Source organism: uncultured Mucilaginibacter sp. (assembly GCF_913773635.1).
In the GTDB taxonomy this organism is placed as follows: Bacteria; Bacteroidota; Bacteroidia; order Sphingobacteriales; family Sphingobacteriaceae; genus Mucilaginibacter.
This window is the reverse complement of record NZ_CAJYGQ010000008.1, coordinates 172341-230011: the sequence shown is the minus strand read 5'-3', so window position 1 is coordinate 230011 and position 57671 is coordinate 172341. Positions and strand designations below refer to the sequence as shown.

Annotated in this window: 63 protein-coding genes (2 of these 63 cut by a window edge); 33 read left to right on the top strand and 30 right to left on the bottom strand. The window is 41.1% G+C overall.

Annotation, left to right across the window (positions count from 1 at the left end):
• The 7 genes from QZ407_RS10705 to uvrB all read right to left on the bottom strand — a co-directional run.
• On the bottom strand, positions 1–304 hold the beginning of the coding sequence (locus QZ407_RS10705; protein WP_295770737.1) for a C4-type zinc ribbon domain-containing protein. It extends 440 nt beyond the left edge of the window; only the first 304 of its 744 coding nucleotides appear in the window; it begins with the start codon at positions 302–304; its stop codon lies off the left edge, out of view.
• Positions 304–1401, bottom strand: coding sequence for a Nif3-like dinuclear metal center hexameric protein (locus QZ407_RS10700; RefSeq protein WP_295770735.1), 1098 nt, complete (start codon positions 1399–1401; stop codon positions 304–306). Before QZ407_RS10700 ends, QZ407_RS10705 begins: the two co-directional genes overlap by 1 nt.
• A 17-nt stretch (positions 1402–1418) precedes the next feature.
• Positions 1419–1646 carry a DUF2905 domain-containing protein gene (locus QZ407_RS10695; protein ID WP_295770733.1) on the bottom strand — a complete coding sequence of 76 codons (228 nt, stop codon included), beginning with the start codon at positions 1644–1646 and terminating at the stop codon, positions 1419–1421.
• A gap of 4 nt (positions 1647–1650) precedes the next feature.
• Entirely contained in the window at positions 1651–2010 is a 360-nt protein-coding gene (locus QZ407_RS10690) for a TM2 domain-containing protein (protein ID WP_157542851.1), read from the bottom strand.
• Positions 2000–2203, bottom strand: a complete 204-nt coding sequence (locus tag QZ407_RS10685; protein WP_295770730.1) for a DUF2752 domain-containing protein — start codon at positions 2201–2203, stop codon at positions 2000–2002. The genes QZ407_RS10690 and QZ407_RS10685 overlap by 11 nt, the downstream gene beginning before the upstream one ends.
• A 97-nt stretch (positions 2204–2300) precedes the next feature.
• On the bottom strand, positions 2301–2711 hold the full coding sequence (locus QZ407_RS10680) for a DUF4199 domain-containing protein (RefSeq protein ID WP_157542849.1): 411 nt from the start codon (positions 2709–2711) through the stop codon (positions 2301–2303).
• 203 nt (positions 2712–2914) lie between these two features.
• Positions 2915–4936, bottom strand: coding sequence for an excinuclease ABC subunit UvrB (gene uvrB, locus QZ407_RS10675; protein ID WP_295770727.1), 2022 nt, complete (start codon positions 4934–4936; stop codon positions 2915–2917).
• A 184-nt stretch (positions 4937–5120) separates the two neighbouring features.
• Here uvrB and upp point away from each other — a divergent pair, with 184 nt between their 5' ends.
• Positions 5121–5765, top strand: coding sequence for a uracil phosphoribosyltransferase (upp, locus tag QZ407_RS10670; RefSeq protein ID WP_295770724.1), 645 nt, complete (start codon positions 5121–5123; stop codon positions 5763–5765).
• 5 nt (positions 5766–5770) lie between these two features.
• On the opposite strand, the gene QZ407_RS10665 is transcribed toward upp, so the two are convergent.
• Positions 5771–6031: a hypothetical protein gene (locus QZ407_RS10665; protein ID WP_295770722.1), complete on the bottom strand. Its 261-nt coding sequence runs from the start codon at positions 6029–6031 to the stop codon at positions 5771–5773.
• Between the two features lie 115 nt (positions 6032–6146).
• Here QZ407_RS10665 and QZ407_RS10660 point away from each other — a divergent pair, with 115 nt between their 5' ends.
• From QZ407_RS10660 to QZ407_RS10635, 6 genes are all read left to right on the top strand, one after another.
• Positions 6147–6842, top strand: coding sequence for a YjjG family noncanonical pyrimidine nucleotidase (locus QZ407_RS10660; RefSeq protein ID WP_295770720.1), 696 nt, complete (start codon positions 6147–6149; stop codon positions 6840–6842).
• A gap of 103 nt (positions 6843–6945) precedes the next feature.
• Positions 6946–7572, top strand: coding sequence for a bacteriocin fulvocin C-related protein (locus QZ407_RS10655; RefSeq protein WP_295770717.1), 627 nt, complete (start codon positions 6946–6948; stop codon positions 7570–7572).
• Between the two features lie 9 nt (positions 7573–7581).
• Positions 7582–8490 (top strand): hypothetical protein, encoded by a 909-nt coding sequence (locus tag QZ407_RS10650; protein ID WP_295770714.1) that lies wholly within the window; start codon positions 7582–7584, stop codon positions 8488–8490.
• Positions 8487–8879, top strand: a complete 393-nt coding sequence (locus QZ407_RS10645; RefSeq protein ID WP_295770713.1) for a DUF1573 domain-containing protein — start codon at positions 8487–8489, stop codon at positions 8877–8879. The genes QZ407_RS10650 and QZ407_RS10645 overlap by 4 nt, the downstream gene beginning before the upstream one ends.
• 3 nt (positions 8880–8882) lie before the next feature.
• Positions 8883–9416: a DinB family protein gene (locus tag QZ407_RS10640; protein ID WP_295770710.1), complete on the top strand. Its 534-nt coding sequence runs from the start codon at positions 8883–8885 to the stop codon at positions 9414–9416.
• Positions 9417–9669: 253 nt separating this feature from the next.
• The gene (locus QZ407_RS10635; protein WP_295770708.1) at positions 9670–10524 is read left to right on the top strand and encodes a UDP-2,3-diacylglucosamine diphosphatase; all 855 of its coding nucleotides are present in this window, start codon (positions 9670–9672) and stop codon (positions 10522–10524) included.
• Positions 10525–10560: 36 nt separating this feature from the next.
• On the opposite strand, the gene QZ407_RS10630 is transcribed toward QZ407_RS10635, so the two are convergent.
• The 3 genes from QZ407_RS10630 to QZ407_RS10620 form a co-directional block, all read right to left on the bottom strand.
• Positions 10561–11631 (bottom strand): PA0069 family radical SAM protein, encoded by a 1071-nt coding sequence (locus QZ407_RS10630; protein WP_295770706.1) that lies wholly within the window; start codon positions 11629–11631, stop codon positions 10561–10563.
• A 64-nt stretch (positions 11632–11695) separates the two neighbouring features.
• Positions 11696–12895, bottom strand: coding sequence for a DUF1501 domain-containing protein (locus QZ407_RS10625; RefSeq protein WP_295770704.1), 1200 nt, complete (start codon positions 12893–12895; stop codon positions 11696–11698).
• A gap of 35 nt (positions 12896–12930) precedes the next feature.
• Positions 12931–14316, bottom strand: a complete 1386-nt coding sequence (locus tag QZ407_RS10620) for a DUF1800 domain-containing protein (RefSeq protein ID WP_295770702.1) — start codon at positions 14314–14316, stop codon at positions 12931–12933.
• A gap of 195 nt (positions 14317–14511) precedes the next feature.
• Between QZ407_RS10620 and aat the strand changes: the two genes are divergently transcribed.
• Positions 14512–15141, top strand: coding sequence for a leucyl/phenylalanyl-tRNA--protein transferase (gene aat / locus QZ407_RS10615; protein WP_295770700.1), 630 nt, complete (start codon positions 14512–14514; stop codon positions 15139–15141).
• Between the two features lie 24 nt (positions 15142–15165).
• Complete coding sequence (gene ruvC, locus QZ407_RS10610; RefSeq protein ID WP_295770947.1) at positions 15166–15771, top strand: crossover junction endodeoxyribonuclease RuvC; 606 nt, start codon at positions 15166–15168, stop codon at positions 15769–15771.
• Between the two features lie 19 nt (positions 15772–15790).
• Here the strand turns inward: ruvC and QZ407_RS10605 are convergent, their stop codons facing one another.
• From QZ407_RS10605 to rsmA, 4 genes are all read right to left on the bottom strand, one after another.
• Complete coding sequence (locus QZ407_RS10605) at positions 15791–16195, bottom strand: HIT family protein (RefSeq protein ID WP_295770698.1); 405 nt, start codon at positions 16193–16195, stop codon at positions 15791–15793.
• Positions 16196–16263: 68 nt separating this feature from the next.
• Positions 16264–16737 (bottom strand): transcription elongation factor GreA, encoded by a 474-nt coding sequence (greA, locus tag QZ407_RS10600; protein ID WP_157542834.1) that lies wholly within the window; start codon positions 16735–16737, stop codon positions 16264–16266.
• Positions 16738–16891: 154 nt separating this feature from the next.
• Positions 16892–17836: an NAD(P)-dependent oxidoreductase gene (locus QZ407_RS10595; RefSeq protein ID WP_295770696.1), complete on the bottom strand. Its 945-nt coding sequence runs from the start codon at positions 17834–17836 to the stop codon at positions 16892–16894.
• Entirely contained in the window at positions 17836–18615 is a 780-nt protein-coding gene (rsmA, locus tag QZ407_RS10590; protein ID WP_295770693.1) for a 16S rRNA (adenine(1518)-N(6)/adenine(1519)-N(6))-dimethyltransferase RsmA, read from the bottom strand. Before rsmA ends, QZ407_RS10595 begins: the two co-directional genes overlap by 1 nt.
• 191 nt (positions 18616–18806) lie before the next feature.
• On the opposite strand from rsmA, the gene pdxA reads away from it, so the two are divergent.
• The 14 genes from pdxA (at position 18807) to QZ407_RS10520 (ending at position 31538) form a co-directional block, all read left to right on the top strand.
• Positions 18807–19862 (top strand): 4-hydroxythreonine-4-phosphate dehydrogenase PdxA, encoded by a 1056-nt coding sequence (gene pdxA, locus QZ407_RS10585; RefSeq protein ID WP_295770690.1) that lies wholly within the window; start codon positions 18807–18809, stop codon positions 19860–19862.
• 102 nt (positions 19863–19964) lie between these two features.
• Entirely contained in the window at positions 19965–21143 is a 1179-nt protein-coding gene (locus QZ407_RS10580; RefSeq protein ID WP_295770687.1) for a DUF5009 domain-containing protein, read from the top strand.
• Between the two features lie 96 nt (positions 21144–21239).
• Positions 21240–21761 (top strand): DUF177 domain-containing protein, encoded by a 522-nt coding sequence (locus QZ407_RS10575; RefSeq protein ID WP_295770685.1) that lies wholly within the window; start codon positions 21240–21242, stop codon positions 21759–21761.
• Positions 21762–21776: 15 nt separating this feature from the next.
• Entirely contained in the window at positions 21777–21968 is a 192-nt protein-coding gene (gene rpmF, locus QZ407_RS10570; RefSeq protein ID WP_157542828.1) for a 50S ribosomal protein L32, read from the top strand.
• A 15-nt stretch (positions 21969–21983) separates the two neighbouring features.
• On the top strand, positions 21984–22922 hold the full coding sequence (plsX, locus tag QZ407_RS10565) for a phosphate acyltransferase PlsX (RefSeq protein ID WP_157542827.1): 939 nt from the start codon (positions 21984–21986) through the stop codon (positions 22920–22922).
• A gap of 13 nt (positions 22923–22935) precedes the next feature.
• Complete coding sequence (locus tag QZ407_RS10560; protein ID WP_295770680.1) at positions 22936–23925, top strand: beta-ketoacyl-ACP synthase III; 990 nt, start codon at positions 22936–22938, stop codon at positions 23923–23925.
• A gap of 77 nt (positions 23926–24002) precedes the next feature.
• Positions 24003–24482: an acetyl-CoA carboxylase biotin carboxyl carrier protein gene (gene accB / locus QZ407_RS10555; protein ID WP_295770678.1), complete on the top strand. Its 480-nt coding sequence runs from the start codon at positions 24003–24005 to the stop codon at positions 24480–24482.
• Between the two features lie 89 nt (positions 24483–24571).
• The gene (gene accC / locus QZ407_RS10550) at positions 24572–25912 is read left to right on the top strand and encodes an acetyl-CoA carboxylase biotin carboxylase subunit (RefSeq protein ID WP_295770676.1); all 1341 of its coding nucleotides are present in this window, start codon (positions 24572–24574) and stop codon (positions 25910–25912) included.
• 72 nt (positions 25913–25984) lie between these two features.
• Positions 25985–26854: a twin-arginine translocase subunit TatC gene (gene tatC, locus QZ407_RS10545; protein ID WP_295770673.1), complete on the top strand. Its 870-nt coding sequence runs from the start codon at positions 25985–25987 to the stop codon at positions 26852–26854.
• Between the two features lie 30 nt (positions 26855–26884).
• On the top strand, positions 26885–27319 hold the full coding sequence (gene rpiB / locus QZ407_RS10540) for a ribose 5-phosphate isomerase B (protein ID WP_295770671.1): 435 nt from the start codon (positions 26885–26887) through the stop codon (positions 27317–27319).
• A 9-nt stretch (positions 27320–27328) separates the two neighbouring features.
• Entirely contained in the window at positions 27329–27778 is a 450-nt protein-coding gene (locus QZ407_RS10535) for a PH domain-containing protein (RefSeq protein ID WP_295770669.1), read from the top strand.
• 45 nt (positions 27779–27823) lie between these two features.
• A complete protein-coding gene (locus tag QZ407_RS10530) occupies positions 27824–29344 on the top strand; it encodes a M28 family peptidase (RefSeq protein WP_295770666.1) in 1521 nt (506 codons plus the stop codon).
• Positions 29345–29568: 224 nt separating this feature from the next.
• On the top strand, positions 29569–30963 hold the full coding sequence (locus QZ407_RS10525; protein ID WP_295770664.1) for a LutB/LldF family L-lactate oxidation iron-sulfur protein: 1395 nt from the start codon (positions 29569–29571) through the stop codon (positions 30961–30963).
• Positions 30960–31538 carry a dihydrofolate reductase family protein gene (locus QZ407_RS10520; protein WP_295770662.1) on the top strand — a complete coding sequence of 193 codons (579 nt, stop codon included), beginning with the start codon at positions 30960–30962 and terminating at the stop codon, positions 31536–31538. Before QZ407_RS10525 ends, QZ407_RS10520 begins: the two co-directional genes overlap by 4 nt.
• On the opposite strand, the gene QZ407_RS10515 is transcribed toward QZ407_RS10520, so the two are convergent.
• Positions 31535–32149, bottom strand: coding sequence for a SprT-like domain-containing protein (locus QZ407_RS10515; RefSeq protein ID WP_295770660.1), 615 nt, complete (start codon positions 32147–32149; stop codon positions 31535–31537). The genes QZ407_RS10520 and QZ407_RS10515 overlap by 4 nt on opposite strands.
• Positions 32150–32267: 118 nt before the next feature.
• Here QZ407_RS10515 and QZ407_RS10510 point away from each other — a divergent pair, with 118 nt between their 5' ends.
• Entirely contained in the window at positions 32268–33095 is an 828-nt protein-coding gene (locus tag QZ407_RS10510) for a hypothetical protein (protein ID WP_295770659.1), read from the top strand.
• Positions 33096–33101: 6 nt separating this feature from the next.
• Here the strand turns inward: QZ407_RS10510 and feoB are convergent, their stop codons facing one another.
• The 4 genes from feoB to gcvH form a co-directional block, all read right to left on the bottom strand.
• A complete protein-coding gene (gene feoB, locus QZ407_RS10505; RefSeq protein ID WP_295770657.1) occupies positions 33102–35213 on the bottom strand; it encodes a ferrous iron transport protein B in 2112 nt (703 codons plus the stop codon).
• An 8-nt stretch (positions 35214–35221) separates the two neighbouring features.
• Entirely contained in the window at positions 35222–35440 is a 219-nt protein-coding gene (locus QZ407_RS10500) for a FeoA family protein (protein ID WP_157542815.1), read from the bottom strand.
• A gap of 241 nt (positions 35441–35681) precedes the next feature.
• Positions 35682–36002, bottom strand: coding sequence for a VanZ family protein (locus tag QZ407_RS10495; RefSeq protein ID WP_295770653.1), 321 nt, complete (start codon positions 36000–36002; stop codon positions 35682–35684).
• 72 nt (positions 36003–36074) lie between these two features.
• Entirely contained in the window at positions 36075–36455 is a 381-nt protein-coding gene (gcvH, locus tag QZ407_RS10490; protein WP_295770651.1) for a glycine cleavage system protein GcvH, read from the bottom strand.
• A 119-nt stretch (positions 36456–36574) separates the two neighbouring features.
• On the opposite strand from gcvH, the gene QZ407_RS10485 reads away from it, so the two are divergent.
• The 4 genes from QZ407_RS10485 (at position 36575) to QZ407_RS10470 (ending at position 41535) form a co-directional block, all read left to right on the top strand.
• Positions 36575–37168, top strand: coding sequence for a DUF4142 domain-containing protein (locus tag QZ407_RS10485; RefSeq protein WP_295770649.1), 594 nt, complete (start codon positions 36575–36577; stop codon positions 37166–37168).
• A 229-nt stretch (positions 37169–37397) separates the two neighbouring features.
• Positions 37398–38414 carry a Gfo/Idh/MocA family oxidoreductase gene (locus QZ407_RS10480; RefSeq protein ID WP_295770646.1) on the top strand — a complete coding sequence of 339 codons (1017 nt, stop codon included), beginning with the start codon at positions 37398–37400 and terminating at the stop codon, positions 38412–38414.
• A 16-nt stretch (positions 38415–38430) separates the two neighbouring features.
• Positions 38431–38919 (top strand): thioredoxin family protein, encoded by a 489-nt coding sequence (locus QZ407_RS10475; RefSeq protein WP_295770642.1) that lies wholly within the window; start codon positions 38431–38433, stop codon positions 38917–38919.
• Positions 38920–39036: 117 nt separating this feature from the next.
• Positions 39037–41535 (top strand): TonB-dependent receptor, encoded by a 2499-nt coding sequence (locus tag QZ407_RS10470; protein WP_295770638.1) that lies wholly within the window; start codon positions 39037–39039, stop codon positions 41533–41535.
• Between the two features lie 149 nt (positions 41536–41684).
• On the opposite strand, the gene lepB is transcribed toward QZ407_RS10470, so the two are convergent.
• From lepB to QZ407_RS10445, 5 genes are all read right to left on the bottom strand, one after another.
• Positions 41685–42797, bottom strand: coding sequence for a signal peptidase I (gene lepB / locus QZ407_RS10465; RefSeq protein ID WP_295770636.1), 1113 nt, complete (start codon positions 42795–42797; stop codon positions 41685–41687).
• A gap of 27 nt (positions 42798–42824) precedes the next feature.
• On the bottom strand, positions 42825–43577 hold the full coding sequence (gene dapB, locus QZ407_RS10460) for a 4-hydroxy-tetrahydrodipicolinate reductase (RefSeq protein ID WP_295770633.1): 753 nt from the start codon (positions 43575–43577) through the stop codon (positions 42825–42827).
• 133 nt (positions 43578–43710) lie between these two features.
• Entirely contained in the window at positions 43711–44403 is a 693-nt protein-coding gene (locus tag QZ407_RS10455; RefSeq protein ID WP_295770630.1) for a DUF5683 domain-containing protein, read from the bottom strand.
• Positions 44404–44412: 9 nt separating this feature from the next.
• Positions 44413–45333, bottom strand: coding sequence for a ParB/RepB/Spo0J family partition protein (locus QZ407_RS10450; protein WP_295770628.1), 921 nt, complete (start codon positions 45331–45333; stop codon positions 44413–44415).
• Between the two features lie 9 nt (positions 45334–45342).
• Positions 45343–46146, bottom strand: a complete 804-nt coding sequence (locus tag QZ407_RS10445) for an AAA family ATPase (RefSeq protein WP_295770625.1) — start codon at positions 46144–46146, stop codon at positions 45343–45345.
• 157 nt (positions 46147–46303) lie between these two features.
• On the opposite strand from QZ407_RS10445, the gene QZ407_RS10440 reads away from it, so the two are divergent.
• The 3 genes from QZ407_RS10440 to QZ407_RS10430 all read left to right on the top strand — a co-directional run bounded on the left by QZ407_RS10440 (position 46304) and on the right by QZ407_RS10430 (position 50411).
• Positions 46304–46825, top strand: coding sequence for an NAD(P)H-dependent oxidoreductase (locus QZ407_RS10440; RefSeq protein ID WP_295770624.1), 522 nt, complete (start codon positions 46304–46306; stop codon positions 46823–46825).
• A gap of 86 nt (positions 46826–46911) precedes the next feature.
• Complete coding sequence (locus QZ407_RS10435) at positions 46912–48234, top strand: sorbosone dehydrogenase family protein (protein ID WP_295770621.1); 1323 nt, start codon at positions 46912–46914, stop codon at positions 48232–48234.
• Between the two features lie 107 nt (positions 48235–48341).
• The gene (locus tag QZ407_RS10430) at positions 48342–50411 is read left to right on the top strand and encodes a TonB-dependent receptor (protein ID WP_295770618.1); all 2070 of its coding nucleotides are present in this window, start codon (positions 48342–48344) and stop codon (positions 50409–50411) included.
• A gap of 92 nt (positions 50412–50503) precedes the next feature.
• Here the strand turns inward: QZ407_RS10430 and QZ407_RS10425 are convergent, their stop codons facing one another.
• The gene (locus tag QZ407_RS10425; RefSeq protein WP_295770615.1) at positions 50504–50959 is read right to left on the bottom strand and encodes a PA2169 family four-helix-bundle protein; all 456 of its coding nucleotides are present in this window, start codon (positions 50957–50959) and stop codon (positions 50504–50506) included.
• Between the two features lie 159 nt (positions 50960–51118).
• Here QZ407_RS10425 and QZ407_RS10420 point away from each other — a divergent pair, with 159 nt between their 5' ends.
• Positions 51119–51289: a hypothetical protein gene (locus QZ407_RS10420; protein WP_295770612.1), complete on the top strand. Its 171-nt coding sequence runs from the start codon at positions 51119–51121 to the stop codon at positions 51287–51289.
• A 78-nt stretch (positions 51290–51367) separates the two neighbouring features.
• Positions 51368–52162: a DUF4350 domain-containing protein gene (locus tag QZ407_RS10415; protein WP_295770609.1), complete on the top strand. Its 795-nt coding sequence runs from the start codon at positions 51368–51370 to the stop codon at positions 52160–52162.
• A 63-nt stretch (positions 52163–52225) separates the two neighbouring features.
• Here QZ407_RS10415 and QZ407_RS10410 read toward each other — a convergent pair whose 3' ends face one another.
• The 4 genes from QZ407_RS10410 to QZ407_RS10395 form a co-directional block, all read right to left on the bottom strand.
• Complete coding sequence (locus QZ407_RS10410; protein ID WP_295770606.1) at positions 52226–53209, bottom strand: transglutaminase family protein; 984 nt, start codon at positions 53207–53209, stop codon at positions 52226–52228.
• 12 nt (positions 53210–53221) lie between these two features.
• Positions 53222–54157: an alpha-E domain-containing protein gene (locus tag QZ407_RS10405; protein WP_295770605.1), complete on the bottom strand. Its 936-nt coding sequence runs from the start codon at positions 54155–54157 to the stop codon at positions 53222–53224.
• 72 nt (positions 54158–54229) lie between these two features.
• Positions 54230–55678, bottom strand: a complete 1449-nt coding sequence (locus QZ407_RS10400; RefSeq protein ID WP_295770603.1) for a circularly permuted type 2 ATP-grasp protein — start codon at positions 55676–55678, stop codon at positions 54230–54232.
• Positions 55679–56086: 408 nt separating this feature from the next.
• Positions 56087–57671, bottom strand: the 3' portion of a protein-coding gene (locus QZ407_RS10395; protein WP_295770600.1) for a M1 family metallopeptidase. 911 nt of this gene lie beyond the right edge of the window; 1585 of the gene's 2496 nt are visible here — the last part of the coding sequence; its start codon lies beyond the right edge, outside the window; the stop codon is at positions 56087–56089.

Below are 57671 nucleotides of genomic sequence, written 5' to 3'. Positions count from 1 at the left end.
CAATCTCTTTTGAAATAGCATCATACTCACGGTTGTTTTTTACCTCGTTAAGCTGACCTTCATATTTTTTGATATTGGCTTGAGCATCGCGGATAAGATTTTTGCGGGTAACAATGTTATCCTCTAAATCATCAAGCTCACCTTTAATTTTCTGAATGCGGGTCTCCAAACCGGCAACATCATCTTCCAGGTCGGCAACTTCCATAGGCAGTTCACCTCTTACCTGGCGTATTCTGTCAATTTTGGTATGGATAGTTTGCAGGTCGTATAAAGCTTTCAGCTTTTGTTCTACGGTTTGTTCCATTAAATAAAATATTTTATGGGGTTTGTATTAATTTCTGTTAAACGGAGGGCAAAGTTACTAAATTTTTTCTGTATTATTTCATACAATAGATGCTGTGTAAATTGCTCACTTTCAAAATGTCCGATATCGGCAATTATAATTTTTCCCTCAGCATCAAAAAACTCATGATACTTATAATCGGCAGTGATGAATATATCTGCTCCGGCAGCAATTGCCTGTTTAAGTAAGAAGCCGCCCGAACCACCACAAACTGCTACCTTTTTAATTGGTTTACCCAATAATTCGGTATGACGTACCACTGCTGCATGCATTTTGGTTTTTAACAGGGTTAAAAAATCATTTTCGGCAAGCGGGATATCAAGTTCGCCTATCATGCCCGAGCCAACCTGCTGATGCTGGTTGGTTAAAGTATAAAGGTCATAGGCAACTTCCTCATAAGGATGATTAAGAAAAAGTGCCATTAATATTTTGCTTTCCAGCTGGGCAGGGTAAACAGTTTCAATACGAACTTCGGCTTCCTGGTGCTGCTCGCCAATATTACCTACGTAGGGGTTGCTGTCCTGGCCTGCTTTAAATGTTCCGGTGCCATTTGCGTTGAAACTGCATTCACTGTAGTTGCCTATGTTTCCGGCACCGGCAGCAAATAAGGCATTGCGTAGTGTTGCTGCATGGCTGCCCGGCACATAAGTAACAAGTTTTTTTAAAATGCCGTTTTTAGGCGATAATATGCGGAGGTTTTGAACGCCAAGCACTTCACCAATCCGGGCGTTTACACCGTTGATTACACTATCTAAATTGGTATGTATGGCGTATAAGGCTATATTGTGTTTTATAGCCTTTTCAACAACACGTTCAACATATGATTTGCTGTTGAATTTTTTTAAGCCCTTAAATACAATAGGATGATGTGATATTATTACGTCACATCCGGTGCGTATTGCCTCATCAACAACAGCTTCTGTGCAATCTAACGATATGAGGGCTTGGTTAATTTCCTTGCTTGCCTGGCCTACTATAAGGCCGGAGTTGTCATAATCTTCCTGATAAGATAGCGGTGCAAAACTTTCAAGATAAGATATTAATTCATGTAATTTCATAAACAGAAGCAAATGTACTACCAGCCAAGCCAGTTCCAAATACGCATCAATATAAATAAAAGCAGGTTTACCAATACCAACGTTGTAACAGGTATGTATAATTGAAAGCTATCACGTTTTATATTGATATCTCCCGGCAAGTGACCTATCCAACGAAATTTATCACCCAAAAAATACCACATGATACCGGCAAGCAATAAAAGACCGCCGGCAACCATGAGTAATTTTGCGCCGTTATTTGCCACCTGATTAGAAGCCTCTCATTTTTATAAGATGCATAGACTCATAAGCCATTTGCTTGTTATATTCGTTAGCAAGCTCTTTATGGTTTATTAAATCAACAATGGTACCTATAAAGCAAAAACCAGCAGTAAAGAAATAAATGATCCCCATAAATATCTGGCCTGTTATAAAGCGCTGTATACCTGCAATACCTACAAAGCCAAGCAGTGTAAATAATAAAATATCCTGCGGGCTACGGCGTTTGCTACCATAAAGTGCAAGAAATTGCTGTTGTTGTCTTTCTTCTAAGCCAACAGTAGCTTGCTGTAAAAAGGTAGCTTCTTCGGGTGTAAGACCTGAAAATGCGGCGAAATAATTAAAGTCCATGAGTTGAAGTTTTCTTAAAGTTAAACAAACGATTTAAGGTTAGACAACCAATGCGGTAAATTATTACAACTAAAGCCGGAATTCCCAGCCAATGGGCTTTAAAAGACTGGTGGATATTGCCATGAAGCAGCCATGATATGGAATGACCTATGCCGCAGCCGGGGCACCAGTTAACCCCGGCTATTTTAAACACACAAAGGGCAAAATGCCCTTTGTGTGTGGGATGGGAAACAGCTAAACATATAATGGCTGTTACCCAAAAAATAAGTTCAAAATGTATTTTAACTTGTTTAATCAACAGATCGGCCTGATTTATTCATTAATAACAGCGATGCTGCTAGGGCAGATAAAACACCTATAAGCAACGCGCCAAATAAGCGGCCCGAGAAATCGCGGAAGTTGTGCTCTGCTTCAACGTAGTTAACGTATATCACACCTATAAAACCGGCAATTACACCGCCAATAAGTAATATTTTTAAACTTTGCACCAAGCCTTCTAAAAAGCTTAATCTTCCGCCTAAATCCTGGTCGCGGTAGGCTTTAAGTCCTAAAAATACACCAATAATCGGAATACTTATTGAAATATATTCAATAGGCGATACTTGGTCATTAAAGGTTGTGTAACCCGCCCAGCGCATTATGAAGAGCCATAAGCCGCTTAATATTCCTATGATTAATCCTGATGCTAATGCGTTTTTCATGGTAATTATGGTTATAGTTGATGTATTCGTATCAAATTATACCCATAAAAGGATTATTGCAGCGTATTTGTTTGCGCTTGTTTAAACAGCAATGTGTATTTAAACCGGAATTGGATGCGTCTATACGTATTTAAAATAAATTCTGAGAGCTATTTTTGTAACACCTAATTTGTTACTTATTAATCCAATTCCGGTTTTGAAAGCTATTTCTCGCTAAGCATTTTTTCCAGTGCAAACATCTCGTCGCGTAGTTTTGCGGCAAGTAAAAAGTCCATGTCCTTAGCTGCGGCCATCATGTCTTTTTTAGTGTTATCAATGGCCTTTTTCAATTCAGGCTTGCTCATGTATTGTACAATAGGGTCGGCTGCTATCGAAACTTCCTCAGCCTCAACATAGGCACGCTGAACGCCGCCTTTAAAATCAACAACAGAGGTTTGCTCAATAATTGCTTCTTTTGATTTTCCAACCGTTTTAGGAACAATGCCATGTTCGGCGTTGTAAGCAACCTGTCTTTCCCTGCGGCGGGTAGTTTCATCAATGGTAACGCGCATACTTTCGGTAATAGTGTCGGCATACATGATTACCCGGCCGCGGTCGTTACGGGCGGCACGTCCAATTGTTTGTATAAGCGAGCGTTCTGAACGCAGGAAGCCCTCTTTGTCAGCATCTAATATGGCAACCAATGATACTTCGGGTAAATCCAAACCTTCGCGAAGCAAGTTGATGCCTATGAGTACGTCAAACTCTCCCAGACGTAAGCCGCGTAAAATTTCAACACGCTCAAGCGTTTTAACCTCTGAGTGTATATAACGGCATTTGATGCCAAGGCGGTCCATGTATTTAGCCAGCTCTTCGGCCATACGTTTGGTAAGTGTTGTAACCAAAACACGGTCGCCAATTTTAATGGTTTTATCTACTTCATCAAGCAGGTCGTCAACCTGGTTAATTATAGGGCGAATTTCAATGACAGGATCTAATAATCCGGTTGGCCGTATCACCTGTTCAACTACTACACCGCCTGATTTTTCCAACTCAAAATCGCCGGGTGTTGCACTCACGTAAATTGTTTGTGGTGCGAGGCGTTCAAACTCTTCAAAGTTAAGCGGTCGGTTATCCATAGCTGCGGGCAAGCGGAATCCGTATTCAACCAAAGATACCTTACGTGAACGGTCGCCGCCATACATAGCGCGAACCTGTGGTACGGTGACATGACTTTCGTCAATTACCATCAGGTAATCATCAGGGAAGTAATCTAACAAACAGAAAGGGCGCATACCGGGCTTGCGTCCGTCAAAAAAACGTGAGTAATTCTCAATGCCCGAGCAATAGCCCAATTCACGTATCATCTCCAAATCGTAGTTTACCCGCTCTTCAAGGCGCTTGGCTTCTAAAAAGCGTTTATCTTCAATAAATTGGTTTTTACGCAATTCAAGTTCCTCTTGTATTGCCCATATACTACTAGTAAACCGGTCTCGCGGAGCTACATATAAAGTGGCCGGAAACAGAACCATGTTCTGCATTTTTTCGAGCGTTTTGCCCGTTTGCGGATCAAAGCTGCTTAACTCTTCAATATCATCGCCGTAGAAAATTACACGGTAAGCATAATCAAGGTACGCGGGGTAAATGTCAACCGTATCGCCTTTAACTCTGAAAGTGCCGCGTTTAAATTCGGCGGTAGTACGGGCATATAATATTTCAACCAAACGGTGTAAAAATGCATTACGGCTTATGCGGGTGCCCACAGCAAATTTAAATATGGAATTGGTAAAGTCTTCGGGGTTACCCATGCCATATATACAGGAAATGGACGACACCACAATAACGTCACGCCGCCCCGACATTAATGCAGATGTGGTGCGTAAACGTAGCTTTTCAATTTCGTCGTTTATTTGTAAATCCTTCTCAATATATGTGTTTGAAGAAGGTATAAATGCTTCAGGTTGGTAGTAGTCGTAATACGATACAAAGTAGTTTACTGCATTTTCGGGAAAAAACTGTTTAAACTCGCCGTAAAGCTGAGCGGCCAGCGTTTTATTGTGGCTGAGTATAAGCGTTGGTTTTTGAGTTTGCTCAATAACGTTGGCTATGGTAAACGTTTTACCCGAACCAGTAACCCCCAAAAGAGTTTGGTAATTTTCACCAGTTTCAACACCTTCAACCAACTGTTTAATGGCATTGGGCTGATCGCCGGTGGGTACATAATGTGAATTTATTTTAAAATCCATAAGCTACTAACGTCCTGAAGGAAGAGTAAGTTTAATTTAATAATTGAAAGGTGCAATGCACAACATAAAGTGGTGCGTAAAAGTCAAATATACCAAACGTTTATTGGGCATAAATAGTTTATTTGTAAAGAAGACAACACTATTACACTCATTCAATAATTTGTATTAAACGCTTACCACTGCCATGCTGTTTATTCTCAATCACACCAACTCTATTTGCAACCAGTATCTTGCCGAACTGCGCGATAGCGAAGTGCAAACCGACCGTATGCGTTTCAGGCGTAACCAGGAGCGTATTGGGGAAGCGCTGGCTTATGAGATTAGCAAACAGCTGAATTATATTGGTGCCGAAGTACAAACACCACTGGGTATAGCGCAAATTAACGTTCCTTTAGAGCATCCTGTACTTGGTACAATTTTACGGGCAGGGCTGCCATTTCATCAAGGGTTTATGAATGTTTATGACCAGGCCGCGTCGGCTTTTGTTACGGCTCATCGTAAAACGCAAAAAAACGGCAGCTTTGTAATTGATATTGAACATATATCAACTCCTGATTTGGAAGGTAAAACGTTTATTTTGTGTGACACCATGCTGGCGACAGGGCAAAGTGTTGTACAGGTTTGTAAAGAGTTACTAGGCCAGTATAATATTGCAGCTTTGCATGTTGCAGCTGTAATTGCCAGTGCCGAGGGCGTAGAGCATGTACGTGCTCATTTGCCCATGGCAAATTTGTGGATAGGTGCTGTAGATGAGGAGATGACAACCAAATCGTACATAGTACCCGGCCTGGGAGATGCAGGCGACCTGGCTTTTGGCGAAAAAAATTGAGTTCCTTACACTTGCGCTGTGTTAACAGCTTTTTCTTTTATTGTAAGTTTATTCACCGTAAGCGTATCAACTTCCACGTTCTTAATCACCATACGTTTAATGGCTACCTTTCCTATGGCAAGGGCACCTATAGCTACTGCACCAACAGACAGGGCTCCAATTGCAAAAGCACCAAGCGCTGCGGCACCTATAGCTAATGCACCTGTTGCTTTTGCTCCTGTAGCTTCGGCAATATTTGCTTTAACAGCTTTTGTTAATAAATGCATATCAAATGGTTTGCAACTATAACATATTGAATAAATATTGGTTGAGCTAACATTGAACTTCTAATCGCTTATCAGCTTCATATATTTACGCGCTCAAGCATTGCACCTTATTGTTATGAAACGTTACTCGCATATTTTTTTTGACCTCGACCATACGCTCTGGGATTTTGACCGTAATGCCGATGAAACACTACAGGAGTTGTTTGTGCTGCATAAGCTTGAAGATTTAGGCATTAAATCAGTACAAGACTTTATAGCTACCTACACCCGTAACAACCATGCCTTATGGACAGATTATCATTTAGGTAAAATTGATAAAGAAACGTTACGCCAAACGCGTTTCAGGAAAACATTTACAGATATGGGCTTACACCCCGACGCTATACCCGACGCTTTTGAAGATGCGTATGTAGAGCTATGTCCTACAAAAACCAATTTGTTCCCTTACGCACACGAAACGCTTTCCTATCTTCAAGATAAATATACACTGCATATTATATCAAACGGTTTTGAAAGTGCCACCAGGCAAAAGGTGTGTGGAACCGGCCTGGAAACCTATTTTGAAAACGTTATTATAAGCGAATTGGTGGGCATAAATAAACCTCATAAAGGCATTTTTGAATATGCGCTACAGTTAAGCGGAGCCAATAAGGAAGAGTGTATAATGATAGGCGACAGCCTTGAGGCTGACGTGTATGGAGCGCTTAATTTTGGTATGGATGCTATTTACTTTAATCCGTTGGAAGTCAGTAAACCGGAGGATGTGCCTATGCAAATATTTAGCTTAAATGAATTGAGAAAAATATTATAATAATTGTATAAAATATCTTACATTTATTTTAACCAATAATAAACTCTTGGTCATGAAAACAAAGCTACTCACTATCACAATTTGCGCGTTTTTATGCGCCCTTATGTCTTGCAAAAAAGATCAATCTTCTTCGCAGCCAAATCAGGAATCAACAAATGCATCAGTTGTTGACAAAGGGTTAATTAACGAGGTAATTACTCTAAGTTCTTACACGGAACGTAAAGCTGCGTACACAGATATACTGAGCGGCACTGAACGTTATACTGTTTGGGCCGAACGTAGCCAGGTAATTCTTAATTCAGGTGTACTTAATAGCGCGCAAGCGGGTTTATTTAAACAGGCTGTTGCGAAGTTGAACGTTTTGTTGTTTACCTCAAAAACTGAACGTTACGGACAATCGGCATTTTTTGATGAATGGAAAATTAAGGCTGCCAAAGTGTTTACCCAGGCGCAGTTACGCTATCTTATAAGTGATGTAGCAAAATTTGACAAAGAAGTATTTGTTAGCTTAGGAAAATCAAACGCCAGTAATTTAAGCCTTAGCTATAAAACTGTTTTAGGAAGCGGATGCGGGTGTAGTGTGATAAGTGACTGGTGTGGCAGCCAGGGCGATTGTTTAAGGGTTGAAGGTTGTACAGCTAACGGCTACTGCGGCACTTTTTTAGTTTACGAATGTAACGGAAAGTGCGCTTTAGTAATGGCCGAAGAACAGCATGAAGATGAAGGGTAGTAAGTTGTTATGACATCATCAACCGGACTTAAAATTTCTACGCTGATTTTTTTTGTCATTGTTTTCGCATGTGTTGTTGCCGCCATTAATCAGTTTTTAATTGCAGGTGGATTATTACAAAGCAGAACTCTAGGTTTTGAGGCAACTTTTACGCTCTATTTTGCCGCCTCATTAGCTTTGCTTTGGCTAACGGGAAAAAAAATTGAGCCACAAATTACCCTTTGCCTTTTATTTGTACCAATTGCAGCGTTAACCATCAAGGGATTGCTCACCAGTTGGGGCGTGCTGTATCCGTATCATTTTCCGATGCAAACTTTAATCGTCTTGTCGGCCGAGGTAATTGCCTATGTAATTTCCGAATTTAACGTGGCGAAAAAGTTAACGGCGTTTGTTTTTTCAGTTACATTACTTTACGTCATCTGTTCCATTGCGATGAAAGATCTATACGTTGAGGCATATACTGGGCCAAACAGCGCTATGGAAGCGCCGCCTACGCAGGCGTTAACTCAACTTAAAGAACAGCTTATTGATACAGGTGGCCACCGCTTATCATGGAATAGCCGCAATTACTACCTCATTAATTTTGGTAATAGCACCAGCGCAGCAAGTCAGATAAAAACGCAGTTTTTAAAAAACTTTGCGCTCAAATTACCCGCCAATTTGAAAATTGTAAACGTTTATAATGCCAGGTTGGAAGGCTTTGACGAATTTAAATCACGGATAAAGCCAGGTTTGAACGAACCTATTATTTATGCCTATTTATTTGATGATAAATTAATTCAAAAAGTTGGCGTAAGTAAATTTCCAGGTGAGGTATTAGTTGGGCCGGGCTTTAAATTTATACGTTTGCAAAACGGATTTTACAGTTTCGATGCCAACACTTATGCTGATGAAACACTTGGCCTGATCAAGAAATGAAGCGTAACATCTTTCGGTTTTTAACTTTAACAGTAGTAGCGTTGTCCGGATGTAATGACAAGCCTGAGGAGCCGGTTATTAACTTCGATTCTTCTGTAATTGACCTTGGAAGGATAAACTTTTATGCAAAGCCGGTAACTGCAACTTTCAGTTTTACAAATGGTGGTCAAAAAGAGCTTAAATTGGTAAGTGTTGCCGCCGATTGTACCTGTACAATACCATCCTACACCGCAAAACCCATAACTTATCATGAGCAAGGTATAATGAAAGTAGTGTTTGATCCTAAAGCGGCTAATACAATTGGTGTCATGGAGCGTAGCGTTGTGGTAAGGACTAATACAAAGCCACAACTGCACACACTTATTGTAAAGATGGTTGTTTATAAGTAAGAAATGAACTTAGCAACCGAACATAAAGCGCTTATTGTCGCACTTGATGATTACCGGCAATTAATTGATACAATTCCGGATGAGCAATTTAATCAAACACCGCCCGGTGGGGGATGGTCTTTTGCGGAGGTTTACTCACATATTATGCAGGCTAGCCTAGGGTCAACCGTTGCTGCCGAAAAATGTTGCCGTAAAACTGGTGTGCATACTGGTAAGGGTTTAAACCTTAAGGGTATGCTGTTTTTTCTGTTAGGCCAATTCCCGCCGGGTAAGCGCAAAGCACCCGCCGTAGTTGAAAATCTTACAAAGAATATTACTAAAGAAGAGGCCCGTAATCTCATCATCAAAATGCGTAAAAGAATTGATGGTGTGTGGCCTTTATTACAGCATTCTTCCAACGAATTTAAAATAAGTCATCCCGGGCTTGGTATGCTTAATGCAAGTCAATGGTTTAAGTTTTCACGCATACATTTGCAGCACCACTTAAAGCAATTAAACCGCATAAGTAAAAAGTTTTCCACACAGGTAACTAATTGAGATTTAATGCAGTCTTAACGTTAAAATAATTTTTTAACCTGAATTTTGTACTGTTATTATGAATATCGAGTTTCCATACCTGATAGTTAGCGGTTTGTTATTGCTGGTTGGCATATTTTACCTTAGTCCGTATGAACTTAGTGTAAGAGAAGACGACGAAGACGAATAATTTACCCTATAAACCGCGCAGGCCCGACACTTTGTATCAAGTGCTTTAATAAGGCACGTAGTAACGCTTATGTTTAAAGTATGCATGGCAAAGCGCGACGTTGATATTGTAGTAATTTCAGATGTACACCTGGGGACTTATGGCTGCCATGCCAAAGAGCTGTTGCAATATCTTAAAAGCATACGTCCCAAGCAGGTTATTTTAAACGGTGATATTATTGACATATGGCAGTTCAGTAAATCATACTGGCCCGAAGCGCATATGAAGGTTGTGCGCCGTATTCTAAAATTTGTAACGGAAGGCATTCCGGTATATTACCTAACCGGTAACCATGACGAAATGCTGCGAAAGTTTACAGATTTTAATTTGGGTAAATTTCAGCTCCTCAATAAAATACTACTTCCTGTTGGCGATAAAAAGGCATGGATATTTCATGGTGATGTGTTTGATGTTACCATGCAGCATTCAAAGTGGCTTGCTAAGTTAGGTGCCATAGGTTATGATACGCTCATTATAATTAACAGCGTTGTAAACTGGTTTTTAACGGCGGCAGGCAGGCAAAAAATGAGCTTTTCACAAAAAATTAAAGGTAAGGTAAAAGAGGCTGTTAAATTTATTAATCACTTTGAACAAACGGCTGCAGACCTTGCCGTTGATAAAGGCTATGACTATGTTATATGTGGGCACATTCATCATGCTGAAATACGGCAAATTCAATCTGCAAACGGAGCAGGTTCGGTTCTTTACCTTAACTCGGGTGATTGGGTAGAAAGTCTTACTGCGTTGGAATATAACCGTAATGAATGGACTATATTTAAATATAGTGCCGCCAATTTTTCATCAGAACCCGACGAGGAAGATAGCAGCGATAACGATGAGCTACACTCAAGCCTGGATGTGAAAGTACTGCTCGAAAAGTTTAAGCTTGAACAGCATTAGATTAGTTTATGAACGTAAACATACAAAGGCCATTGGTTAAAATAACGTTACCTGCCTGCCTGTTTTAGGTGTAAACAGTGTTAAATCATAAGCGGGCATATCTCTATCGGCCAGGTAGCGTTTACACGCCATGCGGTACAATTGCTGAATAGACTCGGCCACCTCTCCATCGCCACTCATACGCCGGCCAAATTCACTATCGTTAAGGTGACCATCATGCGTTTGCCTAATGAGGTTCAGAACTTTATCGGCCCTGTCAGGAAATGTTTTATGAATCCAGTCTGTAAAGATTTCCGCTATGGCGCCGTTAAGTCTAACCATGGTGAAGCCGGCGGCCACGGCGCCTCTTTTAGCGGCTGCCTTAATAATGGCGGGTACCTCATTACTGTTTAGTCCGGGTATTATAGGCGCTGTCATTACCCTTACAGGTACCCCTTTTTGCGATAGCTTTTCAACAGCATTTAACCGGCCAACTGAAGTTACGGTGCGCGGCTCGAGTTTTTGTCTGAGCTGCTCATCTAACGAAGTAATTGATATGTTTACATGAATAAGGTTAAGCTTTGCCAACTCAGTCACAATGTCAAGATCGCGCAAAATGAGATTGTTTTTGGTAATGATACTTACCGGGTGTTTATATTGTAGAAATACTTCGAGCAGTCGTCGTGTTATCTTCAAGTCGCGCTCCAGGGGCTGGTAGCAATCTGTATTGCCCGATAAAACAATAGGAGTAGGTTGATATCGTCTGCGGTTAAAATATGCTTCAAGCAATTCAGGGGCATTACGCTTAACAATAATTTTTCGCTCAAAGTCTAACCCGGCGCTAAAACCATAGTACTCGTGGCTGTTTCGGGCGTAACAATAAATGCAGCCGTGCTCACACCCCTGGTAGGGGTTAATTGAGTGCATGTGGCTTATATCTGGGCTGTTGCTTTTGCTTACAATCTGTTTAGGGTTTTCTTCAAAAATTTGCGTTTTACTGTTCAGCAGCAAAGGTTCGTCTAAGCCCTCAATATGTTCGGCAACATATTTGTTTTGCAGAAACTTGTTATGAGTGTTTACCTGCGCGCCTCTTCCCTTAAAAAAATCATGGTTAGCCTCAAATGCCATAACACAAAATTGCTAAATTTATTAGTAATAATGTGTTGTTTTCTTAAATAATTAAAACCAGTTTTTAAACAAAGTTAAGTCCCGTAAATTGAGCATTCAATATGGAACTGTCATTAACGTTAAGCCACTTTTTTAACAGCGTAGCATAAATATCCCTAAAATCTATCTGATATTTTAAGTCACCATTCTCCAGATTTGCCAGGTCAGGCGCGTTGTTGTATATGCCGGCCTTACCAAGTTTACCTCCAAACAAAAACACGTTATTTGCAGTGCCGTGATCAGTGCCATTGCTGGCATTTTGTTCAACCCGGCGGCCAAATTCAGAAAAAGTCATAATCAAGGTATCATCAAGCTTACCTGTTTGTTTAAGGTCTTTTACAAAAGCGGCCACAGCATCACCATAAATTTTCAGCTGACGTCCTTGCTGGTTTTGCTGGCCAACGTGCGTGTCAAATCCCCCTAATGACACATAGTAAATACGTGTATTAAGCCCCGAATTGATAAACTTTGAAACATTTTTTAACTGGTTACCAAACCCGGTGGCTGGATAGGGAGCAACCACGTTGTAAGTTTTACTGGTTTTTTGAATGTAATCAGCCGATGAGTAAGTTTCAATCATTGTTTTGTACAAGTAGCCTAAATTATCCTCATGCAGGTGATCGTTGTCAGGCCCATGCATCAAATCTTTAAAAAATGGTTCGCGGGTGGTTTGGTAAAGCTTATTAGGATCTTGTACAGCAATTCCCTTCATTTTGCTACCCTTCATGGCTAATGAAAGCGTATCGTCAACCTCAATAGCGGTATAAGGGTTTTGGCAGGTTTGGCAGTTTGAGTCAAGATAGCGGCCAATCCAGCCGGTACTTAAAAATTCGTTTGAATTACTTGCCGTTTGCCATATATCCATTGACCGGAAGTGAGAGCGGTCGGGGTTAGGGTAGCCAACCGAATTGATAATGTTCATCCACCCCTGATCGTAAATTTCTTTAAGCGCTGATAGGTTAGGGTTCAACCCTTGTATGTCATTTAATTTTATAATCTCGTTTGGTGTTATGGCAACTGTTTTACGTTTTTGATAATAGACATCATCGCCAAAGGGCACAACAGTATTTAAGCCATCGTTACCACCCGACAACTGGATTATTACCAGGTTTTTATAACCGCTTACGGCACTCATTGCCATTGATTCAAACGGTTTTAAGAAGGCCGGTATTAAAAAAGCGCCTGATGCCAGGGTACTGCTCTTTAAAAAATCTCTTCTTTTCATAAGGTTTCTTCTTTAATGAGAGGTTAACTTTTTAATTAACAAAGTTGGTACTCAGGTGTGCTTACCAGCTGTATTACCATGGTTTTTATATCAGCGGCCTTATTCACTTCGGCTACAATGCGCGCATTTAGCGGTGGCTCTAACAAATAGGCAGCTACCTGTTCACGCTGAGCTTTTAATGGTATACCTTCTAAAAATTTGTTCCAATCGGCGTTGGCCTGTACCCTTTTGATTACGTTAAATTGCTGTTTACGTTGCGAAGCCAAGTACGCTTCATCCTCAGGTGTTGCCTTGCCTGCAAAGTCAATAATACCGGCGTTAAGAATAGTTGATGGAATTTTTATGCGGTACATTAATGAAGAGCTGTCTATCCAGTTGCGGCCGCCAGGCCATCCGGCCACATTTGGAGGGCGAAACAGTACCTGACCCAGCGTGCGCTGAAATTGCAAAAGCACGTCAGGGTTGTCATAACTTACATGAAAGCGCCTGGTTATATCAACCAGTAATTCAACGGGCGATTTAATCAAATTGCCAACGTTTTTATCTTCATAAAACCAGTTGGCTGTAAACACAAATTCAAGCACAGGTTTTAGCTCATAGCCTGCTTTGTAAAATACATCGGCCATTTGGTTAACATGTGTTTCATCAGGCGTTTCGTTAACAAAGTAGCGGTAAAGTTTAGTGCTTATATACTTAGCCGTTTGTTTATTGGCCAGTATAATGTCTATAATGTTTTCGCCGTTAAAATTTCCGGTTTGACCCATAAATGTTTTTGGTAAATCATCATGGTTGCCAGCCTTAAAAACAAATTCTCCGCTTTTTCCATTATGCGCCCAACCGGTAAAAGCCCTTGCCGATTCCTTAACGTCCTGTTCAGTATAATTTCCCCGGCCTAACGTGAATAACTCCATTAACTCGCGGGCAAAGTTCTCATTTGGATGCGCCTTGCTGTTTTGCTGGTTATTTAAAAAATTAAGCATAGCGGCAGACTGTGAAACCGCAATAAGCAACGTTTTGAAATTGCCAAGAGCGTGCATGCGCTGCACGTTGTTGAGCTGTTGCTGAAAATAATAATTGCCAATATTACAGGCAAAGTGATTGTGCCAAAAAAGGGTCATCTTCTCGCGCAGTTGAGCGTTGGTTGTACTCATTTGCTTCATCCAGGCGGCGTTTAATGCCCGTTCCTGCTGGTTGCGTAACTCCTGTATAGCTTTGCGTTCGCCCTCAGCTGCATCTTTACGTAATTGTCTTAAATCAAGGTTTTCTGTGATTGCCGCAAGCGGCTGCACTTCTTCCGACTCTTTGAAAAGCTTTTTTAAGGTTTTTTTTGCGCTCCAGTTTCGTTGATTATGCAACTGAGCAAAATCAGCTCCAAAGCCGGCACGGGCGTAAAGGTGTTTTACCTGTTTTAAATTATCCATAACTTAACAAGGTTAACGTAGCAGATGTGGTATAATTTGTTAAAGGTAAGTGGTTTGTGTAAATATATTCAGACTTAATTATTAAACAATAGATTAATGATGGTTGACATTTTGGGCCATTATTACAATATCGAGCAGTAACAGCAATTTGATTGGGTAAAGTAATATACTCAACGGTAAGAGCTACCTTTGAGTATGATTTTTAGGTTGGATGAACGTATTATTTTTCCAAAGCCTGAGCTGGCAGAAGAGGATGGCTTGCTTGCAGTTGGCGGCGATCTGTCTGCCGAACGTTTACTACTGGCTTACCGGCATGGTATATTTCCGTGGTATAGTAATGATACGCCAATTTTATGGTACTCACCGCATGAGCGCTTTGTGTTGTATCCTGATGAGCTGCGTGTAAGTAAAAGTATGAGGCAGGTATTGCGTTCGGGCAAGTTCAAAGCAACATCAAATACCGCATTTGAAAACGTAATTGAGGAATGTTCTGCTGTGCCAAGAGCAGGGCAGGATGGTACGTGGATAACCGAAGAAATGAAAACAGCATACATTGGCTTACATAATTTGGGTTATGCTCACTCTTACGAGATATGGCAGGATGATACGCTTGTTGGCGGACTGTATGGCGTTAAAGCAGGCAAAGTGTTTTGTGGCGAAAGCATGTTCAGTAAGGTGAGTAATGCTTCAAAAGCAGCGCTTATTACCCTTTGCACAACTGCCGCATTTGAGCTGATAGATTGCCAGGTACATACCGAGCATTTAGAGAGTATGGGCGCAAGATTTATAAGCAGGCAAGAATATCTGGATGTGTTACAATCTTAAAATACCTACCTTTACCAGGTGAATATCATACAGCCGCAAAAGGAACGGATTATACTGGGCATTGACCCTGGTACGGTGGTAATGGGTTACGGGCTTATAAAAGAGGTTGGTTCTAAAACAGAACTAATTGCGCTTGGAGTAGTAAAAATACCCGGCAACTCCGATGATCATATGCTTAAGCTACAGCGTATTTTTGAAAAAACTATTGCCCTTATTGATAACTATAACCCGGATACGCTTGCCATCGAAGCACCTTTTTACGGCAAAAATATACAAGTAATGCTTAAACTTGGCCGGGCACAGGGTACAGCAATTGCTGCGGCATTGTCGCGTAATATTCCGGTTAATGAGTATTCGCCACGTAAAATAAAGCAAGCAATTACAGGTAATGGTAATGCTACTAAAGAGCAGGTAGCAGCCATGTTGCAACGCCTGCTCAACTTTAAAGAAACCCCGGAGTTTTTAGATGCAACCGATGGGCTTGCGGTAGCGGTTTGCCATAGCTTCCAAAAAATTACTACGGGAAGGGGCAGTAAAATAAGTTATTCGGGTTGGGAAGCTTTTGTTAAGGATAACAACAAAAGAGTAGTTAGCCAAAAAATCGAACCAAGAAACAAGAGCCAGGAATAACCCGGCTCTTGAATATTATTTAATCTCTCTCTTCGCGTAAAGCAATCTTTATCCTCTCGGCTGTTGCCTCCAGCTCTTCAGGGCTTGGGCTTAGTTTGGGGCGCGAAAAATTGAGGTCGTCAACATCGTTCAGCGGTACCAGGTGTATATGGGCATGTGGCACTTCAAGGCCAATTACCGCAACGCCAACTCTTTTGCAGGGTACTGCTTTTTTGATACCGTCTGCCACAATTTTTGCAAACAACTGCAAGCCGGTATACAGTTCATCATCTAAATCAAAAAGATAATCAACTTCCTTTTTGGGAATAACCAATACGTGACCTTCAGTTAACGGACTAATATCTAAAAACGCTAAATAATCGATGCTTTCGGCTACTTTGTGAGCAGGTATTTCGCCCGATACAATTTTTGAAAAGATACTCATAGGTAAATTGAGTTTATTTATTTGATACAATAGTTACGCAACGTGTGTTTGAACGCGCTAGCTATATTCTATCTGTTAATTTCAAGAATTTCAAACTCCATTTTACCGGCCGGGACCTGTATCTCAGTTTTGTCGCCAACCTTCTTGCCTAACAAACCTTTGGCAATGGGCGATGCCACCGAAATTTTACCTGCTTTTAAATCGGCTTCACTTTCAGCTACCAGCTGGTAAGTCATTTTAGCACCGTTCTTGGTATTTTTAATGGTAACTATTGATAAGGCCAAAACCTTTGATGTATCTATTTTCGACTCGTCTAGTAAACGGCCATTTGCAAGCGTTTCTTCCAGTTTGGCAATTTTGGTTTCATGTAAACCCTGTGCCTCTTTGGCCGCATCATATTCAGCATTCTCTGATAAGTCGCCTTTGTCACGTGCTTCGGCAATTGCCTTAGCTATATTAGCACGACCAGTAGTTTTTAACTGTTGTAATTCTTCTTTTAATTTCTCTAAACCTTCTTTGGTAAAGTATGCAACCTCAGCCATAAACACAATAATTTTAAGTAGATATTTTTGTTGAAATGCTATCAAAAAAAACCGCCCTTCCTGTTTTTAAGAAAGGACGCGACAGCCATAAAAAACAAACAAGACTATGTAGCTACAACGCAGCCATAGTCTTGTTAGGTATAAAACGAAGATACTATTTTAAAGTTTGAATATCCAAATTTTTTATTTTGGATGCCATTACCTCACTAATTTTGCGGTATGATTCAAATGTCCATCCAGCTACATGCGGGCTTAAAATAACCTTGCCATTGGTGCGCAACTGGTCAAACCATTGCTGTTCGGCAAGCAACGGGAATTTCTCAATCTCTAATACATCAAGCCCGGCGCCTAAAATTTTGCCTTGGTTTATAGCATTTAAAACAGCCTGGGTTTGTACTACCTGTCCGCGTGAGGTATTCAATAAAAAAAAAGGCTTTTTGAAGTGGAAGAGGTACTCATCATTAACCAATCCGTTGGTTTCAGTAGTAAGAGGGGTGTGCAGGCTTAGTACATCGCTGTGTTTTACAATTTCTTCCATGCTTACTTCTCTGGCATATTCATCGCTAAAGCCGGTTTTATATTTATCATAGGCTATAACGTTTACCTCAAAGCCTTTTAGCTTACGGGCAAAGCTACGGCCCATGTGTCCGTAACCAATAATTCCAACCGTGCGGCCTTTAAGCTCATAACCACGGTTAGCTTCACGCTGCCACAAGCCGGTGCGCACTTCAGCATCTGCACGGTTCAGGTTATTCATTAACGAAAGCAATAAGCCTATGGCGTGTTCGCCCACGGCATCACTGTTACCTTCAGGAGCATTTATTAGCTTAATGCCCTTTTGTTTGGCGTAGTTTTCGTCAATATTATCCATGCCGGCACCTGCGCGGGCAATAAATTTTAGCTGTAAGGCAGCATCAAGTACCTGTCTGTTAACCAAAAATTTTGAGCGTATAACCAGGCCGTCATAGTTGCTTAAAACTTCTAAAGCTTCATCGCGCTTAATCAGCGGTTGGTAATCACACCGGTAGCCTAGCGCTTCTACCTGTTCAATAAAAACAGGGTGCAGGTCATCAACAATAAGGATGCTTTTGGTACTCATTAACGGTTTGCAGTTATCCGGTTGGTAAGTTCTATAAAATCGGCCACGGTAAGGCGTTCGGCACGCAAATCAAGCATGGTATCAGCAGCCATTGCTTCTTTATTTATTAATGATGATAAGGCGTTGCGCAGTGTTTTGCGGCGCTGGTTAAAACCTGCTTTAACCACCTGCCAAAATAGCTTCTCATCACAGTTAAGCCGCTCCGTTGTGTTACGGGTTAGCCTGATAACGGCCGATAGTACTTTAGGCGGCGGGTTAAACACGCCTGCCTTTACCGTAAATAAGTACTCAACCTTATAATAAGCCTGCAAAAATACGCTCAGTATGCCATATTCCTTGCTGCCTGCTTTGGCGTTGCAACGCTCGGCCACCTCTTTTTGAAACATACCTACTACCTCAATCACTTGTTGGCGGTTATCTAAAACCTTAAAAAGTATTTGCGATGAAATGTTATATGGAAAGTTGCCTATGATAGCAAAAGGCTTATCAAAAACGCCGTTAAAATCCATTTCCAAAAAATCGGCATTAATTAAGCGCTCCTGTAATTGCGGATATTTCTTATGCAAAAATTCGTACGATTCAGTGTCAATATCAATTAAATAGGTTTGATATTCGGTTTTCTGTAACAGGAAATCAGATAATATGCCCATGCCGGGCCCAACTTCTAAAACCTGTGTGTATTTTTCGTTTGGGCGCAGGCTTTCAACTATTTTTAATGCAATATTTTTATCAGTTAAAAAGTGCTGACCCAGATGTTTTTTTGCTCGTACTAATGACATTAACGCTGTGCTGATTTTTACAAATTACGTGATATTTGCGTTTGTATGGTAAACATTATTGCCGAAAACCTTTTATTTGTAATTGTTAGAATATAAATACATCAATTTTTAATGGGTGTATTTGCACTAATTTATTGTTGTGATCTTAAAATTCATTAGATAAGTGAGATCGCCCTACATTATCAAAAAACATGAGTGAGAAGATAAAAATTGGAATTAGTATAGGAGACGTTAATGGTATTGGTTTAGAGATTATTATTAAAACTTTAGCCGATACGAAAATATTTGACTATTGTATTCCAATTGTTTACGGGCATACCAAAGTGGCCTCATTTCACCGCCGTACGGTGCAGGTGCATGATCTGAACTTTAATGTTATTGATAGCGCTGCCAATGCTCATCATAAAAAGGCCAATATTATTAATTGTTGGGAAGAAGATGTTAAGCTGGAGTTAGGCGTGGTGAACGAAACCGGTGGCAAATATGCTTTTAAATCGCTTCAACGTGCTACTGATGATTTACTTGCCGGTGAAATTGATGCGCTGGTAACGGCCCCTATCAATAAAGACAACATCCAAAACGAGGAATTTAATTTTCCGGGCCATACAGAATACCTTCAAGAGCGTGATGGCGCTGGTGAGGTGTTGATGTTTTTGGTGAGTGAAACTTTAAGGGTAGGGGTGGTAACTGGTCATATACCGGTATCGCAGGTTGCCCAAAGCATTACTGCCGAAAAAATACTAGCCAAGCTTAAGCTGATGAATACCAGCCTCAAGCAGGATTTTTGGGTGCGCAAACCGCGTATTGCCGTATTAGGCTTAAACCCGCATGCAGGAGATAATGGCTTAATAGGCCAGGAAGAAAAGGACGTTATCATTCCAGCTTTGGAAGAAGCACGCGCCAATGATATACTGGCATTTGGCCCTTACCCTGCCGACGGCTTTTTTGCCAACGGTGCCTATATGCAGTTTGATGCAGTACTGGCCATGTATCATGACCAGGGCTTAATTCCGTTTAAGCAAATTGCTTTTGAATCGGGTGTGAACTTTACCGCGGGACTTAAATTTGTGCGTACCTCACCTGATCATGGTACGGCTTATGATATTGCTGGTAAAAATAAGGCCTCAGAGGTATCGTTCCGCGAAGCTTTGTTTGAAGCGATTCATATTGTACGCCGCCGCCGTGAAAATGAAGTGCTTAATGAAAATCCTTTACAGTTTAGCAAGCTAAGCCGCGACAGGGATTAATTATATCATACATCTGTTACAAACAGGTGGCAATGTTTAAATGTTACAGCCGTTACTTTAATACTGTTTCAGTTGTAAATCATTACTACGTTTACTGCCATAATGAATAACCAATATATCCGGGTGCGGTCTATCGACGCCTTCCGTGCGGTTACCATGTTCCTCATGATTTTTGTAAATGATTTGGAAGATGTACCCAACACCCCGCTATGGATTAAACATGCCGGAGATAACGTGGATGCCCTTGGCCTAGCCGATGTTATATTCCCTGCCTTTTTATTTATTGTAGGTTTATCAATACCCTTTGCTTTTCAAAACAGGGAGAATAGTGGCAGGCGTGTACCGCTGCGCATTATTACCCGTTCGCTGGCATTGATGATTATTGGTTTTTTTCATGCCAATATGGAAACGTATGATGACTTAAACACGCTGCTGCCAAAGCCCGTTTGGGAAAGCTGCGTAACTATTAGTTTCTTTCTCATCTTTTTAGATTACCGAGCCGTATCAGTGTCAACGCGTAATTTGCTAAGGGGGGCAGGCGTACTGCTACTAACCACCATGTCAGTACTGTATCGTAGTAATGATCCTAATCATTGGGTTTGGCTGCATTTTAGCTGGTGGGGTATTTTAGGGCTTATTGGCTGGTCATACCTTTTTTGTGCACTTATATATCATTACTCAAAAGGCGTGTTATGGATTCAGGTTGCAGCCTGGGTAATTTTCCTGCTTGTTAATATCGATTTTCATTTTGGCTGGCTCGAGTTTATAATGTCATGGAAGAGCTACATATGGCTGGCCGGCAATGGTGCCATGCAGGCATTTACTATGGCAGGTATAGTGGTTTCGGTAATGTATATGAGGCTGATGAAGAGTGGCGAACTTAATTTGCTATGGCCCGGCATTATACTTTTAGCTTTAATATTGGGTAATCTTGGTTTTATAGTGCGGTACATAGGTGGTATTTCAAAAGCGCGTGATACACCCTCATGGGTTTTGATATGTACATCGATAAGCCTTGTTGCATACATGGTTTTTTTGTTTTTGGTTGATGTAAAGCAAAAATATAACTGGTTTAATTTTATTAAGCCTGCAGGTACCAATACATTTACCTGTTACATAATCCCATTTATATTTTACCCTATCTACGGTATGACCGATTTTGGTTACCCGCAATATTTAAGTGAAGGAACCGGCGGACTTATCAAATGCCTTGTTTTTTCATTTGCAATGATATGGGTAGCGGGCTTGCTTGACAGGATAAATATCAGGTTAAAAATATAGGTACCCTTAGTGTTCACACAGGGCCGCAACTCATTTTGAAAAAACGTTTTACAGTTAAATAAAAAATATCTACATTTGCGGGCTAATTATCGCTCATTGAAAACGTTAAAAACATATTCGATTCCTTATACCGGCCTCAAGCTTGGCAGGCACGAGTTTGACTATGTTGTAGACGAATCGTTCTTTAAAGAGTTTGAATACTCGCTGGTAAAAAACGGTAAGCTGCAATGCAACGTGGTGCTTGATAAGCAGGAAACTATGATTATCCTGGATTTTCATATTTTTGGTACTGTTGAGCTGGCTTGTGATCGTTGCCTGTCTGAATACAACCAGCCGGTTGATATACATGAACAGCAGATAGCGAAGTTTGGCGAGGAAGAAATTGACGAAGACGAAGAGATAATTACACTGGGCAAAAACGATACAGAAATTGATATTGCCGGTTTAATATATGAATACATTACCGTTGCCGTTCCTTATATAACTGCTTGCAGTAACGAGGGTAACGGACGCGATTGTGATAAAGAAATGCTTGACAGGTTGAATGAGCTGTCGGGCGGTGATAAAAAGGAAAAGAGTGAAGACCCACGCTGGGACGCACTCAAAAAATTAAAATGATATAAATAAGAGGTTATGCCAAATCCAAAACGTAAGTTCTCCAAATCAAGAACTGCAAAACGCAGAACGCATTATAAAGCTGAAGCTCCTTCATTAACTACTTGTGCTGCTACCGGCGCTGTGCATTTGCCACACCGTGCGTACACTGTTGATGGTAACGTATACTACAACGGTAAATTACTGATTGAGAAAGCAGCCACTGTTTAAGCCCGTTTCCTGCAAATGAAGATAGGCTTAGACATTATGGGCGGAGATTATGCCCCTAAGGCAACTGTTTTAGGAGCAATTGAAGCTTATAAAGCTTTATCCGGTGAGCAAAGGCTTGTACTTATAGGCGATAAAGATATTGCCTCAGGTATTCTTCAGGAAAATGACTTTAACCCTGATCACTTTGAGTTTGTGCATACAACCGAAGTGATTGGCATGGGTGAGCATCCTACTAAAGCAATTACTCAAAAGCAGGGTTCAAGCATTAGTGTTGGTTTTAAGTTGCTTAAGGAAGGGTCTATTCAGGCGTTTTCTTCGGCAGGTAATACCGGTGCTATGCTGGTGGGTGCTATGTTCAGTGTAAAAACTATTCCGGGTGTTATACGCCCGGCCATGACTACTATTGTACCCAAACTGGAAGGCGGTTTGGGTATTTTATTAGATGTAGGTGCCAATGCCGATTGTAAGCCTGATGTGCTTTTGCAATTTGGTGTATTAGGTAGTCTTCTTGCGCAAAATGTTTATAACATGAGCAACCCGCGTGTTGCGCTTATGAACATAGGCGAGGAGGAAGAAAAAGGCAACATGCTTAGCCTGGCAACCTATCCTTTAATGAAAGAAACTAATCAGTTTAATTTTGTTGGCAACGTTGAAGGCCGCGATTTATTTACCGATAGCGCCGATGTATTTGTTTGCGACGGCTTTACCGGTAACGTAATACTTAAACTGTCAGAATCATTTTATGTAATTACCCGTAAAAAACGTATTAAAGATGAATTCTTTGATCGTTTCAATTACGAGCAGTATGGTGGAAGCCCTATCCTTGGGGTAAACGCACCTGTAGTGGTAGGGCACGGTATCTCAAGTCCTGAAGCTATAAAAAACATGGTATTACTTTCAGCCAATATGGCCGAGAGCAAACTGGTTGATAAAATTAAACAAGCTTTCGTTTAAACCCTTTAGATAGATGCATAAAATACAGGCTGCAATTACCGCTGTACATGGCTATGCACCCGAATATGTGCTTACCAACCACGAACTAGAATCGTTGGTTGAAACGAATGACGAGTGGATTACCTCTCGTACCGGAATTAAAGAGCGCCGCATACTCAAAGGCGAAGGTACCGCTACATCTGATCTGGCTGTTCCGGCTGTTGAGGGCTTGCTGAAAAAGCGCGGCATAGGCGCCGAAGAAATAGATCTTATAATTTTTTGCACCACTACTCCTGATATGCCTTTCCCGGCTACAGCTAATATTTTGGCTGATAAAATCGGAGCTAAAAATGCCTGGGGGTATGACTTGCAGGCGGCTTGCTCGGGTTTTGTATTTGGGTTGGCAACCGGTGCATCATTTATTGAAAGCGGTAAACACCAAAAAGTACTGGTAGTTGGTGGCGATAAAATGTCATCAATAATTGATTACCAGGATCGTGCTACCTGCATTATTTTTGGTGATGGCTGCGGCTGTGCATTGCTGGAGCCAAATACTGAAGGCTACGGTGTAATTGATTCGGTGCTTAAAAGCGATGGCTCTGGCCGCGAATTCTTACACATGAAAGCAGGTGGTTCATTACGCCCCGCAACGCATGATAGTGTTGACAAGCGTGAACACTATGCATACCAGGAGGGTAAGACCGTATTTAAATTTGCCGTTACCAACATGGCCGATGTTGCTGCCGAAATTATGGAGCGCAACAGCCTTGTTGCTGATGATATAGCGTGGCTTGTGCCACACCAGGCCAATAAACGCATTATTGATGCTACTGCAAACCGCATGGGCATTGATGAGGGCAAGGTTGTTATTAACATTGAACGTTATGGCAATACTACCAATGGTACTATACCACTATGCCTGTGGGAGTGGGAAAGTAAATTCAAAAAAGGCGACAATATTGTATTGGCAGCCTTTGGCGGTGGCTTTACCTGGGGCTCAATGCTCCTGAAATGGGCCTACTAAAATTTGGGAACAATTTTTATTTAATTTGTTATAACTTAGGTTCTTAATTTTTGTTAAGAACCAATTACACCTAAAACATGGATATTAAACAAATACAAGATTTGATCCGTTTCGTTTCAAAATCGGGCGTAAACGAGGTTTCCATCGAGCAGAACGAGTTCAAGATCACAATAAAAACAAACCAGGCTCCAACTATTGTTAACGCAACGTTACCGGTAGCACAGCCAGGCGTTCCTGCTGCAGCTCCGGCTGTTCCTGTTGCTGCTGCACACACTTCTGCTCCTGCAGAGGCTCCTGCTGCGGCCGATGTATCTAAATACGTTACTATCAAATCGCCAATGATTGGTACTTTCTACCGCTCATCATCTCCTGATAAACCATCGTTTGCAAACGTGGGTGATGAAATTAAACCAGGTGGTGTGCTTTGCATTATCGAAGCCATGAAACTGTTTAATGAGATTGAGTCAGAAGTATCAGGCCGTATTGTTAAAATACTGGTTGAAAACGCATCACCGGTTGAATATGACCAGCCTTTGTTTTTAGTAGAACCTATGTAATTTTGATTGATTTCACTGATTGATAGTTGATTTAACTGATTAAGTTCAGTGTAGTCATTCAAAAATCAGTGCAATCCAAAAAGAAACTCATGTTTAAAAAAATACTTATAGCTAACCGTGGCGAGATTGCCCTGCGCATTATCCGTACCTGTAAGGAAATGGGCATTAAAACGGTTGCCGTATATTCAACTGCTGATCGCGATAGCCTTCACGTACGTTTTGCCGATGAGGCCGTATGTATTGGTCCGCCGGCCAGCCGCGATTCTTACTTAAATATTCCTAATATTATATCTGCTGCCGAGTTAACCAATGCCGATGCTATACATCCGGGCTATGGTTTCTTGTCAGAAAATGCCAAGTTTTCAGCTATTTGTGCTGAGTATGGTATTAAATTTATTGGTGCCACTGCCGATCAGATAAACGACATGGGTGACAAGGCAGCTGCCAAAGCAACCATGAAAAAAGCCGGTGTACCAACCATACCAGGTTCTGAAGGCTTGCTGCATGATGTAAAGGAAGGTGTTAATATTGCCAACAAAATTGGTTATCCTGTTATACTTAAAGCTACTGCCGGCGGTGGTGGTCGTGGTATGCGCATTGTTTGGAACGACATGGAGTTTGAACCCGCCTGGGATTCGGCCCGTGCCGAAGCAGGCGCTGCGTTTGGTAACGATGGTATATATCTTGAAAAATACGTAGAAGATCCTCGTCACATTGAAATTCAGGTGGTAGGTGATCAATACGGTAAGGTATGCCATCTTTCAGAACGTGATTGCTCTATTCAGCGTCGTCACCAAAAACTGGTTGAAGAATCGCCTTCACCATTCATGACCGAAAAGTTGCGTAAAAAAATGGGTGAGGCTGCTATCAAAGGAGCTAAAGCCGTTCAATATGAAGGTGCGGGTACTATTGAGTTTTTGGTTGATAAGCACCATAATTTCTATTTTATGGAGATGAACACCCGTATACAGGTGGAGCATCCGGTAACTGAAGAAGTTATTAACGTTGACTTAATTAAAGAACAAATTAAAGTTGCAGCGGGAACGCCAATATCAGGCAAAAACTACGAGCCTACTATGCATGCCATAGAGTGCCGTATTAATGCTGAAGATCCGTTCAATAATTTTCGTCCGTCGCCCGGTAAAATCACTAATTTTCACTCTCCGGGTGGCCATGGTGTACGTGTTGATACACATGTTTACAGCGGTTATGTAATTCCACCAAATTACGACTCAATGATTGCCAAGCTTATATGTGTTGCACAAACACGCGAGGAAGCATTGAATACCATGCACCGTGCGCTAAGCGAGTTTGTTATTGAAGGTATAAAAACAACAATTCCTTTCCACTTGCAGTTAATGCAAGATCCTAACTTCAGGGCAGGTAACTTTACTACCAAGTTTATGGAAAGCTTCGAGATTGCTGAATAAAATTTCGAAAAATAAAATTAATCTCAAATACCATTCGTATGTTATACAGAATGGTATTTTTGTTTACAATACATGAGCGATAATAAAATAGTAAAAGCAATAAAAGATAAAAGTAAGGACCTTGATGTAGAGATGTCGTTTTTTGACCACATCGAGATCTTACGCTGGCATTTGATTCGTTCAAGTATTGCCGTTTTGGTGTTTACCATACTGGCCTTTGTTTATTACGACTGGGTATTCGACAACGTAATTATGGGCCCGATGCGTACCGACTTCTGGACGTATCGTATGCTTTGTAAGCTTGGAGATTATTTGCAGCGCCCAGGGTTTTGTATAGATAAAATTCCTGGCAAAATAATAAATACCGAGATGGCCGGGCAATTTACGCTGGAGCTGAATTCGGCACTGATTATTGGTATAACCTTAGGCTTTCCTTATTTGCTGTGGGAAGTTTGGCGCTTTATAAAGCCTGCCCTCCACGAAAAGGAAAGAAAAGCAGCAAGCGGTTTTGTAATATACGCTTCATTGCTTTTTTTATTAGGTATAATGTTCGGCTACTTTATAGTTGCGCCCGAGTCGATAAGCTTTTTAGCTAACTTAAGCGTGAGTGATAAAATAGAGAACATGTTTACTGTTGATTCTTATCTTTCATCAGTAGCTACGCTTACCCTGGCAACAGGTGTTGTGTTCCAACTACCTATTATTGTTTACATCCTATCAACTTTAGGGATACTTACACCAGCGTTTATGCGTAACGGACGCAGGTTTGCAATTGTGGGTATCCTTGTCATATCGGCAGTAATCACCCCCACGCCCGATATGCTTACCATGAGTATTGTAAGTGTGCCATTATTTATTCTCTATGAAGTAGGCATTGTTGTAGCCGGGGTGGTTGAGAAAAGAAAGCTTAAGCGTCAAAACCAACTGGTAAAAACGCAATAACATAAAACAAACTTTATCAAATTCACAGTAATGAACAAAGAACTTAAAATAGCTATAGGGTCTGATCATGCCGGGTTTAACTACAAACAAGAACTGTTGCAGTGGTTACCGCAAAGCATTGTAAAGGATTTTGGTACCTATTCAACCGAATCAACTGATTATCCTGATTTTGCTCATCCGGTGGCATCTTCAGTTGAAAAAGGCGAGTTTGATTTTGGTATTTTGGTTTGTGGCAGTGCCAACGGCGTTGCTATTACAGCTAACAAGCATCAAGGAATACGTGCAGCAATATGCTGGTTACCTGAGTTGGCTTCGTTAGCCCGCCAGCACAATAATGCAAACATAGTTTGTATACCTGAGCGTTTTATATCGTTGGAAGATGCAAAACAGATAGTTGAATTGTTCCTGTCAACCGAATTTGAAGGTGGACGTCATGCTAACCGCGTTGCTAAAATGTCTTGTTAAGTTGTTTGAATGATGAAAAATCAAAACGAGTCAGCTGAAACCGTTATATGGGAAGGCAAGCCATCTCAATTAATGAATTTGGGAACTTACATATTATGCTTTTTATTCATTTGGTTGGTGTTCCCGATATTTATAGCTATTTGGGCATATATTAAAACCGCTTCAACCAAATTTCAAATCACCACACAACGAATTATTATTAGCCGCGGCGTTTGGAACAGGATAACAAATGAAATGGCTATACACAAAGTGATAGACACCCGGATTGTTGAGCCGTTGATACAAAGATTGGTAGGTATTGCAAACCTGCAACTATTTACCGTAGGCGATTTAACAGAACATGTTGTGCTAATTGAAGGAATAAAAAACAGTGCCTATCTGCGCGACGAAATAAGGAAATTTAAAGGCGAATCTGACTCACTGATAAGTGATATGATAATCAATAATGCTGGATATTAAGCCATGTTCTTCTCAACTTACTTTTACTATTACACCTTTACTCAAATGAAAAGAGTTATACTATGCGGCGCTGCCTTGGCTGTAGCGCTGGGGGCATGTGCCCAGCAAAATGCAACTGCGGTGAAGTATGCTAAATACATTACCGTTGAGAATGCGAAAAAGCATTTAACTATCGTAGCATCTGATGAAATGGAAGGCCGCGAAACAGGTAAACCCGGAGCCGACAAGGCAGCTAAGTACCTGGCCGGCGAATACCAAAAATTAGGTTTACTACCAGCAAATAAAGGTTCATACTTTTTAGACGTGCCTTTATCTGTAACCAGTTTTTCGGTTAACTCAATTACGGTGAACGGCACTAAGCTTACACAGGGTAAAGACTTTTCTGTTTTAGGCGGTTCAGGCGTAAAAACCATTAGCGCACAGGAAGTTGTATTTGTGGGGTATGGTTCAGAGGCCGAGTTGAAGGATGCTAACGTAGAAGGTAAAGCGGTATTGGTTATAACTGAGCCTAAGCCGGGTGCCGAGGCGCCTGCGCGTGGTGCGTTTAACCGTGTGGCGGTAGCTTTAATGGCAAAGAAAGCTGCGTTAGTGTTAGGCGTAGGCAAAGTTAACCCAATTATAGCTAACAACGGTCGTATGACGTTAAAGTCAGCTACACCACGTCCGGTTGCCGATCGTGCTCCTATATTAATGATAAGCAACGCCGTTGCCGATAATTTACTGAAAGCAAGCGGTAAAAGCTACGAACAGTTAAAAGGTGCACCTGCAGTTCAAACCGTTAAGGCAAGTGTAGAGGCAGCTTATGCAACCACGGTAACCGATGCTAAAGCGGTTGATATTGTAGCAATGATACCGGGTTCTGACCCTAAGTTAAAAGAGGAAGTACTGGTGTTTTCTGCTCATTATGATCACATTGGAATGGAACCCGAAGGAACTCCCGGCGATCGCATTAATAACGGTGCTGATGATGACGGTTCAGGTACGGTTGGTATACTTGAGATTGCAACTGCATTTATGAAAGCAAAAAAAGATGGTAAAGGCCCTCGCCGTACCATTTTATTTTTAGGTAACGTAGGTGAAGAAAAAGGTTTGCTTGGTTCTGAATACTACTCGCAAAATCCGGTATTCCCAATGGCTAATACCATTACCGATTTAAATATTGATATGATTGGCCGCCGCGACCCGGCTCACAAAGATTCGCCTGACTATTGCTACCTAATCGGTTCAGATAAGCTGAGCACCACCTTACATAAAATAAGTGAAAACGCTAATAATACTTATACCAAGTTGGCTGTAGATTACAAGTACAATGATCCTAAAGATCCTGAGCGTATTTATTACCGTTCAGATCATTATAATTTTGCTAAGCACAATGTGCCAATTGTATTTTACTTTGACGGAGTTCATGAAGATTACCACCGTGTGAGTGACGAAGTAAGTAAAATTGACTTTCCGTTGTTGGTTAAGCGTACCCAATTAGTGTTTTACACCGGTTGGGAACTGGCAAACCGTGATGAACGCCCGGTAGTGGACGTTACAAACGACATGCCCGCCAACCGTAACTAAAATATAATTGTTGAAAACATAAGCGCCGTTGAGGAAACCCTCACGGCGCTTTTTTTGTTAAACACAATTGCTGCTGAATTTGATTGTTCGTAGCATAATTAGGCTCAGGCCTCACTAAACAGTAGATTTTATTGTTAACGTTAGAAGGCTATTAAGGCGTACTCACAAGGGATGAACCTTGGCCCTGCTATTATCAATATTAAAAAAATACTATTTTCGCCTTTATGGGAGATACTGCTGCCAAATTTTTGACCGATTCGGAGGAGAAGGTTTTTGACCGCGATCATCGCCGCATTATAAACTTCAACATGGGGCGCTACCATACCTCAGTTGCACGTGGTACAGCGCGGCTTGCCAATATAGAAGCTGCCAAGCGTAAAGGACACGTTATAAAATGGCGTGTAATGGAAAACCTTGATAAGTTTTTGCCCGAATTTGAAGCTAATTTTCAGCGTAGGGGAGGTAAGGTTATTTGGGCTAATGACGTGCATGAAGCTCAGCAGGAAATACTGGCTATATTGCAAAGAATTGGAGCTAAGCGCATAGTTAAGTCGAAAACTATGGCAACCGAAGAAATTCACTTAAATGAATTTCTGCAAGAAAATAACATCGAATCTCTTGAAACTGATTTAGGCGAATACATTGTACAATTGCTGGGGCAAAAGCCATATCATATTGTAACGCCCGCTATGCATCTCTCCAAAGAAGATATAGCAAAGCTGTTTCATGAAAAATTTGGTACGCCTATTGATTCAACTCCCGAGCAGCTTACCGCCAAAGCTCGAGAATTACTGCGTGAAAAGTATTTGCAGGCTGATGCCGGTATAACAGGCGCGAATTTCCTAATAGCAGATAGCGGTAGTATAGCTGTGAGCGAAAATGAAGGTAATACACGCCTTACCACAACTTTCCCTAAAGTGCATATAGCCGTAGTTGGTATCGAAAAAATTATACCTACAATAGCTGATCTTGACTTGTTTTGGCCTATGCTTGCCACACACGGCACAGGGCAAAATCTTACTGTTTACAATACCATTTTAACAGGTCCGCGCCAACCAACCGAAACGGATGGCCCCGAAGAGATGTACGTTATCCTGCTTGATAATGGCCGCACTGATTTGTTGGCGCAAAAAGATCAACGTCAGGGTTTGTACTGCATTCGCTGTGGTGCTTGCTTAAATGCCTGTCCGGTGTATCAAAACGTTGGTGGCTATACTTATAGCACAACGTACAGTGGGCCTATAGGGTCGGTAATTACGCCGCATATGCGTGGGATGGAAGAGTTTAAGCATTTAAGCTACGCATCAAGCTTATGCGGAAGGTGCACAGAGGTTTGCCCGGTCAAAATTGATATACATAAGATGCTGTTGCTAAACCGCCGCGATGCAGTTAAGGAAGGCGTAGTAAGTAAGCCCGAACAATGGGGCTGGACAGCCTGGAAAAAAGCGATGATGAGCCGTAAGCTCACCGATTTTTTTGGCGGCAAGGTGAAGAACTTTATGCTGCGTACGTTTTTCAAAAAGTCGTGGGGTAAATACAGGGCAATGCCCGAAGTAGCTGAAAAATCATTTGCACAACGCTGGAAAGAAGAACAGGAATCACCCGACAAAGACAAATGAGAAAAGTAATATTAAACCTGGCTGTAAGCCTTGATGGCTATATAGAGGGACCCGAAGGTGAGTACGACTGGTGTTTTACCGATCAGGATTATGGGTTAAGCAGTTTTGCCGCCCAAACAGATGCTGTTTTTGTTGGCCGTAAAAGCTACGAGTTGTTTGCAGGCAAAGAAGACGAATACTTTCCGGGTATCAAAAAAATTTATGTTTTTTCTGATACGATGAAAGCGGCGGCGCACCCCAATGTGGAAGTTATTGGTAGTGTAGATATAGATACTAAAGTGCAGTCGGTAATTAACGGTGAGGGTGATAACATTTGGTTATATGGAGGTGCAAAAGTGGTAAAATACTTTTTAGACAAACGCTGGATAAGCGAAATGCAGCTATCGGTACACCCGGTGATTTTAGGAAGTGGGAAGCCTTTATTTGAGGGTTTAAAAAATCGTGTTGAGCTGCTTTTAAAAGATTCAATTACTTACAGCAGCGGTTTGATACAGCTTATTTATGTACTCAAGCCACTTTTTGATACGAACGCACTTGATGTTCAATTGGATGAGTTAGACGAACGGATGTTTTAAGCTACATCAACCAACTCCACCTCGGCTACAGGGCTAAACAGGTAAATGCGTTTAGTGCTTATTTCTGTACATCTGAAACGTTTACGAAGTTGTTCTTCTTTACGGAATATCCTGCCGTCCTTAATCTTAAAAACGGCTTTTAATGGAATTTTTTCTATCGTGGTTACTGTTGCGGCATTGTTGTCATATTTCCTCAACGTACGGTAGAGGTTGAGGTCAGAACAACTGGAGGCGGCCGGGTTATTTAAGTAAGCCGTTATGGCGAAGGTAACATCGGATGGAAATACCTGCTGTTCAAAAAATGGCTGCATCATCTTTTTAAAGTTTGCTTTCCATTCATTGCCATGCGGTTTAATGAGGTTTTTGTGCTGATTCCAGGTATGAAGGTGTGCAAACTCATGCACTGTAGTAACTAAAAAGGCATAAGGGTTTAAATTATGATTTACCGATATGCGATGCCCTTTACCTTGAAACGGCGGACGATAATCACCAAATTTGCTGTTGCGGTTACGTGATATTTTAAATTCGCATTTAAAATGGTCAATCCACCGTGCTATAAGCGGTGCAGCACCTGCCGGAAGATAACGTTCTAAAACTTTAACCTTGTCCACACTAAATTATAAGCTAATATAACAGTAATTAATGTTATAGATGCCACAAGAATTTTATGCTCCAAATATTTGTTAAGTGGCTTTGCTTTTTTAACTTAATAGCCAACTCTAATACAATATGAATAAAATTTTACTGCTGATTTTCCTGTCATTTGTCGTGCTTGGTTGTTCTAAAGCCAAAGAAGATGAGCCGGAGGTAATTGCTAATAAAAGCTTTAAGCTGAATATCAAAGTAGATGACAATGCGGGTAGCTTTACTGCTATACAAAATGTTAATCTCGGTAAAAACGTATTGGCTACCGGCAATACTCTGGCTTCTAACGTTACAAACATATATTACCGCATATATAATGCAGAGGGTAAATTGTTATCATCTGTAAAGCAAACCTCAACAACGGCTGATTTTGGCACCGTATCTCAAGAGTTACCTGTTGGGGAATATAAGGTCTTCATCGCTGCATCAAAGGGAGAGATATTATTAATCGATAACAATGATCTGTCAAAAGATCGATTTGGTTTTCCGAATGGATGGGAGGATACTTTTACTTCATTAACAACAATATCAATTAAAAATGCGGATGTTTCCCAAACTATAAAACTGGAAAGGGCTTTAGGTATGCTCAGCCTTACCATAACGGACGCCATACCTTTTAATATTGCGAGAATAAGTATATCTATGCAACCCGAAAATATTTACAAGTATATTGGTGGTGGACAGGAAATAATACCTACAGGAATGTCTTACAATACTAATGTAAGTTATAGCGATATTGGCGTCAGGAACAAAAATTTTTCTACGCTCATAGGTAACACAGGAGCTGCTATCAACATTAACGTTAAGGCATATAATTCAGTTAATGTGGTTATTGTAGAAAAGAATATACCCAATATCACTTTTTCTAAAAACAAGAAGACAGAGATAAGCCTCCAGTTATTTACGCCATAAATTACATTATTTCAATAGCGTATATGTAATAAAACTCGCCGCATATGCAAGTCCGGTCATGTATACAAATTGTATAACGGGCCAGTGCCAGCTTTTAGTTTCGCGGTATACGGTGGCTACGGTACTGGCACATTGCATGGCAAAAGCATAAAACATCATTAATGAAAATGAAACAGCAGGGGTAAAGGTTAGCTGACCGGTTTCGGTATTACGGGCTGTACCCAATTTGTCTTTTACAGACTGTATCTCTTCAGGATCACCGTCTACACTGTAAATGGTGGCCATGGTGCCCACAAATACTTCGCGTGCAGCAAAGGAGGTAATGATGGCAATACCTATCTTCCAGTCAAAGCCAAGTGGCTTAATTACCGGTTCAATTACATGCCCCAGGTAACCGGCGTATGAGCTTTCCAGTTTTTCTGATGCTATGGCGTGCTCCCTTTCCGTAGGCTTCATTTTTTGCCCATACTGTGGCTGGCTGTATTTCTTTTCAATTTGTTTAAAGTTATCGCCCGGTCCATAAGATGCCAGTACCCATAATATAATTGATACTGCTATAATTACCTTGCCTGCTTCAATTACGAAGGTTTTAGCGCGGTCATACATCGTAAGCAAAACGTTATTCCATCGCGGCATCCGGTAAACCGGTAGCTCCATTATAAAGTAACCTCGTTCACGGGCTTTTAAAATGTGCTTCATCACCCATGCTACAACGATAGCCGAAACCAGACTGAGCACATACATGCCCGTTAAGGCCAGCCCCTGTAAATTAAATATCCACCAAACATTGCGGTTAGGTACCACCAGGGCAATAAGCAGCGTGTAAACGGGTAAGCGTGCTGAACAGGCAACCAAAGGTGTTACCATAATGGTAATCATACGGTCTTTCCAGTTTTCAATGGTGCGCGTACTCATTATTGATGGTACAGCACAAGCAAAGCCGCCAATTAAAGGAACTACTGATTTACCGTTTAGCCCCACCTTGCGCATCACCTTATCCATCATGAACGTAACGCGGGCCATATAGCCGGTATCTTCTAAAATAGCTATAAAGGCAAATAATATTGCAATTTGCGGTATAAATACCAACACCCCGCTCAAGCCGGCTACAACGCCGTCGGCGAGTAAGTCGGTTAGTGGGCCAGCCGGCATTATTTTGTGTACACCCTCCTGCATCCATATGAATAGGGATTCAATGAGGTCCATAGGGTATGCTGACCAGGCAAAAATGGCCTGGAATATAAAAAGCAATATGCCAAAGAATATCACAAAGCCAAAAACACGGTGTGTTAAAACTTTATCTATACGGTTGCTCAGGGTCTCTTCCTGCGCTGTTTGCTCGGTTTTAACCGTATCGTAAAGCAAATCATTGATAAAATTGTAGCGTGCTATGGTTTCGGCCGCCTGTGCCTGTTGTGAATGAAACTGATGAATGCCTTCCAATTCCTCAATGCGGCTGCTCTGCTCAGGAGTTAAGAAAGATAAATGCTCATGCTGATGAGCAAGTTGTAATGCATAGTAAGGGTTTTCCAACTGCATTTCTTGTCCAATGGCATCAACCAGTTGGGGTGCAATGGCTTTAACATCAATGCTTTGCTGTTGAAGTGCAAACTTGTTAGCGTATGATATGGCCTCTTTTAACTTATCAATACCCTCGTTACGGCGGGCAGAAATAGGGATTACCGGCACACCTAATTTTTTTGAGAGGCTATCAATATTAATGGTTATGCCGTCTTTTTTGGCCATATCCATCATATTCAATGCAACTATAACCGGAATTTTAAGATCGGCAACCTGCGTGTACAGGAGCAAATTCCTTTTCAGGTTAGAGGCATCAACAATGACAACTATAAGATCGGGAGTTTCGTGAACCTTATCGGCAAGTACAGAAAATACTATAGATTCATCACGACTTTTAGGGTATAGGCTATAAGTGCCCGGAAGGTCAATTATTTCGGCACGTCGGCCGTCAGGCAGGCTGCTAAAGCCGGTTTTTTTGTCAACCGTTATACCCGGAAAGTTTCCAATTTTTTGGTTTAGTCCGGTTAATAGGTTAAACAGGGTTGATTTACCGGTATTAGGATTTCCAACAAGTGCAACTCTTATCTCAGCCTTCAATGCAATAACTACTGTAAAATAATGGTTGAAGCTTCCTGTTTGCGCAGGCTGAGCATGTAGCCGGAAACGGCAACGGCAATGGGATCACCCAGTGGGGCTATGCGTTCCAGTTTAATTTCTTCACCCGGAAGGCATCCCATTTCCATCAACTTAACCGACATTTCTAAATCGGTAAATTCTTTGATTACACCCTTTTTACCTACTTCAAGTTCCGAAAGCTTCTTCATAAATGTATGTGCAAACATACTCCTTATTTAAAACAAATCCAAATAAGAGTAGGCCCGTTTACATTACAAACAATAAAAAGGTAATTTACTTATGTGGCTTATAAAACAGGTTTAAAAGTTTTAAGCCTTATCATTTACAGAGTGGTCGGTGTGTAGTTTACCAAAATGAGGGCAGCCACAATCTTTTTTTAACACAGCACATGATGTCATTGACACAAAAAGGGCAAACACAGCTATTAATTTAAGTTTTTTCATTACTTACCAAGGTTACGGTTAGTATGCTGCCAAACGTTGCCATGCCTGCTCCAACGGCATCGGCAAACAAATCATTCCAATCGCCGCTGCGCCAGGTAAACATATAAAGCTGTAAAAGCTCAATCAAAGCTCCGTAGGCCATACTAATTGTAAGCGCTTTTACGGCGTTGAGCCAGCTAAGGTTACGGTGCCGGCGTATAATTGCATGAACAACTAACATGTTAAAAACAAAAAACAGGCCGCAATGCACCAGTTTATCAAAGCCTGCAAAAAACCTGGGCGAGTTACCTATTTCGCCCATAGGCATGTTGCATATCAACAAAATAAATAAAGCCCACCCCAGGGTGAGCTTATAATATTTAAAAAGCAACTTCATTAATTAAGCGCCTACCAAACCTTTGTAGTCTTCGGCCGAAAGCAGTGCTTCAACTTCTGCAAGATCGTTAAGGCTTATTTTCACCATCCAGCCATCGCCGTATGGATCGCTGTTTACCAGCTCGGGCTGTGCATCAAGCTTGTCATTAATTTCTAAAACGGTTGCAGTAACCGGCATAAAAAGGTCTGAAACAGTCTTAACTGCTTCAACCGTGCCAAATACTTCTTCTTTTGCAACTTCTTGTCCAACAGTGTTTATGTCAATGTAAACAATGTCGCCAAGTTCGCGCTGGGCAAACTCAGTAATGCCTATATAGGCCTCATTGCCTTCAACCTTAATCCACTCGTGGTCTTTAGTGTATTTTAATTCTGCCGGAAAATTCATATCGTTTTTTGTTGGTGCCCAAAAATAGTAAAAGCCTTTAAGTTTCCGAAGTTATTTAAAACCCAAATGCGGCATTGTTGTTGTTTGCATTAATCAACAATTAAGAAAATATCTACGTTATGAAAAAAGTATGTTCAATAGCAATGCTGGCGCTGGCCGCCCTGGCATTCCAATCATGCGGCGGAGCCGGATCAAACAATGATAGCGCTGCTAATGCAGACAGTGCAAATTACACCAAAGATACATCAAGCAACGCAGTTGAAACCGGTGGTATTGCTGTAGTAAATGATGATGCTGAATTTGCTGTTTCTGCAGCTAATGCAGGTATGGCCGAAGTTGAATTGTCAAAACTGGCTTTAACTAAAGCAACTAATGCCAAAGTGAAAGAATTTGCAGATATGATGGTAAAAGATCATACCGGTGTAAATGAAAAATTAATGGCGTTAGCTAAAACCAAAAATATCACCCTGCCAACTACAGTAGGTGCCGATGAGCAAAAAACAATGGCCGATTTACAAGCAAAATCAGGTGCCGACTTTGATAAAGCTTACGTTGATGTAATGGTAAAAGACCACAAAAAAGCGGTTGATTTATTTGAAGACGGTTCCAAAGATTTGAAAGATGCTGATTTAAAATCATTTGCAACTCAATCTTTACCTGCGTTAAAAAGCCACCTTCAGGCTATCGAAACCATTGAGAAAGGTGTAAAATAATTTTTGTTGATTACAACAAATGAAAGGGAAGCGTTGTAAAAGCCTTCCCTTTTTTGTTGAATTTTAATTATAAATTTTAACAGGTCCAGGATTCTATTTAAATCAAGAAATAAGCAACCTTATAACTCACCGTTGTTTAAAACGAAATAACATTGTGAGGGATTTACCTGCTACTACAATGTTTTTAAGCTCGTTTTAAACTCCCTTAACAAAGCCGTATACTTGCAATATGTCATCACCTATTGTTACCGGTATTTTATCATTTGGCATGTCGGGCCGTATATTTCATGCGCCGTTTGTACATGCGCATCAGGGTTTTAATTTTAAGGCTGTTGTTGAACGTACCAATAAAAACGTTAACCAGTTTTACCCCGATGTAATCAGTTACGATAGTGTTGAAGCAATACTTGCTGATAACGAAATTGAGCTAATTATAGTTAATACACCCAATTACCTCCATTACGAGCACGCCAAACAAGCACTGCTTGCCGGGAAAAGCGTTTTGGTTGAAAAGCCTGTAACGGCAACTTCAGCCCAGCTTTTTGAATTATTTGATATTGCAAAGGAAAAGGATTTGCACGTACTGGTTTATCAAAACCGCAGGTGGGACAGTGATTTCCTGTCTGTTAAAGATATAATTGAAAGCGGGCGGTTAGGGGAGTTGATTGAAGTTAACTTCCGCTTTGACAGGTACAGGCCAGTGTTAAGTCCAAAGTTATTTAAAGAAACCGCACAAACACCGGCTAATGGCTTAGTTTATGACCTTGGTCCGCATTTGTTAGACCAAGTTATAAGTTTGTTTGGCAAACCTATTAGTGCTAATAAAGTTACTGCAACGCACCGCGAGGGGTCAGAGGTGGTTGATTATTTTTCTTATCAACTCACTTATCCTCATCAACTGGTAGTAAATGCAACATCGGGGCTTTTGATTGCTCACCCAATGCCTTCCTTTACCGTGCATGGTACAGCCGGAAGCTATGTGAAAGACAGGGTAGATGTACAGGAAGCGCAACTTGATAAAGCCATAAAACCAACTGACCATAATTATGGCGTTGAGCCTGAAGGTAGCGAAGGTATATTGACAATAATGGGTATAGGTACCGAAAAGACCGTTGAAAAAATACCATCACTTGAGGGTAATTATCTAAATTTGTTCGAAGCCGTTTACCAAACGTTAGCCAATGGCGCTGTTTACCCAATAACTAATGAACATGTGGCATGGCAACTTGAACTGCTGGAATTATAGTACAATGTTACACACGATGAAAAAATTACTTTTACTATTAAGCTTTATTGTGGCCGTTGGATGCACGCAGGCTCAAAATAATGCTAAAATTCAAAATATTCCTAAGTATAAAATTTTAACTCCTGATAGTACCTACCGCACGCAGGCCAACCTTAAAAAAGCAATGCCGGTAATGATTATTTATTTCATGCCCGATTGTGGCCATTGCCAGCAGCTGATCTATGACATGAAGGAGCGTATGAAGCAGGATTTTTCGAAAGTGCAAATTGTACTTATTACCGATGCCATGTATAAAATGGTTAAAGGATTTCACCGAGATTTTGGTCTTTCGGCTTACCCGAATGTAACTGTTGGCACCGAGCAGGGTTCTTATGATATACTGAATTATTACGGGGTTAAAATGACGCCTTATGTTGCCATTTACAACCGTAACGGTAAGCTTTTAAAAACCTTTGATAAAGAGCCTAAAGTGAAAGACCTGGCAGCTGTAGTGAAGAAAGGCTAGCCTATGTTCAAGCATGCTTATTTGGTAATAAAAAAATTACCTCAACTACACGGTTAGTTAGCAATAAAGTTACAAGGCTTACTATTGAGGTAAATTTAAAATGGGGATTTTTGCCGGATGAATTTTCCGGTTATAAAACGAACACTTTTATTTTTATTTACTTTACTCACGCTTAACGTACTGGCCCAAACCGGCGGTTCGGTAAGTGGTAAACTGGTTGATGCCAACACCAACCAGCCACTTGAGTTTGCCAGTGTTAGCGTAACCAACAGAGCCGATAATACTACCAAAGGTATACAAACAGATTTAAGCGGAAATTTTAAAATTGACGGCTTAAAAGATGGCACCTATACGTTCAAAGCAACTTTTTTAGGTTACCTCACCTTTACGCAGGAAAACGTTCAGATTACACCGGCTAAAAGAGCAATTCAACTGGCTGCAATTAAAATTAAGCCAGCCAAAGGAGTGCTTAAAGAAGTGGTGGTAACCGGGCAACGCAGTCAGATTAAGCTAAGTACCGATAAAAAGGTGTTTAGCGTTGATCAGAGTTTAGTTAGCCAGGGAGGTTCGGCAACAGATTTATTAACCAATGTACCATCGGTACAGGTTGATGTTGAGGGTAATGTGGCCCTACGAGGTTCAAACAATGTGCGTGTGCTGGTAAATGGTAAGCCATCGGCAATATCGGGCGGCAGTGTGAGTGATATACTGCAATCAATACCTGCAAGCGCCATTGAAAATATTGAGGTAATAACCAATCCGTCATCAAAATATGATGCTGAGGGGCAATCGGGTATCATTAACATAATTTTAAAGCGTAACGCACAGCTTGGCTTTAATGGTTCGGTAGCCGGTACCATAGGTAACCAAAAACAACGTAACGCAAGTTTAAACCTGGCCTATCAAACATCAGCAGTAAATATATTTGGCAATTACAGCTATCGTAAAGCCAACCGTATTGGCAATGGTTATACCAACAGAATTACTTACCCGGGTACTGATACAGCAATATTCCAAAACCAGGAATCAGATCAAACCTTTAAATTCAATTCTCACAACATCCGTACTGGCATTGATATCAACCTTGATTCAAAAAGTGTTTTAACACTATCTGATAATATCAATATACGGGATCGTGATCGCTTTCAAAACGGCGGAACCGGTATAACCCGTAATAGCGCTTTCACACAGCGTTTAAATCAAAATAACGTTTCATCTAATTCGGGTACCAATTTTGACCTTAACGCCGACTTTAGCCATAAATATAAAAAGCCTGGCCAGGAGCTTACTGCCAACGTAGGTTACTCATCGCAAAAAGAAGATGGTGATGAACAGTTGCTTACCAGTTATAACTTTTACGTACCAGCCTTAAGTGATAGTCTCTTTAGGCAAAATAACTTTACAAGAGGACGCCAGCGCAACTGGAACCTGCAGGCAGATTACACCACTCCGCTAAGCAAAGACAGTAAGTTGGAGGCAGGTTATCGCAGCACCTTTAACCGTAATGATAACGATTTCAGGGCGTTTGCATTGGTTGACGGTACGCAAGATCAGTTTGTATATGACGCAACCCGTTCAAATAACTTACTTTATAATGAGCAGGTGCATGCTGTTTACACCAATTACCAGCGTCAGTTTGGAAGATTTGGCGTACAGGTTGGTGTGCGTTTAGAGGATGCGCATATTCGCAGCCGTTTGGCAGGCAGCACAGAGGAATTTAAGCAGGATTATTTCCGGCCGTATCCAAGTGTGTTCCTGAGCGATAAGCTTACTGAAAATCAAACTTTGCAATTAAGCTATACCCGCCGTGTAAGCAGGCCACGCGACAGGCAGTTAAATCCATTTTTAGATCGTAGCGACCCGCTGAACTACCAACAGGGTAATCCAAGCTTGCGCCCTGAGGATACGCATGCATTTGAGTTAAGCTACATCAACTACTGGAATGCGCTTACGCTTACCTCATCACTATACTATCGCTACACCAACGAAAATATTCAGCAGGTGCGTTTACCGCTCGATTCGGTACGAACTATTACACAATTTGCAAATATTAACAGTGCAGCAAACGCAGGTTACGAATTAATTGCCAAGCTAACTGCATCATCAAAGTTTGATTTAACAGGTAACGTAAACGTTTATTATCGTGACATCAAAGGCGATCCGGCATTGTTTGTTCCGTCAAGCTCAGGTTACGCTTTTAACGGTAACCTTACAGCTAACATTAAGCCAATTAAAAAATTGGGCATACAGTTGCGAGGCGATTACCAGGGCAAGCAAGTAATTGCACAGGGGTATAGTAAGGCATTATATGGCTTTGACGGCGGCGTGCGTTACGACATTACCAAGGCTTTAAACATAAGCGGAAATGTACGCGATATATTCAATACCCGCAGGTTCGGATCAATCATCAACAACACAACAGTGAATGTTCCTTACACATCTGAGTCTTATCGCCGCTTCTCATTCCGTACCATATCCTTCACTATATCTTATAGGTTTGGCAGCAATGGTTCAGAACAAAAGCGAAAAAGAAACCAGGATCAGGATAATGGAGGAGGAAACCCTGATGACATGGGTGGAGGCATGGGCGGTGGCGCTATGCTCCGCAGTAACTAAAGATATAACTAAGTAACAAAAAGAAGCCGCCTTGAATTTTATGTTAAAGGCGGCTTCTTTTTGCTAATACGTAGAAAACCGAAGTTGGACGTATAAGTATCAGCTATAATTCATTAAAAACAAAACCCGGCTTAAGCCGGGTTTTGTTTTTAATGAATGCCCATAAACAGGCGGCTCCATCTTATTTTATTCAGAAAGCTGGCGTTGCTATCCCAGCTCATCCATACAAATAAAGCTTTACCTACCACATGATCTTCTGGTACAAATCCCCAAAAACGCGAGTCAAGAGAATTATGTCTGTTATCGCCCATCATCCAGTAGTAATTCATTTTAAAGGTGTAGCTATCAGCTTTAGCACCGTTAATTAAAATATCATTGCCATTCACTTCAAGCTTGTTGCCTTCATAAACTGTAATAGCACGTTTATAAAAAGGAAGATTTAAGCTGTCAAGCTTTACAGTCCAACCTTTTTTAGGAACTATAATCGGGCCGTAATTATCCTGGTTCCACTTCTCATAATGCTTGTCTTTGGGAAACACAGGTTCTTCCATCAGGCTAACAGAATCCTTTGGCGATATATGCGGCTTAACCATGGTGAAATTGCCCATCTTCTTCAAAGCATCAGCAGACGCTTTAGTCATGGTAGGATATGGGCTGTAATCCGATATGGTTACGTTAAGCTCTTCCCAAATTTTGGGGTTAATTTCTGTACCGTTGGTTTGCAGTTCGTAATTAATTTGCCCTTCGGGTGGGTTAGGGTTAGCCTTGCCATTAACAAATACTTGTGCATCAACTATCGAAAGCGTATCGCCTGGTGTTCCCTGGCAGCGTTTAATGTAGTTTTCACGCTTATCAACCGGCCGGTAAAACGGGCTGTCGGCCTCCATGGGGTAGTTAAACACAACAACGTCACCTTTTTTAATATCACTTAAGCCCGGTAACCTATAGTAAGGTAGTTTCACGCCATCCCAATAGGCTTTGGTGCCGATGATTGGCATAGTATGATGTGCAAAAGGGAAAGCAATAGGTGTCATTGGGGTGCGGGCACCATAATTTACTTTGCTTACAAACAGGAAATCACCCACAAGTAGTGAGCGTTCCATTGATTCGGTTGGAATGGTATAAGCTTCAATAAATAATGTACGTATAAGCGTAGCTGCAACCACTGCAAAAATAATGGCATCAGTCCATTCGCGTGCTGCACTTTTTTTCTTTTTAGGCTGATCTTCTTTGTTCTTCTTCTCCCAGAATTTCCAGTTCATATTTTATAATCAATAATTTAGGCCGTATCAGGCGTTAAAGGTAAACATATCTGTTACAGCGTAAAATCCTTTTTTATCTTTCAGCCATTCTGCTGCTATTACAGCACCTAAAGCAAAGCCATTACGGTTATGGGCTGTATGTTTAAATTCAATACTATCAACTTCCGAATCATACATTACGGTATGTGTACCCGGTACGTTTTCAATGCGGTGCGACTCAATCAGCAATTGACTATTGGTAAGCGCATCATCAGCCGCCTCACCAGTGTCAGTTACCAATACGTTTTTCCACTCGTTTTTTGCGTCAAGGTTTTCCAGTACTCCTTCAGCTATGGTAATAGCGGTGCCGCTGGGCGAATCAAGCTTTTGCGTATGATGAATTTCTTCTACCTGTACCTCGTAGTAAGGGTAGTTGTTCATGATTTTTGCCAGCATACGGTTTACATGAAAAAAGATGTTAACGCCAACACTATAGTTAGAGCCATACATCAGCGTATTGTTACCGGCAATGCACTTTTCTTTAATCTCGTTAAGGTTTTCATACCAACCTGTAGTACCAACCACTAATGGTACACCGGCCTCAAAGCAAAGATTCATGTTTTGAATAGCGGTAGCAGGTGTGCTAAACTCTATGGCAACATCAGCCTTTTGAAGGTTTTCAACTGTGGCCTCGTGCAGATTGTCTTTATCAATTATCAGTACAATTTCGTGACGGCGGTCGGTAGCTATCTTTTCAATGATTTTACCCATTTTGCCGTATCCGAAGAGCGCAATTTTCATGGAGCAATTTAGTTAAAACGAATAAATTACAGTTATTTAACGGTAAAGGTAACTTTTAAAACCCGCATAACCGAAGAAATAATAGTGCTGCTTATGTATGCCGGATTTCCGAATCATAAGACGTTTGAAATGCCTAAAACGTGAGGCTCAATTTTAAAACAGGAGTAATAGAAGGTAAGTTACCTGAAGCATACAACGGGCCTGTTTCAATGCCGGGGGTTATTTTAAAGCTCAAATCACGGTCCATGGTATAGGAATGGATGAATTTGGCATCAATGTAAGCATCAATCATTTGTATGCCCCAAAAACCAACAAAGCCTAAAATGCATAACTGCATATTACGTTCGTGGTAGTTTACATTATTTTCAATTATAGTTAAGTCTCTGTTTCTCGCGCGTTCAAAAAGGTCTTTAACGCTTTGCGTGTCACTTTCATCGGGTTGGTTTGCACCGGCTCTTTTTAATTGATATACACGTAAAAAGTCTTTGTAATTACCTCGGTTCCATATGTATATTCCGGCAAGTCCGCCTAAACCACCATATACCAAGGGTAGCTTCCACCATTTACGGTTGTACAGTTGGCCCCAGCCGGGTACAAACGCCGAGCGTTTAAAAGCAAGCGAGGGGCTATGCGTGCTATCGGGCCGGTAAAGCTTTTTGTTTTTTTTGGTAATTACATCGGTTATAACACGCTTACCTGCAACAGAGTCGCGCACGCGCTGGCGGCGTTCAATTTCATCGCGTAGCCTTACGGTATCGGGCTTTTGAGCATAAGCTGCAGCCGAAAAAATTATAAAGCCAATAATTATTATGATAAGCCTGTTCATGTGATGGTTTTACCAATCCAGCATCTCAAGTATACGGCCTAAGTCTTCCTGCGATAAAAAAGGTATTTCAATACTGCCTGAGCCTTTATTGCCCACCTTAAGTTTTACCTTGCTGCTAAACTTTGATGCCAGATCGTCCTGGATTTTTTGTAACTGAAACGGAACAGGTGCAGGTTTATTGCTTTCTTTTTTTTCGGGACCGTTTTGCAATGCACGTACCATCTCTTCAACCTTACGAACCGACAGGCCCTGCTGCAATATTTGCTGGTGCAGGTGTACTTGTTTAACCGGATCGGTAATGTTGATTAACGCACGGGCATGCCCCATGCTAATATCCCCGTCACGAATCGACGCCTGTATGCTGGGTGGCAATTTTAACAAACGTAAATAATTAGTAACCGTACTGCGGTTTTTACTAACGCGTTCTCCAAGCTCCTCCTGTTTAAGGCTGCATTCATCAATCATACGCTGAAAGCTTAATGCAACTTCCATTGCATTTAAGTTTTCACGCTGAATGTTTTCTATAAGCGCCATTTCCAGCATTTGCTGATCGTTGGCGGTGCGCACATAAGCAGGGATGGTGTTTAAACCGGCGCGTTTTGACGCACGTAAACGGCGTTCGCCCGAAATTAGCTGATAGGAGTGAGAATTTACCCTCCTAACTGTAATAGGCTGTATCAGCCCCTGCAATTTAATTGATTCCGCAAGTTCAATAAGTGCCTGCTCATCAAAATCAGTACGGGGTTGAAACGGATTTATTTCGATTTCGGCAATACGTATTTCATTAACCGAACCCAGGGCATTACCTGTGTTCGAGTTATTTGTGCTCCCTGTTTCGCGCTGGTAATTGCTTTGGGCTTTTACACTGTCCGAATCATTGAGCAGGGCACTCAGCCCTTTTCCTAATGCCTTCTTTTTATCTAAACTCATTTATAAAACTTAAACTGCTGCAGGTGTAGCTTTACCTGCTGTTTGTCCTAAACCGTTTTTGCGTATAATTTCGCGAGCCAGGTTTAAATAGTTTACTGCGCCTTTACAGGTTGCATCGTGCATAATTACCGAAACCCCAAAGCTTGGCGCCTCGCTTAAACGGGTATTACGTTGTATAATTGTATCAAACACAAGGTCTTCAAAGTGCGTGCGTACTTCTTCAACAACCTGGTTTGACAGGCGCAGCCTTACATCATACATGGTAAGCAAAATGCCTTCAATATCTAACTCGGGGTTTAGCCTGTTTTGAACAATTTTAATAGTGTTCAATAACTTGCCTAAACCTTCCAATGCAAAATACTCACATTGTACCGGAATAATTACCGAATCGGCCGCGGTAAGTGCATTGATGGTAATTAAGCCTAATGATGGTGAGCAGTCAATAATAATGAAATCATACAGATCGCGAACCTGGTCTAAAATGGCTTTCATTTTATACTCGCGGTCAGTAAGGTTAATCATTTCTATCTCGGCACCAACCAAATCAATATGAGCAGGTAACAGATCGAGGTTAGGTGTATCGGTTTTCTGGATGGCGTCTTTGGCCTCAACCTGGTTAATGATACACTCGTATATGCTGGTTTTTATAGTGCGCGGATCAAACCCTATACCCGATGTTGAGTTAGCCTGCGGATCGGCATCAACCAGTAGCGTCTTATACTCTAAAACGGCTAAACTTGCAGCCAGGTTTATAGACGATGTGGTTTTGCCAACGCCACCTTTTTGATTAGCTAAAGCTATTATTTTACTCATTTTATTACCTCAGATATTAAGAAAACAGCCTTTGCCGGATAATCAAAAGTAAAGCTAAAAATTTATACTTTCGCTTTGCTTTAAACCGGGGGCTAAAGATACGAAATTAAACAATTCGGCAGTCGATGGTGTTGCGTTAACTTATAAACACTTTTTAATGATTACCATTGTTGCTGCTACTAACCGCTCTGGAAGTTCAACTTTAAAATTAGCCAAATATTATCAAAGGCAGCTTATAAAAAACGGTTTGGAAGTAGAGCTTTTGTCGTTAGAGGATTTGCCGCCAAACTTCATCCAAACTGATATGTATGGCAAATGCAGCGCCGAATTTGGTCCGATAAGAAAGCTCGTCAATGCCTCAAAAAAGTTTTTGTTTGTCATTCCCGAATACAACGGCAGCTTTCCGGGCGTGTTAAAGGCCTTTGTTGATGCCTGTGATTTTCCTGACAGCTTTTATGATAAGAAAGCTGCGCTTGTAGGACATTCTTCGGGCACTTATGGTAACATACGTGGTGTAGAACATTTTGCTGGTGTTTGCAGCTACCTGCATATGCATGTGTTGCCGTTACGTATACATATTCCATTTATACGTAAAGAGATAAATGCCGAAGGCGAATTGTTTGAAGAACGTACAGTGAAATTTGTTAACGAGCAAATTGAAAAGTTTGTAATTTTTTAGGTTCTTAAGCCTGCTTGTTATTTCGTTTACCAAACAAAATTTTACCTATAAGGTTAATTCCCTTAGTCTTAACTAAAGAGTACCTTATGAAAATCAGAAACTTCCTATATGTAGCCGTTGCTGCAGGTGCAGTTTTGAGTAGCTGCCAGCAAAACAAAAAGCCCGATCCGGCAATGGCTGATACCACTGCGGATAAGGTTGGCCAGCAAGTGAATTTACCGGCACCTTACGAAACCAAATCGGTAAAAAACTTCTGTGAAGTTATAGGATGGCCCAAAGGTAAAACACCTATCGCTCCGGCCGGCTTTAAAGTAAGCCTCTATGCCGAAGATTTGAATAATCCGCGTAATATATACGTAGCTCCAAACGGCGACGTTTTTGCTGCCCTTGCAACTACCGAGGCTAAAGGTTTGAAAAAGGCAGGTTCGGCACTCGTTGGCAAAACAAAATCGCAAAATATGGGCGATAGCCCTAATACCATTGTTATTTTCAGAGATAGTAACGGCGATGGCGTGGTTGACCAAAAAGGATTGTTTTTAAGCGGACTAAACCAGCCATTTGGTATGGCCGTTATAGGTAATTGGTTTTACGTAGCCAATACTGATGGCTTATGGCGCTACCCTTACAAACCGGGAGATGCCCGCATAACAGCCGAAGGAAAACGTGTACTTAAACTGCCTGCCGGCGGTTACAATAACCACTGGACGCGCAACCTGCTTGTTAGTAAAGACAGTAGTAAACTATACATAACCGTAGGCTCGGGTAGTAATGTTGCCGAGCATGGTATTGCAAATGAAGCGCGCAGAGCCAATATTTTGGTAGTGAATGCAGACGGATCAAACGAAAAAATTTATGCCGGTGGTTTACGCAACCCGGTTGGTATTGACTTTTTCCCTGGTACAAGCAATATTTGGACTGCCGTTAACGAGCGTGACGAATTGGGAGATATGTTAGTGCCTGATTACTTAACCAGTGTTAAAGAGGGTGGTTATTACGGTTGGCCATATGCTTATTTTGGCCAGCACGAAGATCCTCGTTTGAAGGGACAACGTCCTGATTTAGTTAAGAGCACTTTAGTACCTGATGTTGCATTAGGTTCACACACGGCATCATTAGGACTGGCCTTTTATAACGGCGATAGTTTTGGTTCAAAATATAAAAACGCTGCTTTTGTAGGTCAGCATGGTTCATGGAATAGCTCAAAGCTGGTAGGTTATAAGGTTGTGGCAGTTCCTTTTAAAGGAAGCAAGCCAGGTAAGCCCGAAGATTTTCTAACAGGCTTTATTGCTGATGCGGCGCAAAACAAAGTTTATGGCAGGCCGGTTGGCGTAGCTGTAGCAAAAGACGGCTCTCTATTGGTTGCTGATGACTCTGGCAATAAAATCTGGCGCGTAAGTGCTGAGAAATAACAACTGTTTATATTTTGCGGGTTAGCTCGCTTTATTATAAGTTATAAATTAACAAAAGTAGTCCTTCAGGTAAAAGGACTACTTTTGTTTTGTGTGTAACCGTGCCTATGTATAAAAAACTTACCACTCTAACCTTTGTTCTGTTTTCGGCTTCAAATATATATGCGCAAATGCAGGATAGCTCCCGTACCATTGAGCCTGTTACTGTAAGAGGATATTTATCAGAACAACGAATATTGAACGTGCCAGCCTCTGTTGGTGTTTTGAGTAGCAAACGACTGAGCCTGCAGCCTAGTAATTCATTAGTTAGCGCAATGAATACATTGCCTGGAATACGTATGGAAGAGCGCACGCCGGGTAGTTACCGCCTGTCTATAAGAGGGAGTTTGCTGCGGTCGCCTTTTGGTGTGCGTAATGTTAAAATATATTTTGATGAAATTCCACTTACCGATGCTGGTGGCAACAGTTATTTGAACGCCCTTGACGTAGCCAGTTTGCACAGCATAGAAGTATTAAAGGGGCCTGATGGTAGCCTTTTTGGTGCTAATTCGGGCGGTGTTGTTATTATCAATCCTGTAAACCGATTAAACGATAGCAGCACAGTTGATTTAAACATTAACGCTGGTTCATACGGATTAATACATCAAAACGCCAGGATGAGCCAAAAATGGGGCAAAAACCAACTCAATATTAAGCAAGCTTATCAAACTTATGATGGCTACCGTGATCATAGCTATTTGCAAAGGCACTATTTTCAGTTAGTTGATAGGTACAGTTACGGGCAAGCCAACCAACTAAAAGCGCTTGGCTTTTACTCTGATTTGCAATATCAAACTCCTGGCGGACTTAACCAGGCGCAATTTGATAGTAACCCGCGTGCATCGCGCCCGGCAACAGCTACCTTACCCGGAGCCATTGATCAAAATATAGGTATAAGCACCAAGGTTTTATTTGGTGGTTTAGTTAATGAGGTTCAGTTAACAGATCGTATCCGTAATGTAGCATCTGTTTTTGGAACACGCGTAAAGTTCAATAACCCTTTTATAACAAATTACGAACAACGTAGTGAAAACACGTACGGTGGAAGAACGTATTTTGAATTAGCCGGTTTGCCGTCAAACAATATAGATTGGAAAGTTAATTTAGGAGCTGAATGGCAGCAAACTAATGCAACAATAAACAATTACGACAATCAGAGAGGAGAGATAGGAAAACCGCAGGCCTTTGACAATGTGAACACCAATCAACATTTTTTATTTGCACGTTATGCAGCCAAAGTGCTTCAGGTGCTGAATATTGAAGCCGCTTTAAGCCTTAACTTTTACAGCTATAAGTACCGAAATATATTTCCTTTGAATGAGCAGGAAAGGAACACTAAAAACTTTGATCCGCAGTTAATGCCGCGTATAGCATTATCGTACCAAATACTCGATAATTTCATATGGCGCGCATCAGTAAGCAGAGGTTACTCAACACCAACCATAGCAGAGGTAAGGCCAAGCAACAATGTTGTGAATATAAATCTCCAGCCCGAGACGGGATGGAACTACGAGACTGGTTTCCGAGTGCGTAATAATGATGAGAGTTTAATGTTAGATGCCTCGGTATTTTACTACCGCCTTGGGAATACTATTGTTAATCAACGTTTGGCCAATGAGACCGATTATTTTATAAATGCCGGCGGCACCAAACAGCTAGGTGTAGAACTAAGCTTTACAAGCTGGATTATGCAACCAAAGGCCAATGGCTTTTTAAGAGGTATTCAGTTTAATGAGGCCTTTACGTACAATAACTTTAATTTTAGAAATTACAACGTAAACAATAACAATTACTCAGGAAATAGCTTAACAGGTGTACCCAAAAATGTAGCGGTGAGCAGTCTGCAGTTCCGGTTACCAAAAACTGTTTATGTGTTTGTTCAGCATAATTACACTGGTAGGTTGCCGGTTAACGATGCCAACACCGTTTACGCAAGCAAATATAATTTGCTGCAAGCTAAAGCTGGTTTACAAATAAACCGCGCTGCAAGCAAAGTAAAAATAAATATATATGCAGGTGGCGATAATTTGCTGAATCAAAAATATAGCTTAGGTAATGATTTGAATGCAGTAGGTAATAGGTTTTTTAACCCGGCCCCATTGCGCAACTACTATGCAGGTTTAAGTTTGAGTATTTAGTAGCGTACCAAGCTTATGGATATTAGAGTTTTAATCTCTCAAAATAATAAAAGCCGCATTAGCGGCTTTTATTATTTATGCTTTTGAGCAAATTATTGTGCACTATCACGTAATGCTTTTATACGATCATGTGACTGACCAATTGCCTGAGCTTGTTTAGCTATAAGTGTGATTGCTTCTGCCGGTAGTACGCCTTCTGCAAGGGCTTCGCGGTATGCTTTTTTAATAGCATCCTCTCCACGCTCACACTCAGCAAGAATTGCTTTACGGTCGCTGCCTGTGAACAATGCTTTTACATCAATCCATGCGCGGTGTAATGTACCTGATACGCTATTGCCGGTTTCAGTATCGCCACCGTGTTGTGCTGCTAATGCAGTTAATTCTTGTGAAAACTGACGGCTTTGGCTGCTGTATTCTTCAAATAATGATTTTAAATCCGAATCACCACCTTCTAAATCTTTCAAGGCCTTTTGGAATCCGTCTGCACGATCGTTGTTAATCTCTATTAAATCGTTAATTATTTCTACTGATTTTTCTATAGTTTCCATAATGTAGATAAGTTTATTAATCTGAAGTTAAAAACGTCAGTGGTCGCATTAGGTTTTACCTTTATTATTCTTAGCAGGAATAAGCGTATAAATTTATTAATTAAAACTGCCTTGCTAGTGTCACGTTACTTATAAAGTAACTTATTTAATTTTTGAATTATGGCAACTCATGAAAGCGATAAAAGGCCAATTAAAGGCGCCGAAGAAAATGAAGAGAGCTTAAAGACAGATGAGCCTATAAGTGAGCGCGATGAAGTTAAAAAGGCCGAGGACCGCACCCGGAAAATACATGAAGACAAAGGCAAAGACAGCAAACAGCTGGAAGATTGATTGTTAAAATTGAATGGCACTTAATAGTTTATAAGCTAAAAGTTATAGTTTAGCGCGCTAACGTTTATAAGCATTGCTATGAAGATCAATTATTGTTACGCATTTTTATTGGCTTTGGGCTTTACAGCGGTCAACTGCGAGGCTCAAACCGTAACTCTCGATTATCATTTTAATCACGAAACCAGAAAAAACAGCCAGGGACAACCCGAGCGTTTTCACTACATCTGGGAAGAAAAAGATTATAACGGTTTTTCTGTTTTGGGAGATGTTTTTAAGAGGCAAGGCTTTAAGCTAAACTCGTTAGATGCAGCACCAACCGCGGCGAATTTGAAAGGTACTGATGTTTACATAATAGTTGATCCTGATAGCAAAAAGGAAAATCCTGCTCCTAATTATATAATGCCGGCTGATATTAAAAACATAGATGCCTGGGTTAAAAAAGGTGGTGTGTTGGTAATGTTTGCTAACGATAGTGCTAATGTTGAGTTTAAACACTATAACGAATTAGCTGCCGTGTTTGGAATGCATTTTAATGATGATATTCAAAACCATGTAATAGACGATGCCCATTTTGAAGATGGTGGGGTTGTTATAAAAGACAACCCTGTTTTCAAAACATCAAAGAAAATTTATATGAAGGATGCCTGCTCAATTGCTGCAAGCGGTAACGCACGCTCTGTGCTTAAGAACGCTGCAGGAGCAACGCTGATAGCCACTGCCAAGCACGGTAAAGGGCATATGATAGCTATTGCCGATCCATGGCTGTACGATGAATACACCAACGGACGGCTACCGGCTAACTTAAATTTTGAAAACGATAAAGCTGCTTACGACCTGGTGGTTTGGTTAAAAAGCCTCGTTCCAAAAAAATAGAATTCCAATTGTAAAAAGTAAAGGCCGTTAATACTAACGGCCTTTACTTTTTTATTAAAAATATTACTGCTGCTGTTGTTGCTGCTGCATCAGCATTATTTCCTGGTAGCGCCGGTAACTGTTTGTTGTAAAAGGCTCCGACTCTATGGTTTGAATAAACTGATTGGTAGGTATCAGGTTCTCGGGCTCGGACGATGGTAAGCCTTTATACTCAACACTCACTTTTACTTCAAGCATATGTCCGGAGTTGCCCTTGTAAACACCTTTAACCGGCGAACAGTCTGAAAAGTTACGGCCTACGGCAAGGCGTACGTGCGTTTCATTGGCCACACAATTGTTTGTAGGGTCGATGCCAATCCAGCCATAATTAGGTATGAATACCTCGGCCCAGGCATGGGTTGCACCTTCGCCACGCATACCATTATGGTTGGGGCATATATAGCCGCTTACATATCTTGCCGGAATTTTGAGCAGGCGCAATATTTGTATAAACAGGTGCGCAAAATCCTGGCATACTCCGGCTTTTAGTTTCCAAACTTCGTCAAGTGTACTTTCAACCGTTGTTACGCCGGGCAGGTATTTGATGTTTTTGTAAATGTAGCCGGCAAAACGCAATGCGGTTTGATAAGGCGTTTCACCCTGTAACCTTTCACTTTCAATGGTAGTTATAAGCTCAGGTAACGATTCGAAATATTCAGGCTTTAAAAAGTCAATATATGGTACGATGAACTGTACCGAGGCAAGCATTTGCCACTGCTCATCTGCCGCAATATCATCAGCCGGAAGCTCTTTAGGATGCGTTACCACCAGTACTTCTGAATTTATAACCAGGCGGCTGTGCTTTTCAAGATAGGTGAAGCTGCCTACCTGGTTGCCATAGTAATCAATATGGGTATCAACCACCGGATTGCCCGTAATCGTAAGGTCGTGTTTTAATACCTCCTGTGCAACATCGGTAATAGGATAGAGGATAATTTGATTTGCACTATCACGTACCAGGCCCTCGTAAGTGTACCGGGTTATATGCTGTATTTTAAATTCAGGCATAACTAAATTGAATTAATAATTGGCAAAGTAATGTTCATTCATTGATGTGCCAATGGCAAATAAGTCTTGCCGTATTTGAGTTAAAAATTGGTGCAAGCCTACCTGACGTATGCTTTGTGCCGAACTATATTGAATAAAACTTTGCAGTTTACCAATCTGAAAAGCAATGTTCCGGTGATTACTCAGGTGACTTTCGTTTTTAAGTCTGTCATAATAACGATGAATGTTATTAGCTGAGTAAATTACAGAGCGCGGAAAATCATCATTTAAAATAACCAGTTCCATTACGTTCTGAGCTTCAATACCATCGCGGTAAGTTTTTAAATAAAGCTCATAACCACCTAATGATTGCAGTAAATGCTTCCAGTAAGTAGTGTCGGTAAGTAAATCGGGGTTCGCATTAACCGATCCAAATTTTACATCAAGAATGTCAACTGCCTGTATGCTTCGTTCAAGGTACTTGCCAATATTCATAAAGCTACGTCCCTGGCCGCGTTCCATGCTAATTTCGGCCGTGCCATAGTATAGCATAATTTGCTTTATCAAAACATCCAGTACGCTAATGGGGTCATCTTCCATCAAGCGTTGATTTATGCTCGGATCTTTAACGCAATGATAATACTCGTTTAGGCATTGCCATAAGTCGCGCGTAATATGTTCCTGCACGCTGCGGGCATTTTCGCGGGCCAGCGTAATCATATTAGTGATTGAATTAGGGTTGTTACGACCGCTTACCATGTAGCTAAGCACCGCCCGGCTGTCGTTATGTAGCTTGCTAGTTAATTCATCGTCAACACCCGAATATATGCGTATAACCGGTTCCCATGTAAACTCTCGCACAGCATCCTGCGATGATGCGTAATTTATTTTCAACATGCGCAAAATGCCGTCGCTGCGCTCAATATATCTGCTCAGCCAAAAAAAGCTTGCTGCTACTCTACTTAACATATGTTATGCCCACTTAAAAGAGCTTTTTTATTTACTTAATTTGGTTGATAATCTTCCCTGGTGTATTGATGCTTACATAAGCACCCATGTATCCTTACTGCCGCCACCCTGCGAGCTGTTTACCACCAGCGATCCTTCTTTAAGCGCTACGCGGGTAAGTCCGCCCGGTACAATTTCAATACCATCGGGTCCGCAAAGCGCATATGGGCGTAAATCAATACGGCGGGGTTGTAATGCTCCCTGCAAGTAACACGGTGCAGCTGATAGGCTGATTGTGGGCTGGGCTATAAAATTGCGTGGTTCTTTGAGTATCTCTTTTTTATAGTCATCTATTTCCTGCTCGCTTGCCGCATGGCCCATAAGCATGCCGTACCCGCCGCTTTCGTTGGTTTTTTTAACTACCATGGTATTGATGTTGGCAAAAGTATATTCACGCTCATCATCATTACGTAGTTGGTAAGTAGGTACGTTTTTTAAAATAGGCTCCTCGTTTAAATAATACTTTATCATTTCGGGTACGTAGCTGTAAATAGCCTTATCATCGGCAACGCCGTTACCAATTGCATTTACAATGGCTACATTGCCTTTGCGGTAAGCACTCATTAAACCGGCAACACCTAACACGCTTTTAGGGTTAAACACAAGCGGATCTAAAAAGTCATCGTCAACCCGGCGGTATATTACATCAACCTGTTGCAGTCCTGTTGTGGTTTTCATGTAAACCTTATGGTTATTTACAACAAGGTCGCGCCCTTCAACCAACTCAACGCCCATTAACCTGGCAAGTGTAGTGTGCTCAAAATAAGCTGAGTTATATATGCCCGGACTAAGCAATACCACCGTAGGGTTACTAATGCGGCGCGGCGATAGCGCCATGAGGTTTTTGTACAAAATTGTAGGGTACTCTGTTACGCTGCGCACGTTACATTGCGGTAATAAATCAGGAAACAGCCGCTTAGTAATCTCGCGGTTTTCAAGCATGTAACTTACTCCTGATGGTGTGCGCAAATTGTCCTCAAGTACGTAAAATGTGCCTTTTTCATCCCGTATGAGGTCAATGCCCGCAATGTGTACGTAAATGTCATAAGGTACGTCAAGTTTGTACATTTCGCGCAAAAAGTGCGGACATGAGTAGATTACGTCAATTGGTACAATACCATCTTTAATGATGAACTGGTTATGGTAAACATCTTTTAAGAACAAGTTGAGTGCTGTAAGACGCTGTTTTATACCCCTTTCAACCAGCTTCCATTCAGGAGCGGTGATTATGCGCGGAATAATGTCAAATGGAAATATTTTTTCAATGCCCTCGCCGCTATTGTAAACAGTAAAGGTTATACCCTGTGTCATAAAAAGGCGACGCGCTAGTTCTTCTTTCTTATTAAGATTATCTGTCGATTCGTTAGAAAGATAGCTAATTACCTTTTGATAATGATCGCGAATGGTTGAATTTTCGCTATACATTTCGTCCCAAACGCCTTTAATGGCATTGTAATCGTTAAAATGCGCCGATTTATACATAAGCGATTGGAAATTTACACATACTAAAACTGGAAAAATATAAGTTTGTCGTAATTTAATAACAGTTTTTGATAATTTGAGTTATAAACTACTAATAAATTAAAAATTGAATAAAATATTTTGATAACTGTTGTTATATTTATACTATTGCGTCAAGATTTACGCATTTAACTGACCTTTGCGAACATCAAAGCACCGTTTCGGTAGTTTCCGAACGGTGTTTATTACAACAATCTTTTAAACAGTTTTTTTGAAGCTATTTTGATAACAGCAATTTAGCTTACTTGTTCTTTAATTATGCCCTTTCCTCTAAAAACTATATAACTACTCACGCAGCAATGCTGCTGCATTACTCAAACAAAAAACGGCTGCCCAAAGGGCAGCCGTTTAATTTTATTTAACTTTTACTTATTGCAGATCTTTTATTGCCGCATCAACTGCTTTTACCGAGGCTTCGTCACCGCTGCGCTGAGCTTTAATGCCCTCCAGTATTTGAGTAACTGCTGGCGCAATTCCATACTGCTTGTAACGTACACCGGTACTGCGTATTTGATCAATACCCTGACGTGCATACTCCGAACTTTTCAAACGACCAATAAAGCCGGCAACTTTGCGTATTGATGCAAATTTGCCCTGAATATCTGCCTCTTCAAATTTGCGGCTTACATAAGGCCATTCGGCATCTGAGCCGTTTGTTGCATATGTATTTACAATGGTTTGAGCCAATTCGCCTTCACTGTCTTTTTCCAAACCTTTAGCAATAGATAGGCTGCCGGCAGGGTCAAGCTGGCTTAAGCCGTCAAGGGCTGCTGCCTGCACTGCATATGATTGACTGCTTAATGATTGCTTGAACAATGCATTATTATCAGCAGATTTTAATGTGCCTAAAGCGGTTAATGCACCGGCCTTTACCAAATTGTTGGCATCGCTTTTTGCCATGCTGGCAAGCAATGGCAACGCAGCTTTCTTTACATCATCGTTTGTAAGTTTAAGCGCCTTTAAAGCTTTAAGGCGTAAGCCGTAGTATTTGTCCTTTAGCGCAGCAATAATTATCTGGCGAGCAATGGCATTGTCAGATCGTTGTGCTTCGGCCCAGGTTAAGGCTTCAAAACGGTCCATATACAAAGGCGCATGCATGGACATGTGTAAAAACTCCTCAGGCGTGTGGTTATCTGTTTTTTTAACAAGAAGCATTTTGTCGCCATCAACGTTAACCAAATCTGGTTTAGCATCAAGTTTAAATGTAAGCGTATCAGTCTTGTCACGCATCCAAACCATGTGGCGCACTTTCTTACCACCGGTATAAATATCAACCGCCATTGGTAGTTTAAATGCATCGCCTTTTTGACTTTGCTGCAAGTATACCGACTGTGTTTTTTTAGCTGCATCCCAACCGTAAGTGATATTGAGCACCGGATGACCTGAGTTGTAATACCATTGATTAAAGAACCAGCTTAAATCTTTACCACTTGCTTCTTCAAGTGCTAAACGTAGCTGGTGAGCTTCACCATTTTTAAATGCATTGGTTTTAAGGTAAATGTTTAATCCTTTATAAAAAGCATCGTTACCTAAAAAGTTGCGTAGCATATAAAGTATTGATCCGCCTTTTTGATAAGTAACAACGTCAAATACATCCTCTTTATCGTTATAATGGAAGCGAACAAGATTTTTGGCCGCAGCAACTTCGCCGCTGTTTAAATATTGGCGCCTATCACCGTTGATGTGGGCTTCACCTTCATCTTTACCATATTTGTACTCGGCCCACATGGTTTCACTAAAATCAGCGAATGATTCGTTCACAGTTAAGTTGCTCCAGCTTTCGGCCGTTACATAGTCACCAAACCACTGGTGAAAAAGCTCGTGCACCACAGTGCTTTCGCCCTGAGAGGTTGCATAATAACGATCAAGGAACTGGCGTGCCGTACCTTGTACATAATCACCATGCAGCGTAGCCGAGGTGTTTTCCATAGCTCCGCTTACATAATCACGCACT

Bases quoted from the DNA above. Each gene is read 5' to 3' on its own strand.
- rsmA (WP_295770693.1), bottom strand. From the start codon at position 18,615: ATGTCATTAGTACGAGCAAAAAAACATCTGGGTCAGCACTTTTTAACT.
- greA (WP_157542834.1), bottom strand. From the start codon at position 16,737: ATGGCTGAGGTTGCATACTTTACCAAAGAAGGTTTAGAGAAATTAAAA.
- QZ407_RS10405 (WP_295770605.1), bottom strand. From the start codon at position 54,157: ATGTTAAGTAGAGTAGCAGCAAGCTTTTTTTGGCTGAGCAGATATATT.
- QZ407_RS10660 (WP_295770720.1), top strand. From the start codon at position 6,147: ATGAAACGTTACTCGCATATTTTTTTTGACCTCGACCATACGCTCTGG.
- QZ407_RS10655 (WP_295770717.1), top strand. From the start codon at position 6,946: ATGTCTTGCAAAAAAGATCAATCTTCTTCGCAGCCAAATCAGGAATCA.
- QZ407_RS10435 (WP_295770621.1), top strand. From the start codon at position 46,912: ATGAAAATCAGAAACTTCCTATATGTAGCCGTTGCTGCAGGTGCAGTT.
- upp (WP_295770724.1), top strand. From the start codon at position 5,121: ATGCTGTTTATTCTCAATCACACCAACTCTATTTGCAACCAGTATCTT.
- QZ407_RS10635 (WP_295770708.1), top strand. From the start codon at position 9,670: ATGGCAAAGCGCGACGTTGATATTGTAGTAATTTCAGATGTACACCTG.
- QZ407_RS10445 (WP_295770625.1), bottom strand. From the start codon at position 46,146: ATGAGTAAAATAATAGCTTTAGCTAATCAAAAAGGTGGCGTTGGCAAA.
- QZ407_RS10495 (WP_295770653.1), bottom strand. From the start codon at position 36,002: ATGCCTATGGGCGAAATAGGTAACTCGCCCAGGTTTTTTGCAGGCTTT.
- accC (WP_295770676.1), top strand. From the start codon at position 24,572: ATGTTTAAAAAAATACTTATAGCTAACCGTGGCGAGATTGCCCTGCGC.
- QZ407_RS10400 (WP_295770603.1), bottom strand. From the start codon at position 55,678: ATGTATAAATCGGCGCATTTTAACGATTACAATGCCATTAAAGGCGTT.
- QZ407_RS10640 (WP_295770710.1), top strand. From the start codon at position 8,883: ATGAACTTAGCAACCGAACATAAAGCGCTTATTGTCGCACTTGATGAT.
- QZ407_RS10440 (WP_295770624.1), top strand. From the start codon at position 46,304: ATGATTACCATTGTTGCTGCTACTAACCGCTCTGGAAGTTCAACTTTA.
- uvrB (WP_295770727.1), bottom strand. From the start codon at position 4,936: ATGGATTTTAAAATAAATTCACATTATGTACCCACCGGCGATCAGCCC.
- lepB (WP_295770636.1), bottom strand. From the start codon at position 42,797: ATGAACTGGAAATTCTGGGAGAAGAAGAACAAAGAAGATCAGCCTAAA.
- QZ407_RS10450 (WP_295770628.1), bottom strand. From the start codon at position 45,333: ATGAGTTTAGATAAAAAGAAGGCATTAGGAAAAGGGCTGAGTGCCCTG.
- dapB (WP_295770633.1), bottom strand. From the start codon at position 43,577: ATGAAAATTGCGCTCTTCGGATACGGCAAAATGGGTAAAATCATTGAA.
- QZ407_RS10485 (WP_295770649.1), top strand. From the start codon at position 36,575: ATGAAAAAAGTATGTTCAATAGCAATGCTGGCGCTGGCCGCCCTGGCA.
- QZ407_RS10455 (WP_295770630.1), bottom strand. From the start codon at position 44,403: ATGAACAGGCTTATCATAATAATTATTGGCTTTATAATTTTTTCGGCT.
- QZ407_RS10700 (WP_295770735.1), bottom strand. From the start codon at position 1,401: ATGAAATTACATGAATTAATATCTTATCTTGAAAGTTTTGCACCGCTA.
- rpmF (WP_157542828.1), top strand. From the start codon at position 21,777: ATGCCAAATCCAAAACGTAAGTTCTCCAAATCAAGAACTGCAAAACGC.
- pdxA (WP_295770690.1), top strand. From the start codon at position 18,807: ATGAGTGAGAAGATAAAAATTGGAATTAGTATAGGAGACGTTAATGGT.
- QZ407_RS10530 (WP_295770666.1), top strand. From the start codon at position 27,824: ATGAAAAGAGTTATACTATGCGGCGCTGCCTTGGCTGTAGCGCTGGGG.
- gcvH (WP_295770651.1), bottom strand. From the start codon at position 36,455: ATGAATTTTCCGGCAGAATTAAAATACACTAAAGACCACGAGTGGATT.
- QZ407_RS10520 (WP_295770662.1), top strand. From the start codon at position 30,960: ATGAGAAAAGTAATATTAAACCTGGCTGTAAGCCTTGATGGCTATATA.
- QZ407_RS10605 (WP_295770698.1), bottom strand. From the start codon at position 16,195: ATGAGTATCTTTTCAAAAATTGTATCGGGCGAAATACCTGCTCACAAA.
- QZ407_RS10680 (WP_157542849.1), bottom strand. From the start codon at position 2,711: ATGAAAAACGCATTAGCATCAGGATTAATCATAGGAATATTAAGCGGC.
- QZ407_RS10645 (WP_295770713.1), top strand. From the start codon at position 8,487: ATGAAGCGTAACATCTTTCGGTTTTTAACTTTAACAGTAGTAGCGTTG.
- QZ407_RS10625 (WP_295770704.1), bottom strand. From the start codon at position 12,895: ATGAAAAGAAGAGATTTTTTAAAGAGCAGTACCCTGGCATCAGGCGCT.
- tatC (WP_295770673.1), top strand. From the start codon at position 25,985: ATGAGCGATAATAAAATAGTAAAAGCAATAAAAGATAAAAGTAAGGAC.
- QZ407_RS10580 (WP_295770687.1), top strand. From the start codon at position 19,965: ATGAATAACCAATATATCCGGGTGCGGTCTATCGACGCCTTCCGTGCG.
- aat (WP_295770700.1), top strand. From the start codon at position 14,512: ATGATTTTTAGGTTGGATGAACGTATTATTTTTCCAAAGCCTGAGCTG.
- plsX (WP_157542827.1), top strand. From the start codon at position 21,984: ATGAAGATAGGCTTAGACATTATGGGCGGAGATTATGCCCCTAAGGCA.
- QZ407_RS10560 (WP_295770680.1), top strand. From the start codon at position 22,936: ATGCATAAAATACAGGCTGCAATTACCGCTGTACATGGCTATGCACCC.
- QZ407_RS10665 (WP_295770722.1), bottom strand. From the start codon at position 6,031: ATGCATTTATTAACAAAAGCTGTTAAAGCAAATATTGCCGAAGCTACA.
- QZ407_RS10510 (WP_295770659.1), top strand. From the start codon at position 32,268: ATGAATAAAATTTTACTGCTGATTTTCCTGTCATTTGTCGTGCTTGGT.
- QZ407_RS10415 (WP_295770609.1), top strand. From the start codon at position 51,368: ATGAAGATCAATTATTGTTACGCATTTTTATTGGCTTTGGGCTTTACA.
- QZ407_RS10500 (WP_157542815.1), bottom strand. From the start codon at position 35,440: ATGAAGAAGCTTTCGGAACTTGAAGTAGGTAAAAAGGGTGTAATCAAA.
- QZ407_RS10425 (WP_295770615.1), bottom strand. From the start codon at position 50,959: ATGGAAACTATAGAAAAATCAGTAGAAATAATTAACGATTTAATAGAG.
- QZ407_RS10480 (WP_295770646.1), top strand. From the start codon at position 37,398: ATGTCATCACCTATTGTTACCGGTATTTTATCATTTGGCATGTCGGGC.
- accB (WP_295770678.1), top strand. From the start codon at position 24,003: ATGGATATTAAACAAATACAAGATTTGATCCGTTTCGTTTCAAAATCG.
- QZ407_RS10420 (WP_295770612.1), top strand. From the start codon at position 51,119: ATGGCAACTCATGAAAGCGATAAAAGGCCAATTAAAGGCGCCGAAGAA.
- QZ407_RS10535 (WP_295770669.1), top strand. From the start codon at position 27,329: ATGATGAAAAATCAAAACGAGTCAGCTGAAACCGTTATATGGGAAGGC.
- QZ407_RS10410 (WP_295770606.1), bottom strand. From the start codon at position 53,209: ATGCCTGAATTTAAAATACAGCATATAACCCGGTACACTTACGAGGGC.
- QZ407_RS10690 (WP_157542851.1), bottom strand. From the start codon at position 2,010: ATGGACTTTAATTATTTCGCCGCATTTTCAGGTCTTACACCCGAAGAA.
- QZ407_RS10620 (WP_295770702.1), bottom strand. From the start codon at position 14,316: ATGGATAATTTAAAACAGGTAAAACACCTTTACGCCCGTGCCGGCTTT.
- QZ407_RS10630 (WP_295770706.1), bottom strand. From the start codon at position 11,631: ATGGCATTTGAGGCTAACCATGATTTTTTTAAGGGAAGAGGCGCGCAG.
- QZ407_RS10650 (WP_295770714.1), top strand. From the start codon at position 7,582: ATGACATCATCAACCGGACTTAAAATTTCTACGCTGATTTTTTTTGTC.
- QZ407_RS10430 (WP_295770618.1), top strand. From the start codon at position 48,342: ATGTATAAAAAACTTACCACTCTAACCTTTGTTCTGTTTTCGGCTTCA.
- rpiB (WP_295770671.1), top strand. From the start codon at position 26,885: ATGAACAAAGAACTTAAAATAGCTATAGGGTCTGATCATGCCGGGTTT.
- QZ407_RS10475 (WP_295770642.1), top strand. From the start codon at position 38,431: ATGAAAAAATTACTTTTACTATTAAGCTTTATTGTGGCCGTTGGATGC.
- QZ407_RS10595 (WP_295770696.1), bottom strand. From the start codon at position 17,836: ATGAGTACCAAAAGCATCCTTATTGTTGATGACCTGCACCCTGTTTTT.
- QZ407_RS10470 (WP_295770638.1), top strand. From the start codon at position 39,037: ATGAATTTTCCGGTTATAAAACGAACACTTTTATTTTTATTTACTTTA.
- QZ407_RS10525 (WP_295770664.1), top strand. From the start codon at position 29,569: ATGGGAGATACTGCTGCCAAATTTTTGACCGATTCGGAGGAGAAGGTT.